We start from the raw sequence: 54,790 nt of genomic DNA, 5'->3' as shown, positions 1-54,790 counted from the left end.
ATGTCGCGCCCGGCCTCGCGCACAGGGCGACCCATTTGTGCGACCGCTACACTTTTCCCAACGGCTGCCATGTCGCCGAGGTCGAGATCGATCCTGCGACCGGCGAGGTGAGGCTCGCCCGTTACGTCATCTTCGATGACTACGGCCGCCTGCTGGATCCCCGCCAGACGCTGGGACAGGTGCATGGCGGCGTGGCGCAAGGCATTGGGCAGGCATTGTTCGAGCAGGCGTTGTTCGACGCGGAGACAGGGCAGATCCTCTCGGGCTCGCTGATGGATTATGCCCTGCCGCGCGCAGGCGATCTTCCCGCGTTCGAAGGCAATCTCACGCCGGACTTTCCAAGCCGCGCCAACCGGCTCGGCGTCAAGGGAAGCGGTCAGGCCGGCGCCATTGCAGCTCCCGCCACGATCATGAATGCCGTGATGAACGCGCTCGTGCCGCTCGGCGTGCGCCATCTCGACATGCCCGCAACGCCTTCGCGCATCTGGCACGCGATCCAGGCGGCCAACGCGCGATCGCGTCAGCGCGCTGAAACGACATTCGCCGATCAATAGTCCCAGTACACAGCCTGGCTCAGCCGCTGCGATGGCTCATGAAAGCATGGGCGCACCGGCCGTATCCGGTCGCGATCCGTCGCCAGTCCCGATCGCCCATTCCTAATCACAGCAAGGTGACGAATGACCTGATGACGTGTTTGGTCTGTCGCTTGACATGCAGGTATTTACCTGCATATTGTGTTCTTCATAGAGTGAGATAAATGCAGGCCGACAAGGTTTTCAAAGCGCTGGGCGATCCGACACGCAGAAAGCTGCTTGACCTTCTTTGTGAAAAGAACGGGCAGACGCTCGGCCAGCTTTGCGAAAACCTGGACATGGCCCGGCAATCCGCCACGCAGCACCTCGAAATCCTGGAGGCGGCCAATCTGGTGAGCACGGTCAGGCGAGGCCGGGAAAAGCTGCATTTCATCAACCCCGTGCCGCTTCACGAGGTCTACGAGCGGTGGGTGCGGAAATTCGAACGACAGCGGCTCAGCCTGCTGCACGACCTGAAGAAAGAGCTCGAAGGAGAATAACAATGACCAAAGAGACGACCAGCTTTGTCTACGTCACCTATATTCGCTCGACGCCGGAAAAGGTGTTCGAGGCCATCACGAAACCGGACATCGCAAGGCGCTACTGGGGCCACGAGAACATCTCTGACTGGAATCCCGGATCAAAATGGGAGCACGTCCGCGCCAATGATCAACGGAGCGTCGAACTCGTCGGCAAGGTCATCGAGATCTCGCCGCCGACCCGTCTCGTCATCTCCTGGGCGAATGCGTCGCAGGCCTCGGATCCTTCCGCCTACAGCCGGGTGACGTTCGAGACCGAGGAATACGAGGACATGGTCCGGCTGACCGTCACTCATGACGAACTCGCAGCCGGCAGTGGGATGGCGAACGGTATCAAGAAGGGGTGGCCGGTCGTTCTCGCCAGCCTGAAATCCTTACTGGAAACTGGCCACGGCCTCGACGTCTTCGCCGAGCCGAAATCGGCCTGATCCCTTGCCGTGTCAATCAGAAGCGGGAGCAAGACTATGACCAAGCCCTGCCTGCGGCGCGATCCGTTACGAAACGAGCAGCGAACCGATCGTCGGCCCGGGTTGCGGGGCTCGCGTTGCAGGGGGCCTGACCTAGATCGCAGCGCGCTTGCTCCGTCGGCCGATTCCCTTCGCCGGCTAGCTCCTGCGCTGACGGCTGAGCTGCGCTCGCGCCGAACGGTGGTGGAGCAAGAACGGCGACGGTTTCCGCGCTGATCGGCCTATCCTAGTACAGCCGCATTGGCAGCGGCAACTGGACGTCCCGATAGCGGCCCTCGTAGCGATCGACAAAATCCTGCAGGAAAAACGGAATGTCGCGTAGCTGGAGGTCGCAGCGTCGCCGCAGCTCGTGTGCGACATCGGCAGAGGCGTCACGACACCAGCCCTCGGCGACATTGAAAGCAACCACCCGGATGGGATTAGTGTACTGGCCGGTGAGCAGGTCCGTCACAACCGGTTCAAATCCCGGAGTCTCGGAATTGACTTCGGCCCAGACCCGGCCGTGTTCCAGGGACTCATGCTCGACGATATAGACGTCGTGCCCGTCACCGTGGGGCACGATCGACGGGCCGTACGCATCAATAACTCCCGGGCTGCAGAACGGGGAGTCAAGCTGGCTTGCGTTAATTCGTTCCACATCCGGCAGAGACCCGGATGGCCGCACGGCGCGCTACTGTCCTTGCTCGAGCGCAGGTATAGGTCGCGCAGCGCTCCGTTCCGGCGCAGGAACATTTGGCGGGGTCATGACTTCCTTACGCTATCATGCAGCCGACACAGAAGACGGACACGGCGGTGAGGAAGCCAAGGAGAGCGGCCGCGAAGTTCAAGGGCGCCCCCGATATTAAGGAACAGTCCTCATGCCGCGTTACTTCTTCAACGTGTATCACGACAGGGCTGAACTGGATGAGGAAGGCGAGGAACTGCCCGACCTGCAGGCCGCCTGGCGGGAGGCGACCGTGACGGCAGGGCAGATCATCCAGGATCTGAACGGAAGGCTGCGTCCGGGCAAGGACTGGCGGATGGAAGTCACCGACGAATTCGCAAATCCGTTGTACGTCATTCACGTCTGCGCCGACAAAGCCCGATAAAGGTCGTAAGACCGCAGCGCTATTTCGGGCGCTGCAATCCAGGTGACGTGAGCCAGCGTTCGATGGCCGCTGCCGACTCGGTCGCGACCGCGGCCCGTATCAGGCGATCGCGTTCGTATCCTGGCGGCGAGCCCTCGGCCTTTTCGCGGGCTCGAAATGCAATTTGTTTGAGGCGCTCCTGGAGCGGCAGTGCCGGGCGGCTGCGATTGCGCTTTTTTTTCATGGACGGATCTCCTTGCCGGCTTCGACCCTTCCACGTTCCGGCAACGCCATCCTTAACCTTTGTTTGGAACCGGTATCGGGCAGGTTTCGTTTTCAACTCAGAGGCAGGAGATCATTCAATCGAAAAGGGCAGGCGCGTGGAGCGGGATGCGGTATTGGCAAGCTTGTTGCGGCGGCTCGATGCCGTCTCGAAACTCGATCCGGCTGATATCGCCGCGATCCGTGCACTTCCGATTGCCGTTCGCCATTGGGAAGGCGGAAGAGCCATCGTGTCTGACGGCGAACGTCCGTCGGAATGCTGCCTGATCATCGAAGGCTTCTGTATCCGTTCCAAAACGACAGAGGCCGGCCAGCGGCAAATCCTGTCGATTCACATCCCTGGCGAGATTCCCGACCTTCAGAGTTTGCACCTGCGCAGGATGGACCATGATTTGGTCACGCTGGTCCCCTCGACGCTGGGGTTCATCAGCCATGCTTCACTGCGAACCCTGACGCATGCGAGGCCCAATGTCGCGGATGCGCTCTGGCGCGATACCTTGATCGATGCCGCGATATTTCGGGAGTGGATCGTCAATGTCGGCCAGCGGCCGGCGCCAGCCCGGCTTGTACATATCGCGCTCGAACTTCGCACGCGTCTTCTTTCAGTCAGAGGAGGCGCGGAGCTTGCCACGTTCGAATTCCCGCTTACCCAGGAGCAGATCGGCGAGGCGCTGGGCATCACGCCGGTGCATGCGAACCGCATCATCAGGCAATTGCGCGAGGACAGGATCGTCGACGTCAGCAGGGGCCACGTGCGCGTGCTCGACGAAACAAGGCTCGCGGAATTGGCACAGTTTGACGACCGCTACCTGCACCAGGATCCGGTCGCCTGAAGCGTCCAACCGGCGCGGTGTCAGGCAGCCGCGTTTAGGTCGATCGGACGCGGCGATTTTGTCGGCGTCATTGGAACTATTCAAGTTCGGGAAAATTATGCAATATGTGTCAGGGATAGACACGTGAACTCGAGCGGCTGCCGATGCTGTCCCGTTTGCACGGCGCATCGGCAACCGCTTCCTTTTAGCCGGCGCCATGAAGGATTTTGCAAACGCGTCGTTCCCGCCCGAGGTCATCTCGGTGATGGAGCAGGCGCTTGATGCCGCCGTCGCTACGCTCCCCGAGCCCGTCCATTCCCACCACGTTCAAATCATCGCGGAAGCGATCCTGCGCGCCGCTCACAGCGGAGAGCGTGACCCGGTTGTCCTGCAACGGCTCGCGTTGCTGGAATTGCAGCTTCTTTCCCGATAAAGGCTGGCCACTTCCGTCTGCTCAAGCGCTGCTTGATTTCTTCCGGTCGCCGACGGGGCGCGCGGCTGCTCGTTTCGACGTGTTCAGTGCTACAGCCTCGCGAATCAGCGCCTTCAACGCCTTTTCATCGATCTTGTCGCCCTCGTGAAAATCGATCGCGCGCCGGGTGTTGCCCTCCAAGCTGGAGTTGAAGAGGCCTGACGGGTCCGCCAGCGAGGCGCCTTTGGCGAAGGTCATCTTCACGACCGCCTTGTACGTCTCTCCGGTGCAGATGATGCCGTCGTGCTCCCACACTGGAACGCCGCGCCACTTCCATTCCTCGACCACTTCAGGATCGGCCTGCTTGATGAGCGTTCGGATCCGCGCGAGCATCTCGCCCCGCCAATCGCCCAGCTCCCTGATCCTCGCATCGATGTGCTGAGAGGCAGAGCTTGCTCCTTTAGCTTCCTTCGAGCCGGTCTTGTTCACACCTGTGGTCGCTTTCTTCATGGCTGTTGTCATTCAACTCACATTCGTTCGCCGGGCAATCGGCTGGCTTGCCTTATCCAGGCGGCGAGCTGGGCTTCGTCAAAGCCGTTTTCATGGATGTCAAAATAGCGCACTTCCTTGACCTTGGACTCGCCGGGCGGGAGGGGGCGGAGCAATGTGCCGCGGAAGAAAGTCACTTTGACGAACTTCGTCAAGCAATGAAAGCTGAGGAACCAGCCGCCCTGGTCCTCGACGCCATAAAAGGGCGAATTCCATTTGACCGCCTTGTGCACGCCGGGGACGGTGCGCACGATGAGCGCGTCGAGGAGGCGCCCGATGTCGCGTTTCCAGCCCGGCATGGCCGCGATGTAGGCCTGCACGGGGGCGTCGCCGTACCCCTTTGCGATCTGAGGATTGCCGCCTGAGAGCAGGACAGGCTTTGCGGCGGTCTTTTTCGCGACCTTCGCCGACTTGGCTGACGTCTTGCCGGCCATTGCGTTCGCTCCTATCCGCTAATGCCTCGCGCGCTACGCCATTTGGCGGCATGGGGCAGCGCGAACAAGTACAGACCGGTGAGCAGCAAGAGGATCAGCGGGAACAGCGCCAGAAGCCCTACCCAGAGGGCCTGCTTCTCTCGCGCCATGGCGACGACGTTGACGATCACAGCCACCGTAAAGGCAATGGACAGCCAGCGGTGGATTTGCCGAATAAACGTATTCCAGTTCAATTGAAACCTCCGTTGAAACGAGCTGAACGCGACGCGGCAGGCGTCAGTCCGTTCGCGCCAGAACCTCCTCCAGCTTTGCAAAGAACTGCTTCCATCCGGCGTGGGCGCCGCCATAGGCCTGCTTCTGATCGGGGCGGAAGCCGGTCTGCTCCATGCGCAGCCTGGTCCCGGTGCCCGTTGGGGTGAGCGTAAAGGTGACCACGCTCTGCAAATCGTAGGCCGCGTCGTCGTGCTTGAAATTCCAGGTGTAGGACAGCGTCTTGTTCGGCTCGATGGCGAGGACCTCGCAATCCAGCACGCCACCCCATTCGCCGCGAAGATTGAAGTGATGGCCCACGGCCGGCTTGAAGTCGTTCTTCATCAGCCACTCCTCGATCAGGTGCGGTTGCGTGAGGGCGCGCCAGAGCTTTTCCGGAGGATGAGGCATCTCACGTTCGACGACGACGGAACGCATTTCGGTCGCAGTATTGGTCATTGGTCCATCCGTTTGAGCAGATCTTCGAGATCGTTGAACCGCCTCTGCCAGAACCCGGCCATCTCGCTCGTCCAATCGATCAGCGGGGCGAGGGCGCCGAGCTGCGCGGTATAATGCGTCTGGCGGCCTGCGTGGCGGTCGCGCACCAGCCCCGCCTGTTTCAGTACGCCAAGATGCTTCGAGACGGCCGGTTGCGAGATGCCGGCCCGGACGGTCAGGGCCCCAACCGTCTGCTCTCCTTCCCGGCACAGGCGCTCGAAGATTGCCCGACGGGTCGGGTCGGCGAGTGTTCTGAACAGCACGTCGTGAGCGTTCGGCATTCGAGATCGATAACCTTTTGGTTATTGATGATACATAACCGCCGAGATATGGATCAGTCAAGTGGGAAATGTGTGAAACCAGGCTAGCCTTCCGCACGCTGAAACTGCCGATTATGCCAAATTGATATCGGTCGGCCAAAGTTGCACGCATGCTCGGTTGGCTATGCATTATTCCCGACGAGCCGCCGGTCCCTTGCGAAGTGGAGCTGCGGTTGCGAACGCCGATGGCGCGTAGCCCGTTTCGTTGTCGAGGATGGCAGCGATGACCATATGTCTGATGTCCCGTACAACCAGGGGAGGAGTCTTGTGGGAGATGCCGGCCGCCAGGCCCATTGGGAGAACGTCTACACCACCAAGGGCGAGAACGAGGTCAGCTGGTTTCAGCAAAGCCCGGTTCCTTCGCTCGACTTGATCGCGCAAGCGGGGGCTACGAGCAACTCGGCCATCATCGATATTGGCGGCGGCGCCTCGCGGCTGGTCGATAATCTCGTCGAGCAGGGGTTTGAGGATATCACTGTGCTCGATCTGTCCGCCGCGGCGTTGGCCGCTGCCAAGAGTCGCCTGGAGAGCCGCCTTGGCGCCGGCGCCCAGCGGGTGAGTTGGATCGTCGCCGATGCGACAAGCTGGGAGCCGGTCAAGCCCTACAACATCTGGCACGATAGGGCAGCGTTCCACTTTCTCACCGATGCCGGCGATCGCGCCGCCTACATTGCACGCCTCAAGCGGGGCCTGAAGATCGGGGGGCACGCCATCATCGCCACCTTTGCGCCCGACGGCCCTGAAAAGTGCAGCGGCCTGCCGGTCGCCCGCTATGACAGTGAGAGTCTCGGACGGACGCTCGGAACCATGTTCAAGCTGGTCCACACACAGCGGCACGAGCACGCCACGCCGTGGGGCTCCCGGCAAATCTTCCAGTTCAGCGTATTCAGGCGCGAGGGCTGATCGCCTCGCTAATGCGCCATGCCGCGTGCCACTTCCTGGCAAGCCTCCATGCAGCGGAGGCAGCTTTCCGCACATATGCGGCAATGTTCATGCAGGGCTGCGTGCCTTTGGCATTCGTCCGCGCAAAGCCGGCAGGCGGCGGCGCAGACGCTGAGCATGCGGCGCATCACCTCGTCGTCGGAACCCGTCCTGCGGGTCATGATGCGTCCGGTGATATTGCAGATATCGGCGCAATCCATGTCCAGGCGAATGCACTGGGTCAGCTCCTGTACCATGCGCTCCGACAGGCAGGCGTCGGCGCAGGAGGTGCAGGTCTGGGCACACGAGTAACATTCCTCGATGCAACGGACCAGGGCGTCGTTGATCTGGCCTTGGACGGCCGGGTGGGTGCCGATCATTTCACGGGCGTGCATGGCTGGACTCCTTGCTGAGGACAGACCACCGCTGGGGGGCGGTCGCTAGCTCAAGTCGCGGCATTGAAAAATGTTCTGGGCAGCCGGCCATTGTGAATTGGAAGCAGGGATAGGTTGATACATCGCAATGCGATCTTTGTCCGCCGGCCGACGTTAAGGAAACCCGCGGTTTCGTGATGGAACTCCGCTTCCCATCGTGGGCCGGGATGTGCGAAACTGGACCCGTGAAATACCCAATTCACCTTTGCCGGCTGCTGGCGATTTTTGTAATCGTCGGCCTCGTCATGGCCCCGCTCACCGCGCGGGCGGGTGGCGGCATGACGGCACCGGTGGCCATGACGGCGATTTCCGATGACACCGTCGTCATGTCCGATGACATGGCGTGCTGCCCGGAGAAATCGGCCCCGGTCGATTGCGACCAGTGCCCATTGATGGCGCTCTGCGTATCGACCCCGTTGCAGGGACCGCTGCCGGCCGGCATCGCCGAAATCCAGCCCGTGACGCTCCGGATGCTGCTGCCCGGCAGCGATCCGGAAGTGGATAGCCTCGGGTATTCACCTCCGCCAAAACCTCCCCGATCCCTGGTCCTTTCGGCGTAACGCCGAAGTCCCGCGGCGCCTGGTGGCGTCCGCGCCATGCCGCCGTGGCGGCTGACCAGTAGATTGAGGATACCATGATGAAGGCTATTCAGTTTTCGCGCGGCCTGCGGGTTGCGCTGACCGGCGCTGCCCTGACAAGCGCCGCGACCGTCGCGCTCGCCGATATCAAAAACTACGAATTCAAGCTCGTCGAACCGGCCGTCAAGACCGGTCCGGACAGGACGATCGCCGTGAAGCTCGTCGACAAGACGACCGGCAAGCCTGTTCCGGACGCGGTCATCTTCGCCACGCGCCTCGACATGGCTCCGGATGCCATGCAGGAGATGGTCACCAAGCTTACTCCGCTGCCGGCGACGGAACCCGGGACCTACCGGTTCAAGGCCAGCTTTGGCATGGCTGGCCGCTGGCAGTTGTCGCTCGGTGCCAAGGTGCAGGGCGAAACCGGCACGATCGAAAACAAGCTCGTTATTCAGGCCGACAAATGAAACGGTCAGCTGTGGTTGGGATCGTCGCTGCCGTCACGGCCGCGGCGGGCGCTGGCGTCCTCTCGCGCCCATATCTCTGGCCGAGCGGAGAGGCGAAGCATGCGCACGTCATTGAGCAGGCGCGCGCCGAACCGGCTGCTGCTGCGACCTATTATCAGGATCCCGATGGCAAGCCGCTCTATTCGCTGACGCCGAAGAAGACGCCTGACGGCCGCGATTATCGCGCTGTGCCTCCGGGCGCCGACATTAGTTTCAGCGATCCGCCGCAGGAAAGTGCGGCGGCCACGCCCACCGATCGCAAGATCAAATACTACCGCAATCCCATGGGCCTGCCGGATGTTTCGCCGACGCCCAAAAAGGACTCGATGGGGATGGACTACATTCCCGTTTATGAGGGCGAGGACAGCGACGACGGCGCCATCAGATTGTCGCCCGGGAAAGTTCAACGAACCGGCGCCAAATCGGAGCCAGCGGCCCTCCGCCCGATCCGGACGGTCGTGCGGGCGCCAGGCACGATCCAACTCGACGAGCGTCGAGTCTCCGTCATCGCGATGCGCGCGGAAACCTACCTGCAATCGGTCGCCGACGTCACGACTGGCACCTTCGTCAAGAAGGGACAGCCGCTGATGCAGGTCTACAGTCCGGCAGTTTCCAGTGCGGCCGCCGAGTATGTGACGACATTGACGTCTAAGACTACGGCGGGCGAACCGTCCTACGGACGCGGTTCACGGCAGCGCTTGATGAACCTTGACGTGCCCGACGCGGTAATCACCGAGATCGAAAGAACGCGGGTCGTTCCTGTGACTGTCGGGTGGTCGGCCCCACGCGACGGCATCGTGCTGGAACGCAATGCGGTTCAGGGTATGCGAGCCCAACCGGGCGATGTGCTCTTCCGCGTCGCGGACACGTCGGTGGTCTGGGCGATGATTGACGTAGCCGAGCGCGACCTCGGCTCGCTTGCCGTCGGACAACCCGTAACCTTGCGCGTGCGCAGCTCCCCGGGGAGGGACTCCTCCGGAAAGATCTCGGTCATTTATCCCCAGGTCAACCGCGAGACACGGACAACCCGCGTTCGGGTCGAACTCGCCAATCCGGACCTCGTATTACTGCCGGACATGTACGTGGACGCTGATATCGAGATCGGCGGCGCGGAGCCTGTTTTGGCGGTCCCCGACAGCTCGGTGCTCGATACGGGGTCGCGCCAAGTCGTTCTGGTCGACAAGGGCGAGGGCCGATTCGAACCCCGCGATGTCAAGCTCGGCCGTCGGGGAGGCGGACTAGTCGAAATCCGCAGCGGGCTGAAAGACGGCGAGCCTGTCGTCATTTCGGCGAATTTTCTAATCGATGCGGAAAGTAACCTGAAGGCGGCACTCAAGGGCTTTGCCGAGGGAGCTCAGCCATGATTGCCCGCTTGATCGCTTGGTCGGCTCGTAACCTCCTGCTGGTGCTATTCGGCAGCGGCTTCGCCGCTGCAGCCGGCATCTACGCGCTCGTCCATCTGCCGCTGGACGCCATTCCGGACCTCTCCGACACTCAGGTGATCGTCTACACCGAATATCCGGGCCAAGCGCCGCAGGTCATTGAGGACCAGGTCACCTATCCCCTGACGACGGCGATGCTCACGGTTCCGAAATCGAAAGTCGTCCGCGGCTTCTCGTTCTTCGGAGTGTCGTTCGTCTATGTCATTTTCGAGGACGGCACCGACATTTACTGGGCGCGCTCGCGCGTGCTGGAATTCCTCAACAGTGCGACGTCGCGGCTGCCCGCTGGCGTGGCGCCGACCATCGGCCCGGATGCGACCGGCGTCGGCTGGGTCTACCAATACGCCATCATATCGAAGGAGCTGAACCTTTCCGACACGCGCAGAATCCAGGACTGGAATCTGAAGTTCGCGCTCGCCAAGGCCGAGGGTGTCGCGGAAGTGGCGAGCGTCGGCGGGTTCGTGAAGCAGTATAACGTGATCCTCGATCCGCAGCGCATGCGCGACCGCGGCATTAGCATGCAGAAGATGCGCGAGGCGATCCGCGCCAGCAATGCCGATGTCGGCGGCCGCACCGTCGAACTATCCGAATTCGAATACGTCATCCGCGGCAAGGGCTATCTGCAGGGGATCAATGACCTCGGAAACGTCGTGCTGAAGGTGAGCAATGGCACGCCGGTGCTGCTTCGCGACGTAGCCCGGGTCGAGCTCGGCCCCGACGAGCGGCGCGGCATCACCGAACTGAACGGGGAGGGCGAGGTCGCGAGCGGCATCATATTGCAGCGCTTCGGCGTCAACGCGCTCAATGTGATCCAGAATGTCAAGAAGCGTTTCAAGGAAATCGCCAGCAGCCTGCCGAACTCGGTCGAGATCGTGCCGGTCTACGACCGCTCGAACCTGATTTACGCGGCCATTGACACGCTTAAGCACACGCTGTTCGAGGAAAGTGTTGTCGTCGCGCTGGTCTGCATCGTGTTCCTGCTGCACTTCCGCAGTGCGCTGGTTGCGATTCTGATGCTGCCGGTCGGCATATTGATGGCGTTCGGCGCCATGAAGCTGCTTGGGCTCGGCTCCAACATCATGAGCCTTGGCGGCATTGCGATCGCAATCGGCGCGATGGTGGATGCAGCGATCGTCATGATCGAGAATGCCCACAAGCACCTCGAACGGGCCGAGCCCGGAAAGTCCCGGGTAGCTATCCTGATCGAGGCGGCCGCGCAGGTCGGGCCGGCGCTGTTCTTCAGCCTGCTGATTATCACCGTGTCGTTCATGCCCATCTTTACGCTGGAGTCGCAAGAAGGACGGCTGTTCGGTCCACTGGCCTTCACAAAGACCTTCGCCATGGCCGCCGCCGCGCTGCTCTCGGTGACGCTGGTGCCGGCGCTGATGGTGATCTTCATCCATGGCAGAATCGTTCCTGAGCACAAGAATCCGTTCAACCGTTTCCTGATCTTCATCTATCGACCGGTGATCAAGGGCGTGCTGCGCGCCAAGTCCCTCGTGATCCTGATCGCGCTTGCCACCCTGGCCGTGAGCATCTGGCCAGCCCGCCAGCTCGGCACCGAGTTCATGCCGAACCTGAACGAGGGTACGCTGCTCTACATGCCGACGACATTGCCAGGCATCTCTATCACCAAATCCGCTGAACTGATGCAGACCCAGGATCGGATCATCCGATCGTTTCCGGAAGTCGCGTCTGTCTACGGCAAGGCAGGCCGCGCCGCGACCGCAACCGATCCGGCGCCATCGGAAATGTACGAGACCGTCGTCAATCTCAAACCGAAGCAGGAATGGCGACCCGGCGTGACGATCGACAGCCTGATCGCGGAGATGGACAAGGCGTTGCAGTTTCCTGGCGTCTCCAACGCCTGGACCATGCCGATCAAGGCCCGCATCGACATGCTGTCGACCGGCATCCGTACCCCCATCGGAGTCAAGGTGATCGGCACCGATCTGATTGAGATCGACAAGCTCGCCAAGCAGATCGAGCAGGTCCTGAAGGCGGTTCCCGGCACCTCGTCCGCCTACGCCGAGCGCGTCATCGGCGGCTATTATCTGGAGATCACGCCGGACCGCGAAGCGATGGCGCGCTACGGCATCATGGTCCAGGACGTCCAGGACACCATTGCAGCGGCGCTTGGTGGGCAGACGGTCACGACGACAGTCGAGGGACGCCAGCGCTTTTCCGTCAACATGCGCTACCCGCGGGATTTGCGCGACAATCCGAAGGCGATTGCGAGCGACGTGCTGGTGCCGATGCCGGCCGGCGGCGCAGTCCCGCTCGGCGAAGTGGCCAAGGTGACCCCGGCGAGGGGGCCGTCCTCGATCCGCACCGAGAACGGCCAATTGGCGACCTACATCTATGTCGACATCCGGGACCGCGACCTCGGCAGCTATGTCGCCGATGCGCAAGCGGCGGTGAAAGCCAGCATCCAGTTTCCACCGGGCGCCTACGTCATGTGGAGCGGGCAGTATGAGTATCTGGAGCGGGCCACAGCGCGTCTCAAGATCGTGGTGCCCGTGACGCTCGCGATCATCTTCCTGCTGCTCTATCTGAATTTCCGCTCATTGACGGAAACCTTGATCGTGATGCTGTCGCTGCCGTTTGCGCTGGTCGGCGGCCTCTGGCTGATGTGGTGGCTAGGTTTCAATCTGTCGGTCGCCGTTGTCGTCGGTTTCATCGCGCTGGCCGGCGTCGCGGCTGAGACCGGCGTGGTGATGCTGATCTATCTCAACCAGGCGCTTGATGATCGGCGGGCGCGGCGCGCGGCGGAAGGCGGCGCGCTGACGCGAGGCGACCTCTACGACGCCATTATGGAGGGCGCGGTCGAACGGGTGCGTCCGAAGATGATGACGGTGGTCGCGATCATGGCCGGCCTGCTCCCGATCATGTGGACCACCGGCACCGGCTCGGAGATCATGCAGCGCATCGCCGTCCCGATGATCGGCGGCATGATCTCCTCGACATTGCTGACGCTGATCGTGATCCCGGCGGTATTCGGCATCGTTAAAAGCTTTGGACTGCCCGGCGATCCCGAAAGCGGCAAGTCGGTCGCGGCGATTGCAAGGTCATCGAAAAAAGTCCCACGCGTTGCGGAGCCAGCCGAATGAGGTGAACCATGATTTACGCAGTGATCCCCCGCACGATGCCAAGCTTCAGGTTGGCGGCTGCTTCGGCCCTTATGGCTGTTCTCAGCGTCTCCTCTCTCCATGCGCAACAAGGCAACGCCGCCCGCGGCGAACGCAGTTTCAGGGCCTGCGCAGCATGCCATTCGCTGGAGCGCGATCGCAACATGACGGGACCGAGCCTTGCCGACCTGTGGGGACGCAAGGCCGGTACGCTGCCAAGCTTCGAGCGCTTTTCCGATCCGTTGAAATCGTCCGGATTGACCTGGGATGACCGAACGCTCGATCAATGGCTGACCGATCCGCAGCATCTCGTTCCCGGCAACGAGATGCCATTTGCGGGGATCAAGGACGCTCCGGCCCGGGCAGACCTCCTGGCATTCCTGAAAGAAGCCACCAAACCTGGCGCAGCGCCTAGCCAAAGTGCGCAACAAGGACAGATGGGCGGCATGGGAGGGATGATGGGTGGCATGATGGGCGGCGGCGCCGATCCAAATCTCAAAACGCTTGAGCCGGGCATTCAGGTCAAAACCATCAGCTATTGCCGCGACACCTATCGGGTCACCACGGCTGATGGCAAGACGCGGGCTTTCTGGGAGCGTAATCTGCGCTTCAGGACCGATACCAGCAAGGAGGGGCCGGAGCAGGACGCGCCGGCTCTTTTGCCGGCAGGTATGATGGGTGATCGGGCCGCCGTGATCTTTTCGGCGCCGGAGGAAATCATGAAGTTCGTCGAGCGCCGCTGCTAGATTTTCGGACAGCTAATCTGTCGGCCGACCTGAAGGAATCAAGTTATGGGCTTCTACAACGACGTCATCCTGCCGAGGCTCTGCGATCTCGCGATGCGAAACAAGCAACTGCAGCCGTATCGCGAGCGCGTGATCGGCGCGGCCGAAGGTCGCGTCCTCGAGATCGGGACCGGCTCGGGCCGCAACTTGCCCTTCTATCGGTCACCGGTAACGGAGCTGCTGGCGCTGGAACCGGCCCCGAAGCTTCTGGCAATGGCCCGCGATGCTCGGCATCCGGCTACGCCGGTCAACTTCATCGAAGCTTCGGCGGAAGCCATTCCGCTCGAGGACCGCAGCGTTGATACCGTTGTGACCACCTGGACCTTGTGCAGCATTCCGGATGCCGCCATGGCGCTCACCGAAATGCGTCGCGTGCTTCGCCCTGGCGGCAAGCTCTTGTTCGTGGAGCACGGCATGGCGCCGGACAAGAATGTGAGGCGATGGCAGGACTGGCTGACGCCCGCCTGGAAATGCATCAGCGGCGGCTGTCACCTCAATCGACCGATCAGCACGATGATCGAAGCTGCGGGATTCAGGATTGATCGGGTGGAGACCGGCTATATGCCTGGACCGAAGGCGATGACCTTCATGTACGAAGGCAGCGCCCGACCAAACTAGCCAAGCTGTGCCGCGCGCACCTCGCTGAGAAACGCGTCCGCCGACACTGGCGGAGACTTCCTGGGTAGCGGCCCACCTAAACTTGTGACGCCTTTCACTATTCCCGCAAAAAAGATCAGATAAACTTCGTTTATCGGAGCATCTGCGCAGGGCGTCCGTGACCGTTTGAATTTTTCCGATCACATTTGACATACTCCTTTCCAGGAGGAACACGTGCCAGATTTTGCAAGAAGTCATGCTGTGGTTATTGGCGCCGGCATGGCCGGCCTTACCGCCGCTCAGGCGATCTCCAGGCATTTCGGAAAAGTCACGCTCATCGAGCGGGACGTGCTTCCCGCTGACCCCGCGCCACGGAGCGGCACGCCGCAGGCCCAGCATGCGCACATGCTGCTCGCGGGCGGGCTGAAGGCCCTGCAGACTCTGTTTCCGGGATTTGAGAAGGATCTGGCGGAAGCCGGCGCCGTGAAGGTCCGCACCGGAAAGGACATCCGGTTCGAGCGTCCCGGGTTCGATCCATTCCCCATTCGCGATCTCGGCCTCGATATTTTCAGCATGTCGCGCCCACTACTCGAAGCCGTTACTCGAGGACGTGTTCAGCAAACCCCGAACATCGGCATCTGCATGCGCTCCCGCGTGACCAAGCTGGTCGCATCGCGTGATGCAACGCGAATCGAGGCGGTCCGTTACGATAATGAAGATGGTCGTGCTGTGACGCTGGAAGCTGACTTGGTAGTTGAAGCTTCCGGCCGCTGCGGCCTGACGCTGCAACTGCTCGAAGAGCTTTCCTTGCAGAAGCCCGAAGAAACCGAGATCGGCATTGATCAGGCGTATGGAAGTACCATTGTCGAGCGGCCGCTCGATCACAACGGCGGCTGGCTCGGCAATATTGTCCTTCCGTCGGCACCCACCAGCAGCCGCGGGGCGTTCCTGTTTCCGATCGAAAAGCAGCGATGGCTGCTTTCCGTCGGAGGCAATCACGGCGATGTGCCTCCGGGCGACCGCGCGGCATTCATGGATTTTGTCAGGAGCCTGCGCACCCCGACCATCTATGACGCTGTCAAGGACGCGCGACCGCTGACCGATATCGTCCGCTACCAGTTGCCTTGCAGCATGCGACGACATTTCGAGCGGCTGGAGGCTTTCCCGGCAGGGCTGCTTGCGATCGGCGATGCCCTTTGCCGCTTTAACCCGGTCTTCGGCCAGGGCATGAGCGTGGCGGCGCAGGAAGCCGTGATCCTGGACCGGTTGTTGGCGGAAGATATTCCGATGGATCGGCTGGCACGCGACTTCTTCGCTGCCATCCAAGATACCATCGCGACGCCGTGGGGCGTTGCCGTCACCGATTTCGTCTACCCGGCTACGCGCGGCGTTCGCCCTGCCGACCTTGCGCAGCGGCTGCAATACGGCATGGCGTTGACCAAGCTCGCCGCGCAGGATGCCGAGGTGCACCGGCTGACGGTGGAAGTCTCGCAGTTGCTCAAGCCGCAGGCCGCGCTGCGCGAGCCAATGCTCGCGGCGCGCGTGATGTCGCTGATATGACGGGCTATGTGGGGGAGGCTGCGGTGGACTTTATCACCGTCCAAAATGGAGCGATCGAACTTAATGTGGCGATCAGCGGCTCGGGCCCGCTGATCGTCTGCGTGCATGGATTCCCGGAGCTCTGGTACTCTTGGCGCCACCAGATCGCGCACTTCGCGGCTCGGGGTTTTCGGGTAGCCGCGCTCGACGTGCGCGGTTACGGGCGAAGCTCGAAACCAAGAGAAATCACGTCCTACACGCTGCGTCATCTCGCCTCGGACGTCATTGCCGTGATCGACCACATGGGAGATGGCCCGGCCGTTCTCTTCGGCCACGACTGGGGTGCGCCCATCGTGTGGCACACGGCACTGCTTCACCCTGACAAGATCAGGGCAGTGGCCGGTCTAAGCGTACCGTTCCGTCCGCGCGGACCTGCGCCTTTCATCGAGCTGGCGCGGTCGGTCTACAAGGGCCGCTTCTTTTATCAGATCTACTTCCAGCAGGAGGGCGTCGCGGAGGCGGAGCTGGAAGCGGACATCGCGAGCGGCCTGCGCAAGATCTATTTTGCGCTGTCTGGGGCGGCGCCCCACAACAAGTGGCTCGAGCCGAAGCCGCCGGAGGCAAGGCTGCTCGATGGGCTCGTCGATCCCCAGCCCTTTCCAGGCTGGATGAACGAGACCGATCTGGCCGTCTATATCGCTGCATTTCAGGCCGGCGGCTTTCGTGGCCCGCTCAATCGATATCGCGCGCAGACCTTCGACTTCGCCGAGCTGGCCGAATTGAGCGGTCGCAGTATCACCCAGCCGTCGGCCTTCATCGCCGGAGAGCGCGATCCTGTACGCGCCTTCATCCCGGGCGTCGACCTTTACGCCGAACCGGGGATCGCCTGCTCCGATTTCCGCGGCTCCACCATTATCCCGGGAATGGGACATTGGGTGCAGCAGGAAGCGCATAAAGAGACCAACGCAGCGCTCGAGGCGTTCGTGCGCGGGCTATAGCGCGGGCTTCTTCCGGTCAGCTCCGCACGATCGAGCCGGCGCGCCCGACGAGCCGCGCCAGTTGCTTGAAGCGGCTGCCGACGCGGTCGGCGACGAGATCGACCATGCGGTGCTCGAACACCAGCATCAGCTTGCGGCCGCGGTTGCGGAAATGCGTTGCGGGTAACACGCCGGTGCGCGCCGCCGAGATCAGATGCGCGACGCGGAAGGCGGCGCCGAGAACGCGCGCGCGCTCATCCATGGCCGGCGGCACCAGTTCGCGGATCTGGGTCGACGGCTCGTTTTCCTCGCTTAGGCCCGCATAGCGATAAAACACCGACAGCGCGACGAAGGCTCGGCCCCGATGGCTGATCGAGCCGAAATTGCCGTTGGTGATGAGGCTCAGCGTCTCTTCGCCGCGATGATCGGGATGGACGCGCCAGCCGATGTCGGAGAGCAGGCAGGCGGCATGGCGCAGGCGGCGGTCCTCCTCGGTCTCACGCAGTTTCACGACCCTCACCAGCCGATCGGTCCATGCGACCAATTCCTCGGCGTGACGTGCGGAGCGCGACAGCAGCCCGTTCAGCGTTTGCGCTGCGCAGATGAATCCGTCCTTGGCGCGCTCCTGCGGCGGCAGCATCTCGTAGAGCAGGCCCTCGCGGACCCCGAAAGTGGAAAACACGATCGTCTTCGGCCGGCCGACGCGGATGATGTATTCGAGCACGAGCGCCGCATAGGTGAGCAGCGGACGCCGGGCATCCGCGACCACTTCGATGTCGGCAAGCATGTTGGCCGCTGCCAGCCGGCGCAGGCGCCGGGCGAAATCGAGCGCGTCGGCCGCAGGTAACGAATAGCCGTGCATCACGCGCAGCGGATAGCCGCTTTGGACGATATGAATGCGCGCCAGCGCGCGCCAGGTGCCGCCGACCGCATAGAAGGTGCGGCCATGGCCGGCCTTGAGCTGGGCCGCGCCGGCGAGGTCGTTGCGAACGATGCGCTCGGCGCGCTTCAAGGATTTGTGCGAGAGATCCTGCAGCGCCAGGCTTCCCAGCGGCAGCGTGACGCCGCTGTGGACCCGATTTTTCTCGACGTCGATCAGCTCGAGCGAACCGCCGCCGAGATCGCCGACGATGCCGTCTGGATTGTGGATGCCGGAGATGACGCCGAGTGCGGAAAGTTTTGCCTCGCGCGGGCCGGACAGGATCTCAATCGGCGCGCCGCAGATGCGCTCGGCTTTGGCGATGAAGTCGGGGCCGTTCTTGGCGTCGCGGCAGGCGGCGGTGGCGATCGCGAAGACGCGGCCTACCTGCTGGATGCGGCACAGCGCGCGAAATCGCCGTAGTGCCGTCAGCGCCTTGGTGACTGCATCCTCCGCCAAAAGCCCCGTGCTCTGCACCTCGCGGCCGAGCCCGCACAGCGCTTTCTCATTGAAGATAGTAACGAGGCTGCGCGCCATCGTCTCATAGACGACGAGACGAACCGAGTTCGAACCGATGTCGATGACGGCGACGCTGGAAGCGCGCTTGCGCGGCCGCTTCACAGCCGCGCTCCCTTATGATGATTGCTGACGCTCGGTACGGCGCGTGAGGCGGCGCGGCGAAGATTCCTTGAGAGACTTTCCACGGCCTGACAGACTCGGATTCGTCATGAAATAATTGTGCAGATTGAACGGCTCTTCGCCTTTCGCGGCCTTCATACGCGTTGACGACCCGTCCGGCAACAACTGCCAGCTCTGCTCGGTATCCTTCAGGTTCGCGACCATGATCTGTTCGAGAACCTGCTGATGTACCGTGGGATTTTGCAATGGACAGAGGACTTCGACGCGGCGATCGAGGTTCCGCGGCATCATGTCGGCGGACGAGATATACACAGCCGCCTTCGGGCCGGGCAGGCCTTGCCCCATGCCAAAACAGTAGATGCGGCCATGCTCCAGGAAGCGTCCGATCACAGATTTGACGCGGATATTGTCTGATAGCCCAGGCAGGCCGGGCCGCAGGCAGCAGATGCCGCGCACCACCAGTTCGATCGACACGCCGGCCTGCGAGGCCTCGTAGAGCGCGTCGATGATATCAGGGTCGACCAGTGAATTCATTTTCATCCAGATCGCGCCCGGCTTGCCGTGCCGGACGTGATTGGTCTCGCCCCTGATATGTTCGATGATGCGCTTGCGCAGCGTCAGCGGCGACACCGCCATCCGCTCGATGTCGCTCGGCTCCGCATAACCGGTGATGTAGTTGAAGACCCGCGCCGCATCGCGGCCGATGATCGGGTCGGAGGTGAAATAGGAGAGGTCGGTATAAATGCGCGCGGTGACCGGATGATAATTGCCGGTGCCGGTGTGAACGTAAGTCGTCAGGCTGCCGCCCTCGCGCCGTACCACCATGGACAGCTTGGCGTGCGTCTTCAGTTCGAGAAAGCCGTACACGACCTGCACGCCGGCGCGTTCGAGATCGCGCGCCCAGCGGATGTTGGCTTCCTCGTCGAACCGCGCCTTCAGCTCGATCAGCGCCGTCACCGATTTGCCGGCCTCGGCCGCCTCGGCGAGGGTACGTACGATCGGCGAATTGTTCGAGGTGCGGTAGAGCGTCTGCTTGATGGCCACGACATCAGGGTCGCGCGCCGCCTGCTGCAGGAACTGCACGACGACATCGAATGATTCGTAAGGATGATGGACGATGAGGTCTTTTTGCCGGATCGCGGCGAAGATGTCGCCGCCATGGTCGCGCACCCGCTCGGGATGGCGCGGTACATAGGGCATGAATTCGAGATCGGGCCTGTCGAGCCGCGTAAGCTGGGAGAGCTCGTTCATCGCCAGCACGCCGTCGACCAGGAACACCTCATCGTCGGCGGCGGAGAGCGCCTGCTGCACGAAAGCCCGCAGCGCTTCCGGCATCTTGTCTTCCATCTCCAGCCGGATCACCGAACCCCGCCGCCGACGCTTCAGCGCGGTCTCGAACAGGCGGACCAGATCTTCGGCCTCTTCCTCGATTTCGAGTTCGGAGTCTCTGATAATGCGGAAGGCGCCCTGGCCTTTGACGGTGTAGCCGGGGAACAGGCGGCCGATGAACAGGCCGGTGGCCTGCTCCAGCGGGATCAGATGCACGGCGCCGTCCTTGCCTGCGGGCATGCGGATGAAGCGGTCGATCTTGCCGGGCATGCGGATCAGCGCGTTCATCGCCTTGCCGTCGGATGTCCGCATCAATTGCAGGGCGATGGTGAAGCCGAGGCTGGGGATGAACGGGAACGGGTGCGCGGGATCGATCGCCAGCGGCGTCAAAAGCGGAAAGATGCTGCGGAGGAAGTGATCCTCGAGCCAGCCGCGCTCTGCCTTGGTGAAATCGTGACCGTCGACGAGCTTGATGCCGGCATCCGACAGGGTGGTGCGCAGATCGCGCCAGATGGCCTGTTGGTCGGAAGCGAGTTCCGAAACCGTCTTGTTGATAAGCGCGAGCTGCTCCGATGGGGTCATGCCGTCAGGGCTGCGTTCGGCGATGCCTTCACGGACCTGCGCCTTGATGCCGGCGACGCGGACCATGAAGAATTCATCAAGGTTATTGGCGGAAATCGATAGAAACCGCACCCGTTCGAGCACCGGATGGCCCGGATTGACCGATTCCTCGAGTACCCGGCGGTTGAAATGCAGCCAAGACAGTTCCCGATTGATGAATCGCTCGGGGCTCGTGACAATCGAGGGCGGAGCCTCGGCAATTGCCTCTTTTTCTTTTATTTCAAGAACTTGTGCCGATTCCATAAGGCTTTGATCCATCTCGGGCGAGGCGCAGGGCTGACTCTAAGGGATTGCGGCCCAGAGCATGTGATACGCCGATGACGTTTCAATGACATTGATGTTCCGCTCACGGTCGCCGTCAAGGTGACAGGACGCAGCACGGCCGTTGCCTCAGGCATTGCGTAAGAGTTCGGCGGCCAGCGCCCGGGTCACCGGCCGGCCGAGCCGCAGTGCCTCGGTATCCAGGAGCTCGATCGCCTGGCGGGCGGCGGCATAGGAGCGCTCAATCCGGGTGGCGAGGTAGCTCACGACCGTCTCGTCGATGCTCAATTGGCGGTCCGCGCAGAATTTGACGATCAGGCCGCGAAACAGCAGGTCATCCGGCGGCAATAGCGACACGACGGGTGCGGCGCGCAGCCGCGACCGGAGATCGCGTAGTTCGATCTCGAACGCCGCCGGTGCAAGGCGCCCCGTGATCAGGACGAAGGCCCCGTCCTCGCGCGCCAGGTTCAAGAGGTGAAACAAGGCGCGTTCGTCGAAGTCGGCCGGCCTCAGATCCTCGACCACCAGTGCGCCGGTGGCGAGTGCGCCGGGGACGGCAGCGGCGTTAAGCGCATGCGCCGAGATCGAGCGCGCGCCCGCCTGTTCGGCCCAGATCGCGGCGAGATGGCTCTTGCCGGAGCCCTCCGGCCCCGCCAGCAGCATGATGCGGTTCGGCCAGTCCGGCCAGCTTTCGATCAGCGAGAGTGCAGCTTCATTTGCCGGACCTTCGAGGAAATTGTCGCGCGTCAAGCTCTCCGCATGCGGCAGCGCAAAGGCAAGCTGACGAGGGTGAACGCGAACTGCCACGCAAATCTCCAGGCCGGGATCTTGCGGCCTTCATAGCGCTTTCAAGCAAAATGGCCACCGGTTCGTGTGAAGAAAACGCGTCAAAACAAAACAATCTAGCGTGCTTCGATCGTGCTCATGTGCCGCACCCACTCGACGAGGTAGAGCGAGACGGAAACCAAAGTAAAGATCGTAACAAAACCCATCAGGATCACGTCATAGGGAGCCGGCTTGAAGTTGAAACCGAGCGACGCCAGCACCAGCGCCGCGAACGCCACCTGCGCCACCGTGTTGAGCTTCGATACCATCAGGGGCTTCATCGGGATCGGCTTGTCGAACAGCCATGACACGATGACGGCCGCGACGATCATGATGTCGCGCGACACCACGAGAATGACGAGCCAGCGCGGCACCGCACCCCAGATGCCGAGCGCCACGAAGATCGAAACCAAAAGCGCCTTGTCGGCAAGCGGGTCGAGCAGAGCGCCCAGTTCACTCGACATGTTGAAGCGCTTGGCGAGAAAGCCGTCGACGGCGTCGCTGACCCCTGCAATGACGAAAATCGCGAAGGCGATCTCCATCTGGCTGGAGACGATCGCCCAGACGATGACTGGCACCAGGATGATGCGCCCCAGTGTGATGATATTCGGAATGCTCAACTCGGTCGCTTCCCGGCTCCCGGCCTCGATCCGGCCCCTGGCGGGTACAGCCGGCTCTTATCTACATAGTATATGCGCCAAGCGCTTGCGAGCCATTGCAGGATCGCGGAATTCCTCGTAACCAGCCGTCATCATACTGGATTTGGGCATGAACGACCGCAAAAACGGGCTTACTTACGCGGATTCGGGCGTCGATATCGATGCGGGCAACCGCCTAGTCGACCTCATCAAGCCGATGGTGCGCGCCACCGCCCGGGCCGGCGCCGACGCCGAAATCGGCGGTTTTGGCGGGTTGTTCGACCTCAAGGCGGCGGGTTTTAAGGACCCGGTGCTGGTGGCGGCGACCGACGGCGTCGGCACCAAGGTCAAGATTGCGATCGAGACCGGCCTGCATGGCGGCATCGGCATCGACCTGGTCGCGATGTCGGTCAATGACCTCGTCGTGCAGGGCGCGGAACCGTTGTTCTTCCTCGATTATTTTGCCTGCGGCAAGCTCGATCCCGAGGCTACGGCGGCCATCGTGGCCGGCGTTGCCGAGGGCTGCCGCGAATCCGGCTGCGCCCTGATCGGCGGCGAGACCGCTGAAATGCCGGGGCTCTACAAGGATGGCGATTACGACCTCGCAGGCTTTGCGGTTGGAGCTGCCGAGCGCGGCACGCTGTTGCCGAGCGCGGACATTGCCGTAGGCGACGCCGTGATCGGATTGGCTTCGTCCGGCATTCATTCCAACGGTTTTTCGCTGGTCCGCAAGATCGTCGCGCAATCCCGCGTGGCCTTCGACGCGCCGGCGCCGTTCTCGCCGGTGATGACGCTGGGCGGCGCGCTGCTGGCGCCGACCCGGCTCTATGTGAAATCCTGCCTGCGCGCGATCCGCGAGACCGGCGCGATCAAGGGGCTCGCCCACATCACCGGTGGCGGCTTCACCGACAACATCCCGCGCGTGCTGCCAAAGCACCTCGCCGTCGGCATCGACCTGGCGCGGCTGCCGGTGCTGCCGGTGTTCAAGTGGCTGGCGGAGCAGGGCGGCATCGCCGAACTCGAATTGCTGCGCACCTTCAACTGCGGCATCGGCATGATCGCCATCGTCAAGCCGGATGCGGTCGAGCAGGTGACAGACGTTTTGACCGAAAGCGGCGAGACCGTCGCCTTGCTCGGCGAAGTGATCCCGGCAGCGGGCGAACATCGCGTGGTCTACAACGGTCAACTCGATCTCGCGCAATGAAGCGCCGGGTCGCCATCCTGATTTCCGGACGCGGGTCGAACATGGCCGCGCTGATCGACGCGGCTAAGGCCGTGGATTTTCCAGCCGAGATCGTCGTCGTCATTTCCAACCGGGCCGACGCGCCTGGGCTCGCGAAGGCAGCCGCAAGCGGCATCCCGACAGTGGTCATCGGGAGCAAGCCGTTCGGCAAGGATCGCGCGAGCTTTGAAGCTGTCCTGCAGCGGGCGCTGGAGGAAAAGCAGGTCGAGTTGATCTGCCTCGGCGGTTTCATGCGGCTGTTCACCGCCGATTTCGTGCAGCGCTGGTACGGCAAAATGCTCAACATCCATCCCTCGCTGCTGCCGTCCTTTCCGGGTCTCGATCCGCACGGCCAGGCGCTCGCCGCCGGGGTGAAGATCTCGGGCGCGACCGTGCACTTCGTGATTCCCGAAACCGACGCCGGCCCGATCGTGATGCAGGGCGCGGTGACAGTGGCCGATGACGATACGCCGGAGACGCTGTCGCAGCGTATTCTCGGCATCGAGCATCTCATCTATCCCGAGGCGCTGCGGTTGCTTGCGCGCGGAAAGCTTCGCCTCGAAGGCGACATCTGCAAGATTGCGGGCGGGGCGGACAGCGATGCCACCCTGATTTCGCCGCGGACGATCTGATATTATCCGCAGGTGTGCGCGAGAGGGCGCGACGACCGCGCTCCGCAAACCATCGAGGGGTTCCATGATCACGCTCTATGGCTCCGGGCCCAACTTCGGTCTTCCCGATGCAAGCCCGTTCGTGACCAAGGCCGAGACCTTGCTGCGGATGTCGAAACTGCCGTTCAAGAAAGCGCTGATGAGCTTTTCGAAGGCACCTAAGGGCAAGATTCCTTACATCGAGGACGACGGCCAATTGCTCGGCGACTCCACGCTGATCCGTTGGCACCTCGAGAAGAAATACGGAATCGATTTCGACCAGGGGCTCAGCGCCGAGCAACTCGCCATCGCGTGGGCGTTCGAGAAGATGGCGGAGGACAATCTCTACTGGGCCAGCGTCTATTTCCGCTGGATGATCGAGGACAATTTCCGCAAAGGCCCGGTCAATTTCTTCAAGGGGGTGCCGGCGCCGGTCCGGCCGGTCGTCGTTTCGATGGTCCGCCGCCGCCTGCGCAAGACGCTGCACGGCCAGGGAATCGGCCGTCATTCGGAGGACGAGATCACCGCGATCGGGATCCGCTCGATCGACGCGATGGCGGCCTATCTCGGCGACAAGCCATTTTTCATGGGCAGGGAGCCCGCGGGCATCGACGCCACGATGTTCGCCTTCGCGGTCAGTGCGATTTGTCCGCTGTTCGAGTCGGATTTGCAGCGGGCGGCCGCAAGCCATGCCAATTTGCGGCGGTATGTCGGCCGGATGACCGCGCGATTCTATCCGGAACTCCGCGAGATCGCTGGCTGCGAGGCGGCGGCCTGAATTCGAGGGCAGGGCGCAAACAAATCCCCCGGCGATGCCGGGGGTTATCAACGTGGACGAAGTCTAGGTGACCTTGAGGTTTTCCGCGGACGTCTTGCCGCGGTTTTCGACAAGGTCGTACTCGATGTGCTGGTTCTCGTTGAGAGTGCTGAGTCCCGCACGCTCGACGGCCGAGATGTGGACGAACACGTCCTTCTCGCCGACCGCCGGCTTGATGAACCCATACCCCTTGGTGGGGTTGAACCATTTGACGGTGCCCTTGTGCATCGCCATCGCCTGTCTCCAAGTTTGGTCTAAACATAAAAAAGACGCGGCCACGTTTTCCACGTGCCACGCCACAAACGGGCTTCCCGGTAGCTGCTAGATTTCCTGCTCGCGAACGCACAGTCGAACGGCCTGAATCCGATTGCGCTTGGGATTGCAACACGAAATTTGGATGTTCGCAAGGTTCTGGCGGGCTCTCGCAAATCATCCTGGTGTCGCGGGCTGTGGCAGCCGAACCACAATTGCGCGTATTCGGCAGCGCGCCGATTGACCCTTTGCGCGAACTGGGGGCAAATCGTTACGTTTATCGGCATTTGCGCATTTTTCGGGCTAGCGCTTCGCCCTTTGGAATGGATTGCATGCGCGGCTCAGGGTGCCCTTCGCGAGCATGGAAAATCGGAACCGGTCACGCGCTCGCGCGGGTGGCCGCGATCGCATTCGTTCTCGTCGCCGTGACGTCCGCCGCGCAGGCGCAATCGCCGACGCCCACGCCTACCCCGACACCCACGCCTTCGCCGACGCCTAGTCCGACTCCGACCGTGATCAATTCGACGGTCTCATCGGGCGCGACACTGACCAACCTCGGCAGCAATTTTCTGGAACGGCTGGGGAACCAGTCGAGCAACGGCTTCAACCGCCTGCAGCGAACCAATCCGGGTGGCGGCGGCGCCTCCGAGAGCACGGAAGCACCGCGCTATCGGACTTGGTTCGAAGGTTACGGGAACTGGACCAAGAACGGCGCGGTTGGCGATTTCGTCGGCGACAGCCGAAAGACCTGGGGCGGCGTGGCCGGGATCGGGGCGCGGGTGGCGCCGGGCATCAATATCGGCTTTTCCGTCGACCAGAGCCGCTCGGCTATCGACATTCCGCTGGCGCTGCAATCGGCGACGATTGACCTAACTCAGCTTGGTTTCACGGCCTCCGTTGATAGCGGGCCGTGGACCTGGGCCGGTGCGGTGGTGCACGGCTTCGGCAACATCAATTCGCGCCGCGATACGGGGCTCGGGATTGCGACAGCCGGATACAATGCGCGGCTCGACGGCGTGTTGAGCGAGATCAGCTATTACTGGTCCAAGGACCAGGGCCGCGTCGTGCCCAAGGTCGCGTTCGAATATGTCCGCGCGCGAACCGGATCGCTGCAGGAGATCGGTGGCCTCGATCCCGTCACGGTGACGGGTGCCACCGTGCAGCGCGCGCGGCTCTTGACCGGTGCGGAGATCGGCCATTACTGGATCTTCGACGGCAAGATTTTCGACCTGTCGGGCTACGGCAAGTTCGTCGACAATGTCGTGCAGAATTTCTCTGATATCACCGTCAGCCAAGGGGTCCAGAGTATTACGTTCCAGGGTATCGGCGAGAGCCGATATGGCGCCGATGCCGGCGCCTCGGCGTCACTCAGCCTGACCAATACCGCGCGGCTCTACGTGAACTACGACGCCAAACTCCGGGCCGCAATGCAGTCGCACCAGGGCACGGTGGGGCTGGAGTTGAAGTGGTAGTTGGGCCCTTGTCCCCGACGCGGTGCAGCGCGCAGCGCTGCTCCGCAGAGCCGGGACCCCAACACGGCCGCAGCGTCTGGACCCCGGATCAGCAGCGCACCACGCCGCGAATACGGCGTGCTGCGCAGCATCCGGGGAACACGGCCGGATGCAGGCCTTAGACCCGATCGACCCTGACGACGCGGCCCTTTTCGATCGCGAGCGCCAGCCGGCCGTGCTTCAGCGCCAGCGCCGCTTCGCCGAACAATTCGCGGCGCCAGCCGTGCAGTGCGGCAACGTCGGCGTGGTCGTCCGCGGCGATCTGGTCGAGATCGTCGACGGTAGCAATGACCTTGCTGGCGACGGCGTGGCGCTCCGAGGTCATCCGCAGCAGCACTTTCAGAAGTTCGACGGTCGCTGCGCCATTCGAATTGCCGCGCGGCTTCTCGATCTTCGGCAGCGTATGCTGATCGCGGGCGAGGCCGCGCTGCACGGCGGCGATGATGTCGCTGCCCCATTTCGAGCGGTCAAAACCTTTCGGCAGCGAGCGCAGGCTGGCGAGGCGCTCCAGTGAGGTCGGGGCGTGAGTGGCGATGTCGCCGACCGCGTCGTCCTTGAGCACGCGCGAGCGCGGCACGTCGCGGCTTTGCGCCTCCTGCTCGCGCCAAGCCGCGACTTCCATCAGCACCGCAAGCTCCTTCGGCTTGCGCACCCGCGTCTTCAGCCGCTCCCAGGCACGCTCAGGATGGAAATCGTAAGTCCTTGGCGAGGTCAGGACTTCCATCTCTTCGCTGACCCAGTCGCTGCGGCCGCGCTTCTTCAAATCGGCATCGAGGGCGGCGAAGACGTCGCGCAAATGGGTGACGTCGGAGATCGCGTAATGCATCTGCTCCGGCGTCAGCGGCCGGCGCGACCAATCGGTGAAGCGGTGGGTCTTGTCGGGCCGGTGGCCGGTGACGCGTTCGACGAGCTGGTCATAGGCGATGCTGTCGCCATAACCCAGCACCATCGCCGCGACTTGCGTATCGAAGATCGGATGCGGAATGGTGCCGGATTGGTGCCAGACGATTTCGATGTCCTGGCGGGCGGCGTGAAACACTTTCAGCACCGCCTCGTTGCCCATCAGGTCGAAGAACGGCTTGAGGTCGATGCCGGGCGCCAGCGTGTCGATCACGACCGCTTCGTCCGCGCTCGCCATCTGCACGACGCAGAGCAGGGGATAGTAGGTCGTCTCCCGCAGGAACTCGGTATCGACCGTGATGACCTTGTGCTGGGCGAGCCGGGAGCAGGCGGCGGCGAGGTCGGAAGTGGTGGTAATCAGATCCATGAACAATCCATGACGCGTCCGACAGGCGTTCTGCCGAAAACGCTGATATGTCAAGGGTGTCGGGGGGGATTTGAGCCCTGCATTTGAGCCTGAGCACGGCTTTTTTGCGTCGGCTTGGAGGCCGGGCGGGTCCTCGACCGTCTGCGATCTGCCGGTCTTTTCGAATCCGGATCAGCGCCGCACGGCGCGGCCCTTATTCTGTCGTGCCAGTTCGAGAAACTTGGCCTTGATCTGCGCGAACAAGCCCGGCGGAATCAAGCCATAGCTGAACACGCCCGGCCGTCCGGGTAGCGGCGACAGGCCGGCGTTAGGCCATTCGTCGACGTTGTATTCGGAAATGATGATCCAGCTCGGCGCGTTATCGAAAGGCGTACTTGACCTTCGCAGAAGCAAAGCAATATGGCGGGCGGCGAATTGTGCCGTCTCGATGATAGGTTCGACAAGTGGGAGGCGTCACTCGTACCGCACGTACCGCGACCGCCGGCGGCCCGACGGAATCGCGAGCACGACGAGGCACAGCGCAATCATCGCCAATCCCATGAATTCGAATGCAAAGGCGTCCACGGCAATCTCCCCTCAGTAAACCGTTAGAATTGTGGGGAGCGCGTTGACTGTTTCTTAATTGTGGAACCTGCGGATGAATCGCGTCGGCGGATGGTGGATGGCTGCTTAAGGAATTGGGTTAACGGCAGCGTGCAGATGGGTAGAGCGAAGCGAAACCATCAGCCTCGTGCGAGCTGTTGATGGGTTTCGTACGCTCCACCGATCCTACAATCTGTCTGCGCGAGATATCTACGTCCCGCAGAACGTCCGCAGCACGCGCTGATCCGGCAGCGGCGGATCGGCGTAAGCCGCGAACTCGGGCTGATCGTCATACGGCTTCGACAGCACCGTCAGCAATTCCTCGAACGGCGCGTAGTCGTTGTTGACGGCGGCGGCGATGACGGCTTCGACGCGGTGGTTGCGTGGGATGAAGGCCGGATTCACCGCGCGCATTGCGGCCTGTCGCTCGGCGGCCGATTGCGGTTCGTCGGCGAGGCGTTGGCGCCAGCGCGCGGCCCATTCATCGAAGGCGGCGGGATCGGTGAACTGATCACGCACCTTGTTCTCGGCGGGATCACCCGCGGCATCGATCAGCCGGCGGAAGGTGAGGGTGAAGTCGGCGGTGTTCTTCGCCATGGCATCGAGCAGATCCTGGATCAAGGCTTCGTCGCCGTCGCGCATGGTGAACAGGCCGATCTTCTTGCGCAGTCCGGCCTGATAGGCGGCGGTGAACTTCTCGGCGAATTCGCCGAGCATGAGTTGCGCCTGTTCGATCGCCTTGTCCTGCTCGTCGGAAAACAGCGGCAGCAGGCATTCGGCGAGCCGCGTCAAATTCCACAGCGCGATGCGTGGCTGGTTGGCGTAGGCGTAGCGGCCCATCTCGTCGATCGAGGAGAACACCTGCGCGGGGTTGTATTCGTCCATGAAGGCACAGGGGCCGTAGTCGATGGTCTCGCCCGAGATCGAGGTGTTGTCGGTATTCATGACGCCGTGGATGAAGCCGACCAAAAGCCAGCGCGCGACGAGATCGGCCTGGCGGGCGACGACGCCTTCGAGCAACGCGTGATAGGGACGCTCGGCCTTGGCAACATCGGGATAGTGCCTGGCAATGACGTGGTCGGCGAGCTTTCGCACGCCAACGGTATCGCCGCGCGCTGCGAAGAACTGGAAGGTGCCGACGCGGACGTGGCTTGCTGCGATGCGCGTGAGCACGGCCCCGGGCAGCATGGTCTCGCGCATCACATTCTCGCCTGAAGTCACGGCGGCCAGCGAGCGGGTGGTGGGGATGCCGAGCGCAAACATCGCCTCACTGACGATGTATTCCCGCAAGACCGGGCCGAGCGCGGCGCGGCCGTCGCCCCGGCGCGAGAAGGGCGTAGGCCCGCTTCCCTTGAGCTGGATGTCACGGCGGACGCCGTCCTTGTCGATGACTTCGCCGAGCAGGATCGCCCGGCCGTCGCCGAGCTGCGGCACAAACTGGCCGAACTGGTGCCCGGCATAGGCCATCGCGATCGGATCGGCGCCCTCAGGCAGGCGCTTTCCCGCGAGGATTTCCGCCCCTTCCGGGCTCTCCAGTACGTCAGGATCGAGGCCGAGATGGACTGCCAAGTCCCGGTTCAGCTTGATCAGCCGGGGGGCGGCGACCGGGGTGGGGGCGACGCGGGCGAAAAAATTCGCCGGCAGCGCCGAATAGGTGTTCTGGAACGGGAAATGGATGGTCATGATCTAAAGATAGGCGCAGCCCCGGAATAGGCAAACGGTCCAGATGCGGACTTGCCGAAATGGCCGTTTTTGCGCCGAAAACAGCCCCGCCATTGGTTGCCGCCCCCGGCCGCGTCGGGTAAACCCTCCGCAACTTCGGACCGGCTTTGGCCCCCGATTCTCAACCTCCGACATCTTTTTTGGGACTTCCATGCATCGCTACCGGTCACATACATGCGGCGCGCTCCGCGAGGGCGACATCGGGCAAACGGCCCGTCTTTCCGGCTGGTGCCACCGTATCCGCGACCACGGCGGCGTGCTGTTCATCGACCTGCGCGACCATTACGGCATCACCCAATGCGTGGCGGACCCGGACTCGCCGGCGTTCAAGGAAGTGGAAAAGTTCCGCTCGGAATGGGTGGTGCGGATCGACGGCAAGGTGCGCCGCCGCCCTGATGGTACCGACAATCCGGAACTGCCGACCGGTTCGGTGGAGGTTTACGTCAGCGAGATCGAGGTGCTCGGCCCGGCCGGCGAACTCCCGCTGCCGGTGTTCGGCGAGCAGGAATATCCTGAAGACATCAGGCTCAAGTACCGCTTCCTCGACCTCCGTCGCGAGAAGCTGCACCAGAACATCATGACCCGCGGCGCCATCGTCGATTCCATGCGCAAGCGGATGAAGGAGCAGGGTTTCTTCGAGTTCCAGACCCCGATCCTGACGGCGTCCTCGCCGGAAGGGGCACGGGATTTTTTGGTGCCGTCACGCATTCATCCCGGAAAATTCTACGCGCTGCCGCAGGCGCCGCAGCAGTATAAGCAACTGCTGATGATGTCGGGCTTCGACCGGTACTTCCAGATCGCGCCATGCTTTCGCGATGAGGACCCGCGCGCCGACCGCCTGCCGGGTGAATTTTATCAGCTTGATGTCGAGATGAGCTTTGTCACGCAAGACGATGTATTTGCGGCGATGGAGCCGGTGATCACTGGCGTGTTCGAGGACTTTGCCAAGGGCAAGCCGGTTACGAAAAACTGGCCGCGGATCCCGTTTGCGGAGGCGCTGCGCAAATACGGCACCGACAAGCCTGACCTGCGCAACCCTATCCAGATGCAGGACGTCTCCGAGCACTTCCGCGGCTCCGGCTTCAAGGTGTTCGCGCGGATGCTGGAAGACCCGAAGAAACAGGTCTGGGCGATCCCCGGCGTGGGCGGTGGCTCACGCGCGTTCTGCGACCGCATGAACTCGTGGGCGCAGGGTGAAGGCCAGCCCGGCCTCGGCTACATCATGTGGCGCGAGGGCGGCGAGGGCGCGGGTCCGCTGGCCAACAACATCGGCGCGGAGCGGACGGCGGCGATCCGCGCGCAGCTCGGCTTGAAGGAAGGCGACGCTGCGTTCTTCGTCGCCGGCGACCCGGAAAAATTCTGGAAGTTTTCAGGTCTCGCCCGCACCAAGGTGGCCGAGGAATTGAACCTGATCGACAGGGACCGGTTCGAGCTCGCCTGGATCGTGGACTTTCCGATGTACGAGTACAACGAGGAAGACAAGAAGGTCGACTTCTCGCACAACCCGTTCTCGATGCCGCAGGGCGGCCTCGACGCGCTCAACGGGCAGGATCCGCTGACCATCAAGGCGTTTCAGTACGACATCACCTGCAACGGCTACGAGATCGCCTCCGGCGGCATCCGCAACCACAAGCCGGAAGCGATGGTGAAGGCGTTCGAGATCGCGGGCTATGGCGAGAAGGATGTCGTCGAGCGTTTCGGCGGCATGTATCGCGCGTTCCAGTACGGCGCCCCGCCGCATGGCGGCATGGCGGCCGGCGTCGACCGCATCGTGATGCTGCTCTGCGGTACCACCAATTTGCGCGAGATCTCGCTGTTCCCGATGAACCAGCAGGCCGTGGACCTCCTGATGGGTGCGCCATCGGAGGTCACCACAAAACAACTTCGCGAGCTTCACATCCGGCTCAACCTGCCGGACAAGACATAAGACTCAGGCTAGCTCACAGTCCCGTCGAAGCCTCGATCCGAAATTGCGCCAGCGCAATCATCGGGTCGGTCTTCAACAACTGGACTAGCTGTATCGCCGACACCTTGCCGAGCGGCGTGAGCTTGATGACCAGCGTTTGCCCCGGGGTCTCAACAAAGCGTGCGAGCGCCTGCACGGCATCCGCGGCATCAGGGTTGGCCGTCGCCGCGTCCTGGCTGCTGGCCCTGATGCTTTCGACGATCACTTGCCGCGCTGCCTCGCGGCTGACGTTCTGCGCGCGGGCGTATTGAACGACCCCGACATCGACGCTGCCGAGATCGCGCAGCGTGAGCTCGATGGTGCCGGCCTCGATCTGCGCCGCCGCTCCGATCGCCTGGGCCGCGTTGGCCGAAAATACCTGCCGCGGCACGTTGGCGAGCGCGATCCGCGCGGATGCTTTCAGAAGCCCGCCGATTTCGAACTTTGGGACCTCCACGACGAAGCTGCGGGCCGCCTCCGTCCACTCCGCGCCGATATCGCCGTCGGCCGACAGCGTATCTAGTCCGGCCGCAATGAGCGGTTTCATGGCAGGATCGGTGGCATCGACCGGCGTGGTCATTTTCGCGGTCAGGCGCGCCTTGCTCGGAATCGGGCCGACGAATTGTCCCCAGTTCAGGTCGAAGCCATCGAGGTTGACGAACTTGCCGGTGTTCTTGAAGGGCGCCATCACACCCTTGATCTCAACGCCCTGGATCAGCGGAAACAGCGCTGCGATCAGTTCCGGCGAGGGCGGTTGCGACGGGTTCGCAAGCTGCGCAGAGAGACGCATGAAGTTGGCCACATCCAGCGATTTCAGCGCGAAGCGTCCGAGCTTGATCGGTCCTTTCGGCGTCCTTGTATCAAATCCTTCGAATGCAAACTCGCCGACCTTGCCGCCTTCCAGGTTGAACCTGATCGCCGAGAGCTTGAATGGGCCTTGCGGTGTTTCGGCCGAAAGGCCGTGCATCTCGGCCGTCCCAACACGCACGCCCTCGTAGAGCGCGGCCGCTTGTTCGATCAGGTCGCGCGCTTGCGCGGGCGAAGGCTGAGCGGTTCCGGCCACCTGTATCGTCGCAAGCATCGCCGGAAGTTGCAGCCGCGACGGGCGTACGGCGACATCGTCGACCGTCATCGCGTCGATGCGCATGCGAAGCCCTTGCGCAGAAGTGACGGTGTAGGGACCGGCCGTCATCTTGCTGTAGACGCGGATATAGCGGTCATCGTTGGCCTTTTGCGGATCCAGGATGGCTGCAATGGCTCCTGCATCGAAATCGCTCGAGGCGAGATTGGCGATTTCGCCGGTCATTTTGTCGGGCTTGCCGGCGTGCTGCGTATTGATCGTAAAACTGGCCCGCTCGATCTGCATGGCAGCGATCTTACCGCCCTTGATATCCCGCAGGGCCAAACCCGAATGGACGAACTCTCCCGACGTTGCGGCGCCGAAGTTGATCGTTACTGCGATGCTCGGGGCCGAGACGGATGCCGCCGACATGGCAGAGAATTGCTCCAATCCGGATCGATATATGCCGACGGTGGATGCCGAAGCGGGTGGGTCCTTCAGGCTCGCGAGGCCCGAATAGTCCTTCATCATCAGGCGCGGCATCTTGTAGGCGAGTTTCGCGTCCGCCGGACCAGCCATGCTAGTGCCGACCTCGATGTCCGTCGCTTCGATGCTGTCGGCCCAGAAGCGGCCCGTGTCCGGCTGGCCGACGCCCGAGGCGACCACCCTGGCAATCTTTACGCTCACCGGCGGCTGCGATGCCGATTCAGTCGCGATTTCGTCTATCTTTAGGGTGCGGCTCTTCAGGTCGAACGACACTTTGCCGTGGCTTGCCTTGCCACCGCCGGCGCGAATCTGCTCGAAGGCAGCCTCGACCTCGCGCGTGATCCGGTGCTGGGTGTAGAACTCGAAGCCGAAGAAGCCGCCCACCGCGATCACGACCGCAGCGACCAGACCCAGTAGTATCTTAACCATTAGTTGTGCTCCGGTCGCCGACGTCGCGGGGGCAAATTTGCCATATTGTCGGCCAAGGGGATGGGGGAGGAAGACGAATGCTACCGGATTTGCCGCTCTTCGTCGATGAGCCGTTGTTGACGGCGGCGTTCTCAGATGTTGCATCCAAGTGGTCGCCCGTGCTTCACATCCCCCTCATTTTGCCGGAAAACTGACCCTGATCTGGAAGTATCAATAAGACAAGAGTTCGGGACCGGAAACGCGGGAGCCTACATGTCGTCCTATTCTGAAGATCTGCGTTCTGCGGCGCTGGCGTATCATCAGCTGCCGCGGCCCGGTAAACTCGAGATCCAGGCGACCAAGCCGCTTGCCAACCAGCGAGACCTCGCGCTGGCCTATTCGCCGGGCGTGGCGGCGGCCTGCACCGAAATCGCCAACAATCCGGCCGAAGCGGCGTCGCTGACCTCCCGCGCCAATCTGGTCGCCGTGGTCTCCAACGGTACCGCGGTGTTGGGGCTCGGCAATATCGGCCCATTGGCATCCAAGCCCGTGATGGAGGGCAAGGCAGTCCTGTTCAAGAAATTCGCGGGGATCGACGTGTTCGACATCGAAATCGCCGCCGACACGATCGAGCGGGTGGTCGAGACGGTGGCTGCGCTGGAGCCGACCTTCGGCGGCATCAATCTCGAGGACATCAAGGGACCGGAATGTTTCGAGATCGAGGCGCAGCTCAAGGCGCGCATGAAGATCCCGGTGTTCCACGACGACCAGCACGGTACGGCCATCATTGTGGGTGCCGCTATCGTCAATGGGTTGTTGTTGAACGGCAAGAAATTGCCCGATGTGAAGATCGTCTGCTCGGGCGCCGGCGCTGCGGCGATCGCGTGCCTCAATCTCCTGGTGTCGATGGGCGCGCAGCGCAAGAACATCTGGGTCTGCGACATCGACGGTGTCGTGCATGAAGGGCGCAACACGCTGATGGACCGCTGGAAGGCGGTCTATGCGCAGAAGACCAGCGCGCGCGTGCTGGCGGATGTGATCGGCGGCGCGGATATTTTCTTAGGTTTATCCGCGCCGAACGTGCTGACATCAGACATGGTCAAGTCGATGGCGGACCAGCCTCTGGTAATGGCGCTGGCCAATCCGACCCCGGAGATCATGCCGGAGGAGGCGCGGAAAGCGCGCCCCGACGCGATGATCTGCACCGGGCGTTCCGACTTTCCGAACCAGGTCAACAACGTCCTGTGCTTTCCGTTCATCTTCCGCGGCGCGCTCGACGTCGGCGCCACCGGGATCAACGAGGAAATGAAACATGCAGCCGTCGACGCTATCGCGCAACTCGCGCGCGATCCGCCGTCGGATGCGGTAGCGCAAGGCTTTGACAGCGGTGAGGCGCAAGGCTTCGGCCCGGGCTCGCTGATTCCGAGCCCGTTCGATCCGCGGCTCATCCTGCGCATCGCGCCGGCGGTGGCGAGGGCAGCGATGGAATCCGGCGTCGCCACACGTCCGATCAAGAATTTCGAGGAATATACCGCGCTGCTGGAGCGCTTCGCCTTCCGCTCCGGTCTCGTCATGAAGCCGGTGTTCGCCAAGGCCAAGACCCAGCCGGTTCGCGTGATCTATGCCGAGGGCGAGGACCAGCGCGTGCTGCGCGCGACGCAGGTCGTGCTGGAAGAGAAACTGGCGCGGCCGATCCTGGTCGGGCGGCCGTCCGTGGTCGAGGCACGGATCAAGCGGTTCGGTCTCTCGATCAAGGCCGGGCAGGATTTCGACCTCGTCAACCCGGAAGACGATCCGCGCTACCGCTCCTACGTGCAGACCTATATCGACGTGGCTGGAAGGCGCGGCGTCACGCCCGAGGCTGCGCGCACCGTGGTTCGCACCAACAACACCGTGATTGCTGCGCTGGCAGTGGTGCGCGGCGAGGCTGATGCCATGATCTGCGGCGTCGAAGGCCGCTATATGAGTCATCTGCGCCATGTTCGTGAAATCATCGGCTTCCTGCCCGGCGTAAGCGATTTCGCGGCGCTGGCGATGATGATCACCAGCAAGGGTTCCTATTTCATCGCCGATACCCAGGTGCGTCCGAATCCGAGCGCCGAGGAGTTAGCAGAAGTGGCGTCGCTAGCAGCAACCCATGTCCAGCGCTTCAACATGAAGCCACGCGTCGCCTTCGTGTCACATTCCGACTTCGGCAGTTATGATACGGATTCCTCGCGCAAGATGCGCCGTGCCACCGCGCTATTGAAGGAAAAGCATCCGGAGATCGAGGCCGACGGCGAGATGCAGGGCGATACCGCGCTCTCGGCCGCCGCGCGAAAACTCGTGCTGCCACATTCGAACCTGGAAGGCGATGCCAACATCCTGATCATGCCGAATCTCGACACCGCCAACGTCGCCTACCAGATGATCAAGACGCTGGCGGACGCGCTTCCCGTTGGTCCGATCCTGATCGGCCCGGCGCGTCCGGCGCACATCCTCACCCCAGGGGTGACGGCGCGCGGTGTCCTCAACATGACGGCGGTTGCCGCCGTCGAAGCTCAGGAGCGCGCCGGCCGTCAGCAGCCAACCTTGTTCGGCTAGATTCCGGTTCAGACTAATTCAAAGCCGGGATCCAGCCTTTTGTTCTGGCGGGATTTCTTCAGACGGGCCGCTACTGGCCCCCGCATCAGGCCGGCCATGCTTCGCTTGAAAAGCTATGATCAAGAAAGCGCCTTGGTTCTGCTTCTATCGGAAGGTCTGGTTGGGCGCGCGCAGGCTGCTGCGCGGATGGTTTCGATTTTGAGCGTTTGAAAAGCGGAGACGAAACGCCCATAATCGTTTCGCGCCGCCTGCTACCTTTGCATGCCATTCAGTGAGGCCGATCCCATGCCAGCGTTAGTTACCTTCGGGCGAGTCCTGTTCGCCGTGCTCTTCATGTACACGGGCGCGACCAAGCTCTTCGCAATGCAGCAGACAGCGGACTTCATCGCATCCAAGGTGAGCATTCCGGCGCTGCTCGCGCCCTATATCTCGCAGCTCGAAACGATGACCGGCATGCCGATCCCCCAATTGCTGGCGCTCGGCGTCGGCGGTTTCGAAATCCTCGCCGGCCTGATGATCGCGGTGAATTTCGGCGCGCGCTTCTTCGCGATCTTGCTGATCTTTTTCGTGCTTGGCGCGACCTTCTATTTCCACGATTTCTGGAATCAGCCGGCGCCCGAAAATGCCAAGACGCTGATCGACGCTCTGAAGAATCTGTCGCTCATCGGCGCCCTGTTCATGATCGCAGGCTACGGCAAGGGTCCGCGGCCGAATGAGCCGGCCTACGGGGACATCTGAATTGGATGGCGGCCGACATAGGCGAAGTCAGAAATTCCGGATCGCCATGCGTGGGCCATCGAGCGTCGCAGTGGCGCTCGACGGCGGCGCGACGTACTCGATCTGCGCGGTGCGTGCCGCTACCCGGCGTGCCTGCAGCCATTGCGGGAACCACATCGCGATGGCAGGGAAGATCAGCACCAGTGCCACGCACGCACACTGGATCACCATGAAGTCGGCCATGCCGCGGTAGATCAGCCTCAAATTCCATTCCTTGACGACCTGCTTGAGATAGTAGGCCGACATGGCGACGGGCGGCGACAGGAACGCGGTCTGCAGTACGACCGCGACGATGCAGCCGAACCAGACCATGTCGTAGCCAAGCCCCTTGGCCACGGGCGCCAGCATCGGCAGGAAGATGAAGACGATCGCAGGCCATTCGAATGGCCAGCCGAGCAGGAATATCAGGGTCAGCAGCAGGGACATTGTGCCCCAGGGCGGCAGCGGCGAAGCAAGCAGCGCCTTGGTCATCCAGGTCGCCGTACCGAGCCATGCGAAGACGGCGCCGAACACGTTGGAGGCGACCGCGAGCAGCAGCACCATGCTGGTCGTCGCCAGCGTGGCGTAACAGGCGTCGAGCAGGCCGCGCCATGTGAACTTGCCATAGGCGACAACGAGCAGGATCGCGCCAAGCGCGCCGAAAGCCGCCGCCTCCGCCGCCGTCGTGATGCCGGCGAGGATGGCGCCAAGCGTCACAATCGTCAGCACGGTCACAGGCACAAGACCGACGAGGCATTCCCACAGCACGATCCGCATCGAAGCCTGCCGCTCCTCGACGGGGACCGGCGGGCCGAGCTTCGGATTGAAGTGGCAGCGGATCAGGGTGTAGGCGATGAACATCGCGGACAGCAGGAAGCCCGGGCCGAATGCGGCCGCATAGAGATCGATGATCGAGATATCGAGCACGGGGGCCATCACGACCAGCATCACGGATGGCGGGATCAGGATGCCGAGCGTGCCCCCGGCGGCTATGGCGCCTGCCGACATCCGCACATCGTAGCCCGAGCGGATCATCATCGGCCCGGCCATGATGCCGAGCAGGGCAACCGTTGCGCCGACGGTTCCGGCGGCGATCCCGAACAGCGTCGCCGTGAGAATGACGACCACGTAGAGCGCGCCCTTGAGCGGCGCAAACAGATCGCGGAACGCTTTGAACAGCCGCTCCATGAGTCCGGCCTGGTCGCAGATGAAGCCCATTAGAACGAACATCGGCACCGCGACGAGTTCGTCCTGTTTCATGAGGCCGATGGTCTGCAGGTAGGCGAGGTTGAAGACGCGCTCTCCCATGCCGGCATAGCCGAACATCAGCGCCAGAAAGAGCAGCGTGAAGCTGATCGGCAGGCCGATGAAGATCGCTCCCAGCATCACCAGGAGCATGGCAAGTCCGAGGAGCTCGAGTCCGGTCATATCTCGATCTTTTCCTTGTGTACGAACTCGCGGCCGAACCGGACCTGGTACCAGCACTTCAGTACCTCGGAGATGCCCTGGATCATGAGCAGAACGGCAGCCAGCGGAATGGTGGCGCGGAACGGCCACATGATTGCGCGCCACACGCTTTCCTGGGACCGTTCGCCGGTCTCGTAGGAATGCCAGGCGTCGTCGATGCTGATCAGCATGAAGATGATCATGGCCGGATAGAAAAGGAACAGATAGGAGATCAGATCGACGATGCCCTTCGTCCGCTCCGAGTAATTCTCCCAATAGATGTCGGTGCGAACGTGCGCGCCCTTCAACAGCGCGTATCCGGCGCCCAACATGAAGGCCGCGCCGTTGACCATGAAGCTCGATTCATAGACCCAGATGGTCGGCGCGCCGAACCCGTAGCGCATGACGACCTCGTAGGAGATCGTCACGACCAGAAACAACATCGACAGGGCGATGAGCTTGCCGGTGACATCAGTGAAGCCGTCGACCAGGCGTATTGTCGCGTAAAACGCGCGCGGAAATTCGCCGTCCGAATTGCCGGGGACCGAAGCACTCGTGGAGTCTGACGACATGATCAAACCTCTTCAGGCCGTGCTGGCGTCCGTTGGCGGGACGCCAGCAGCTCCGCTAGATGCGAAGAGAGATCACTTCTTGGTCAGGTAGATCTTGTTCTTCCAGTAATATTCGCCGGCAAAGTTGTACGGCGGGAACCAGGAGAGCTTGAACGGCACGATCTGTTCGGCGTAAGCCTTCTGGCTGTCGATCACCTTCCTGTAGAAGGGGTTCTTTGCCGCGTGCTCGGTCTGGATCTTCTCCCACTCGTCGAGGAAGTTCTTCAGGATCTCGTCGGGCGTGCGATGCATCTGAACGCCCGCCTTGATCAGATCCTGGCAGGCCTGCGCCGTTTCCCGATTCAAGGCGAAGTTGCGCTGCGTCGTAGCATAGACGCTCGCCACCTTGATGATTTCCTGCAAGTCCGGCGTGAGCTTCTTCCAGACGTCGCCGTTGATCATCAACTGCCCGCCGGTGACGGGCTCATGCATGCCCGGCGTATAGTAGTGTTTGGCGACCTGGTGCAGGCCGAGCTTCTTGTCTTCCTCGCAGTTGATCCACTCGGCGCCCTCGATCACGCCGCGCTCCATCGCCGGCACGATCTCGCCGCCGGGAATGGTGACGACCGAAACGCCGAGCCGGCCGTAGGTTTCCGCGCCGATGCCGTAGATCCGGTACTTCATGCCCTTGAGGTCGCCGAGGCTGTTGATCTCCTTCTTGAACCAGCCCAACCCTTGCGGGTAGTCGGTCGGAATCGGGAAGCCGACGACGTTGAGCTTGAGGACGTCGCGATAGAACTCCTCGAGCAGCTTCATGCCGCCGCCGTCATAATACCAGGCCCAGTAGTCCGAGCCGTCCATGCCGTAGAGCGGTCCGTGTGACATCGGTATCGTCGCGGTGTTGCGGCCGAGGATATAACCGAACGGCCCCATGCCGACGTCGAGAACGTTCTTGGACGTGGCGTCGAATACCTCGAACGGAGGCACGATCGCTCCCGCCGGTAGCGTCTCGATCTTCAGGCGCCCGGCCGTCATTTTTTCGACGGTCTCTGCCCACAGTTTGAAGATGAGATGGAAGTTCGAGGATGCGGGGTGGGTCGACTGACCCTTTAGAACTAGCGGCTTTTCTGCAGTTTGAGCGTAAACCGGTTCAGCAAAGACGGTGACCATTCCAAGAGTCACCGCTGCAACCATGGTTGAAGCGTACCTCAACATGTTGTGGTCCTCCCGATGATGATATGTGTCTTTTTTCTTTTCAGGTTGGGACCACGCCCGCGCGCTGTCAAGCAATCTCTGGCCGCGCTTGGCTTACGTCGAGGTTGGTTGGACAAAAGGATGACGCCTTAGGCGCCGCGCCGCCATGGCGTGACGGTAACCTCGTGCGTTGCATCGAGCATTTGCGGCTCGCCGGCGCGCAAGCCATGCGCGGCGAGGATTTCCTGCGGCGAACGCGCGGGCACGCCGGGGAAGCAAGGCTCGCCGCCGGGAAGGTGGACATGCGGCGCTTGCGAGAGCCAGAACACGTCGTAGCGGTCCATGAACATGCCGAACACGCCGGGGCCGCCGATCACGGCGACCGTGCCGGTATCTACGCCTGCATGATGGCAGGCGGCTTCGAACGAAGCGCCCACCGGATTCCAAAGCGTAGCTTTTGGATTGGTCGGATCGGGCGCAATCGCATCGATCTTCCGCGTCAGGATGATCCGCTTGCGCCGGGGCGAGTTCGGCTGGTCCTCGTAGGAATTGCGCCCGTGCACGATCAGATCGGCGCGGTCGAGGGCGGCGGTGAAAAACGCCTTGTCGCCCTCGAACTTCAATTCGTCCGGCATGACGTTGCGCGCATCCGCCAGCATGCCGTCCGCCGAGACGATAACATAGCCTTCGATGCGCAGCGCCGGCACGGGGGACGTATCGCGCAGCGTTATTCCGAGATCGTCTGGACGACGCTGGAAACAGGACGTGAGCTCACGGTCGGCAGCTTCAGATCCTTCACGATGTCTTCGTCATACTGCGCAATCGTCTGCACCGGCGTCTTGGCGCGCATCGCCACCACCTTGTAGCCGCCGGCCTTCAGCTTCTTCAGAAGCTCGGGCAGGGCTTCCGCGGTGTGCTTCTGGAAGTCGTGCATCAGGATGATGCCCTTGCCCAGCTTTTCGACCTTGTGCATCACCGTTTCGATAACCTTGTCCGCTTTGCTCGCCTTGAAGTCGAACGAATCGAGGTCGCAGGAGAAGATCGCGATGTTGCGGGTGCCCAGATAGGTCACCATCTCCGGCGGGTGCTGCAGCGCGGGGAAGCGGAAGAACGGCGCTGGCGATTTGCCGCCGAGCGCCCATTTCACGGCACTGAAACCTTTCTCGATTTCATCCTTGCGCTGCTGCTCGTTCAGCTTCTTGTTGACGAGGGCGGCGTGCGACCAGGTGTGCGATCCGATGGTGTGGCCGGCCGCCATCACCTGCTTGAGGATTTCGGGATAGTACGTCGCATGCTTGCCGATCGGGAAGAAGATGCCGGTGGTGCATTCCTCCGCGAGCGTCTTCAAGACCGACGGCGTATTCACCGGCCACGGGCCGTCGTCGAAGGTTAGCACCACTTCCTTGTCGCGAAGGAAATCGAGCTCCTTGAAATGTTCGAAGCCGAAACCGGGACCGCCCGTGGTATCGATCTCGACGGTGCGGCCGATGCCGAGCGCGTTGGGATTGTTGCAGGGCGGCCGGGTCAAGACGGGCGCTGGCGGCGGAGCGGGAACTGGTGCAGCCTGAGGCGCGGTCAGTCCTTTAGCGGGTGGTACCTGCGCCCACGCCGCGCTTGATGCCAACAGCGAAACCGCGCCTGCAAAGATCATCCCTGCCGCAATACGCATCTTGTTTTCCTTAAATTCGAATCCCGCACCCGGTCGCGGCGTTGCCGTCGTCCAGTCTGCCTCCATCCCCCGACGCACAGTAGCCTAGTTGGAGCGGGCGCGCCAACGCAACCGCTGCGATCACACGCGGTCGAATTGTCCCCGAACCGTTATTTCAGGAAGCGGCCAGTGCCCGCGCGATCGCGGTTTTCACCCGTGTATCTACGGGGTCGATGGATTCCGGAAAGACGTCGGCGATATAGCCGTCGCGGCCGATCAGGTATTTGTGGAAGTTCCAGCGTGGAACATCCCTCGGCCGCGCCTCCGCCGCCCATTTGTAGAACGGATGCGCGTTCGGTCCCTTGACGACGGCCTTCGCGGCAATCGGAAAGGTGACGTGATGGGTCTGCGCGGTCGCGGTGATTTCAGCCGCGCCGCCCGGCTCCTGGCCGCCGAAATCGTTGGAGGGGACGCCGACGATCATCAGGCCGCGGCCGCCAAACTCGGTCCACAATTCCTGCAGGCCGCCATATTGCGGGGTGAAGCCACAGAGCGAAGCGGTGTTGACGATCAGGATCGGCCGGCCGGCAAATTCGGAAAGCCTGATGTCGCCGCCGGACAATCCCGGAAACGAAAACGCGTAAGCCGTGATCCGGCTCATGCCGGCCTGTGCCAGGGATTGCCTGTTCGAGGCCATGCCGGCGATCGCGGCCAGCGCCGCGGTCATCACGCTCCTGCGGTCCATCATGAAAAGCCTCGGGCTGCTGTCCAACAGCCGAAGCATAGCGCAACGCGCGGGCTGCTGCCCCTCAACAAGCCGTTATGGCTGAACCGTGCGCAGCGGGACAATGAAATCGGTGCCTTCGCCGGTTTCGCCGCCCGTGTTGATGCTGTGATCGGACACGATGATCGAGCTGCCGGTGGTCAGCAGCTCGGCGATCCGGGCCATCGCCTCGGGAGCGGCGGCGATGCGGTCCAGCGCCTCGGCCGGGCTGTTTGCCGCCAGCAGCGGCTTTGGCTCACCGGGCGCTGCCATCTTGCCGCGCCGTGCGGTACGATCGGTATTATCGATCCGCGCGGAGTGGCGGGCCGCGACCGGCAGCGAGACCACCGACCAGCGCAACAGGTTGGGATCGTTCTTGTCAGCCTCGGCGGTGAACACATGCGTGCCCAGCGGCCGGTCGCTCGCCGCGATCGTCACCGGCACGTCGAACTGCGGCTTGAAGTTCTCACGGACGTACAGCTTGGAATCCTTGCGGCTCACGAAAACCGCGATCAGGCCGGGACGCCTGGGCGGTTCGGCCCTGGCCGCCTTTTCCGCGCCTGGCAGACGCGCCGTATCCTTCTTCGCGTCAGGCGCAACGACCGACACAGCCGGTGCATCGGCGGCCGCCTTGATGGGCTCGGCGGGCTTCTCGGCGGCCTCGGTCTCCTCGGCCTTGAGCGCTTCAACTTTGGCTGGCCCTCCATTGGCGATCGCTGCCGTGGGGGCCTCGGTGTTCGCTCGTTCGGATGCTTTCTTGCCATCCGTCGCACCAGCGCCAGTCGCGGCTGACTTGGCCGCGGTGTCAGCCGCGCCGGCTGCCGGGGTAGTCGGCTCCGGTTTCGGCGCGTCCGCTTCTGCTTCCGCACTCGACGTATCGCTGACAGGCTGGACCTTGGCTGCCGACGGCGTTGCATCGGACATGGTCACGACGGCGTTCATCGTCGACAGCGGACCGCGGGCCTCTGCGGTGTGGGTCTGTTGGCGCAACGGCGCCGCGTGCCCGACGGTCGACCGGAGCTCGAGGCTCGCCTCCGAATTGGAATTCGCAGACTTGGTCACACTACCTGCGTCCGCGCCCTTGTCGCCCTTCACCGCGGGCGCGTCTGTCGTTGGATCGTCGGCGATGAGCGGCTGCGGGACGACTTTCTGCGCCACCAGCAATGGATGCGAGAAGCTGGCGGGCGAGATCACGCCGGGCGTGATGATGACACGCGCGCCCATCCGGGTCCAGTTCCACATCTTCACGGCAAAGGTCGTTGGCATGCGGATGCAACCATGCGAGGCCGGATAGCCGGGCAACACGCCGGCATGCATCGCGACGCCCGACCAGGTGATGCGCTGCATGTAAGGCATCGGCGCGCCGCTATAGATGTTGGAGCGGTGCATCTTGTGCTTCTGGATGACGCTGAACACGCCCATCGGGGTCGAATGCCCCTTCATGCCCGTCGACACCGGACTTTCGGCGAACAACCCCTTGGCGTCGTAGACGCGGACCTTCTGCTGGTCGATCGAGACCGCGATGATCAGCGGCCCCTGCGGCTTGGCGTTGGTCTCCTTGACGGCCGCCTCGGTTTTGGTGGACGGCCGGCGTGTCTTTGGCTTGCGCGGCTGCACCGTTGGCATGGGCCGGTAATAGCTCGGGTCGGAATCCTGCCAGTAGAACATGGCGGCGGCGTCGGCCTGGGGAGCGGCGACGGTGCCGGCCGCGGTCAACATCGCAATCTGCCAAAATCGCCGTTTCGAAATTGTCGCGCCCGCAATACTCGCACTGAAAAACCGATGCCCGCTCACGCGCATAATCCTCAAATCCAGATACTCGAATCTACCGTCCTGCTTATTCGTTTTGTTGTCGCAAAGGCAAAAAGCGTTCACCAGCGTGAGCCTTCTAATTCCAGCGCTTTTCGCCCCGATCGTAGCAAAAAAGCCTCACATTCCGTTAAACGGCGCCGGCTCGATCTGACGCTATCCATAAGGCGGTACTGCGGCCTCCCAAATCCTCCTGGAGCCTTCCTGTGCGGCTTTCTGCCACTACATAGTCTGAGAGCCCTTCAGCGGAGATATCAATGACATCCAAGGCCATCGTTAAGTGTGACAAGAAGTGGAGAAGTCTGGCCCTGGTGGTGCTCGCGCTGACCGTGTGGCAGGCAGGCCCTGCGTCAGCCGCAGACGAGCCCGACCTGATCTTCCGGCGCTCGACGGTCTTCAAATGGCTGAGCCCGAACGACAAGCTCGCGACCTACGCGGTCGACGACCCCGAGGTTGAGGGGGTAGCCTGTCACTTCACGGTGCCGGAAAAGGGCGGCTTCAAGGGCTGGCTCGGCCTCGCCGAGGAGGTCTCGGATATTTCGCTGGCGTGCCGCCAGATCGGCCCCATCAAGTTCAAACACAAGCTGGAGCAAGGCGACGACATGTTCCGGCAGCGCCGCTCGCTGTTCTTCAAGAAGATGCAGATCGTTCGCGGCTGCGACGCCAAACGCAACGTGCTGGTCTATATGGTCTATTCTGACAGGCTGATCGAGGGTTCACCCAAAAACTCAACATCCTCGGTGCCGATCATGCCCTGGGGGGCCACTGAGGCCGCGGTTCAGAAATGCGGTGAATTCATCCAGTAAGCCCGATGCCATTCGGGATCTGAGATCGGATCCGGAATGAGGGTCTCAAGCTTACCGTTTGAGCGGATTGGAATATTGGCGGGCCTCCAGGCCGGACCCGACCTTGCGGTCGCGGCAGCCGACCAGATGCACGAATTTCTGCGGCGCAGAGACATTGCCGCGAAATTCGTCGCCTTGTTGGGACATCGCGCCACAAGCGCCCACAGGATGCTCTGAGGCTTTTCCTTGGCGCTCTGTCTTCAGAGAAGGATCGATCCGCAGTTCGGAGCCGTTACTTCCAGACAAATTTTCAACCACCGGCTCGCCGGATTTGCCGGTCGGGGTGTCATTGCCAACATCGATGTTGCCACTGCCCACGACTGTTGTCCTTTGTTGAGGAAGGTTCACAACGCACAGACGCGCGGAAGGTTGCGTGGTGTTCGATTGAGTCGGCCGGATCGAAGCTTCGGTTCATCCGATCTGTCAGTAAGCGAGGCGGTTCTCGTCCATTTGACGAGGGCCAAAGCGGCCGCAACGGCCGCTTGCGGTGTTCAGCCTGAACGTCTCAAGTGCGAGCGTCCTCGCTGAATCCATTGGACTTTTCTCGCTATTGTTTCGTCCTGCACGGCCGACGAAACAATTCTCCTGCCCGACGAAACCATTTTTCGTTTCTGGCGCAGATGTCCGGAAACGGCCGACGGTTATCTGGGTGACCAACGAGACGGCGTGCACAGCCGGCCACGGAAAACTGGAGACAGTCAGATGCAGACCACCAGCTTCATCCTCGCCTTGGCGTTCATCCTGGCTGGTCCCTCGATGGCTGGTTCTTCGGATCAGACCCTGCCGGGTGTCGGTACCTTCGCCTATAATGGCTCGCCGATTGCGGCCCAGGCATCTCAGCCGATGGTCTTGGCCGCCAAGTGAGCGTGGCGGATCCTTTGCAAGAAGTTCGCCAATAAAGGCCCTGTATGTTCGCACGTATCTGCCTTGCCGTAATCGTGTCTTCGTTCCTTCTCAGCGGCGTGGCGCAGGCTCAAGTCCAGTTTCAGCCGCCACAGACCTCGTTCCGTTCGCTCTTCAAGGTGCCCGATCCGCGCGGCGAATTCGTGCGGCTCTGCGCGCCCCATATGGTCGGACGCTGGGCGCATCCCGAAAGCGTTTGCGGCTGCCTGCACGACTATGCCGCCGCGACCGTGGAAGATGCTGACTTGCGCGAGGCGTTGCTGCGCGGCATCAGCGAGACCGGGGTGCCGACGATCGAGACCGCGTGGGTGCCGGCGTCGAAGCAATCCGAGATCGGACCGACCTTCACCAAGATCGCCAAGCCGACGCTGCAATGCATGTTCGAGCCCGCGACGAACCAGTAGGTGCGGCTCCGCAAATATTCTCCGCAGAGACCCTTGATCGCCGCTGGCTCGACATGCCGGTGACGGCCATTGTAAGGCATGGTGACGATGATCTACGCGGGGCCTGTCGATGCAGCCGGGACGAATCCTGCTTTCATGCGCGGTGCTGTTCGCGCTGGTGTTTCCTGCTGGAGCGGCGCCCGACGAGGATCTATTGGGGAAGGCGGCCGGCTATCCGATCGGCACGCGCGCCAACTGGTATTATGAGGAGAGCGTCCGGGTCGGGTCGTTCAGCAATGTCGACAGGATACTTCCCCACTACACGCTGGCGAAGTCATCGGCGCCGATGCCGCTTCCCCGGACGTCTGTCGAGCCGAAGATCGAATATCGCTTCGACAAGCAGAGCTATTCGCTCGATGACTTCCTGGCGCACCAGCGCGTCACCGGCTTTCTGCTGATCAAGGGCGGCGAGATACTGGCCGAACGATATCAATATGACCGCAAGCCGGAGAATCGCTTCGTTTCGCATTCGATGGCGAAGTCGATCGTCAGCCTCGCGGTCGGGATGGCGCTGGCCGAAAAGAAGATCGCTTCGCTCGACGATACCATCGCCAAATACGTGCCTGGTCTCGCCGGCAATCCCTATGGCGAGACGACGATCCGCAACATGCTGCGGATGGCGTCCGGCGCGCCGTTCTTGGAGGTCTATGACGGCAAGGATGATCTGGCGAAATTCAACAAGATCCGTTTCACGCAGGACTCGGTCGCGGCGCTGCGCGCATTCACGACGCGCGAGGTCGAGCAGGGGACGCGCTTTCACTATGCGTCCAACCAGACCGTGGCGCTGACGCTGCTGCTGCGCGCGGTGACCGGCACCTCGCTCAGCGAATATCTGACGACCCGCCTGTGGCACCCGATGGGCGCGGAGGCCGATGCGAGCTGGGTCAGGATAAAGGACGGCACGGAAACCGGCTCGGGGAATTTCAACGCGGTGCTGCGCGACTATGGTCGCCTTGGCATCCTGCTGGCGAACGACGGGGCCCGGGATGGCAAGCAGATCGTGCCGAAGGATTATCTGCTCGATGCGACAGACTGGCGCCGCCATCCCGAGGCGTTCACGCCGCGCAAGGCGACGCCCTATTTCGGCTATGGCTACCAGTTCTGGCTGTTTCCGGGTGAGAAGCGCCGGTTCGCCATGCTCGGTGTCTATGGGCAGTCGATCTTCGTCGATCCCGAACTCAAGCTGGTGATGGTCATTACCGCCGCAGCAAAGAACGCCAGCGTCGGCAAGGAGCCGTTGGCGCGGGAACGCGATGCGCTGTGGCGCGGGGTCGTCGCCAAATATGGAAGCTGGTAAGTTAGACTCGGCATCGAGACCGATTGCACAAAGGAGCTGTCATGCGATCGCTTTTTATCGGCCTGATCGGCCTATTGTCGCTGGCCATATCGCCGGCATTCGCTGCCGACGGAGCGGCGCAGGAGGCCAATAAGAAGGCCGTACTCGAGTTTTACGATGCAGCGCTCAATCGGAAGGACTTTGAGGCCGCCGCGAAGTTTTTCGGGCCGCATTACATCCAGCACAACCCGACCGCGCCGGACGGCATCGAAGGCTTCAAGGCCTTCCTCAGCTTCCTGCGGGAGAAATTCCCGGACTCCCGCAGCGAGATCAAGCGTGCGCTTGCGGATGGCGACTACGTGATCCTGCACGTTCACAGCATGCGCGAGAAGGGGACGCGGGGCCGCGCCATTGTCGACATTTTCAGGCTCGAGAACGGCAAGATCGTCGAGCACTGGGATGTCGTGCAGGAAATTCCCGAGAAGGCCGCCAACACCAACGGCATGTTTTAGCTCGGGCAGTCGCTGCTATCGCTTCTTCGTCCCGAGCCGCGGAATGCACTTGCGGGTGCGGAGCACGCCCGATGTCGTCATTTGCGAGCCCTGGACTTCCTTGATTTGTCCCGCCGGGCACGATCCATCGTCGACCAGAACGCGCTGGCCGAGCCGCAGGTCTACAATGTCCTGCTCGCGCGAGAACGCCTGGGCGAGGGCCATCGTTGCATGGCCGAGCAGGCCCACTATCAATGCGCTGATGACGAGATACGAGACGTAGCGATGGCCGAGCATCGGGTGTTTCCGTTCGTGAAGTTGATTTTGAACATCGAGCTTAGTGACGCGGCTGCGATTCTGATAGAGCGCCGGGCCGGCGAGAACGGTCAGCTTGCGGCCTTCAGCCGTTTGAGCTTGCCAGTTCCACCCTTGTTCGGCTTCCGGCTTGCCTGCAAGGCGGCCAGCGATGACTTCGCTAATCGCTCGGCCGACGCGATCAGTTGCGGCAGCGGGTGGCCGGCAAAGCCGAGGACGAAGCCCGGAAGCGGGCGTGCGCGGAAATAAGTTTCCGCCAGTAGCCAACCTGCGACGCCGGCTTCAGCCTTTGCCTTTGCGGCAACCAGCGGATCGGTTGAGGGATCGAACCGTGCGACCAGGTGCAGCCCCTGCGAGGGCACCGGCACCGACAGTCGCTCATCCGATGCCGCCGACAACGTCGATGCCAGCACGTCACGCGCTTCGCGATACATCCCGCGCACCCGGCGCAGGTTGGCCGCGAACGCGCCGGAATTCAGCATGTCTGCGACGGCGCCTTCCAGCAGGGTGCCGGGAAAACGGTCGAGCGCGGCGCGGGCGGTCGTCACCGGTCCGACGAGCCGCTCGGGCAGCGCGCAATAGCCGATGCGCAGTCCGGGAAACAATGTCTTTGCAAACGTGCCCATGTAGATGACGCGCGAGAGATGATCGATACCGGCGAGCGAAAGCAACGGCGCGCCGTCGTATCGAAATTCGCTGTCGTAGTCGTCCTCGATCACGAAGGCATCCGCATCCCTGGCCCAGTCGAGCAATTCCAGCCGTCGCGGCATCGACATCTGTACGCCGAGCGGAAACTGGTGCGACGGTGTCACATAGGCCGCGCCCGCCGAAGGAGCGAGGGCCCGGCCCCTGGCCACGATCAGGCCTGAAGCGTCGACCGGCACTGGGACGGGGCGCAGGCCGCAATGCTCGATCGCCCTTCGCGCGGCGGGATAGCCCGGGTCTTCGCACCAGATCTGATCGCCGGCCTTGAGGATCGCGCCCAGCACGACCCGCAGCGCATGCTGCGTTCCCGATGTCAGCATGATCTGGTCCGGATCGCAGCGCAGCCCACGCGCCGACAGCAAATGATCGGCAATCGCAGCGCGGAGTTCGCGGCTGCCCCTGGGGTCGCCGTACTGAAGGTGCTCGGCGCCGAAGGCGCGCATGCGCCGGCCGGCAAATGCCCTGAAGCGCTGCAGCGCCCTTTCGTCGATGTGCGTGCAGCCGAGCGCCAGTGGGCCCTGCTGCGGCGCGTCGATCGCGATCTTCGTCTTCCGTGCGTCATTGATACGGGCGGGAATACGCGCGGCGACAAAAGTGCCGGAGCCAACGGTGGCTACGGCAAAGCCGTCAGCGATCAGCCGCTCATAGGCTGACGTCACGGCATTGCGGCGGAAGCCGGTCTGCTTGGCCAGCGTGCGCGACGGCGGCAGCGGCTCGCCAGGCTTTGCGATTCCGCCCGTAATGGCGTGGCACAGCGCCTGATACAGCCGGTGCTGGGAGGAGGCGCCCGGCGTCACGTGCGGACCGGAAAGGTCGAGTGCAAACTCGGGCTTACGTCGCGACGGCGGAGAATTGGTCGGAATTTTTCGCATGGAATTGGCACTATCGCAGACCAAATTGGCCGGTACAACGCTCAACGACCGCTCACCAATCGAATAGGAGTTGCCGTGACCGAAGCCGTGACTGCCGATGTGTATCCGTTATCGCCGCGCAACCAGGTGAAGCGCCGCCATGATCGCGGCTTCTACGATCACGCCACGGTCCATGGCCTGCTCGACGCCTCGATGCTGTGCCATGTCTCCTACGTGATCGAAGGCCAGCCCTATTGCACGCCGACGTTCTTCTGGCGGGAGGGAAGCAGGCTGTACTGGCACGGCAGCAGCGCCAGCCGCATGCTGCGAAACCAGTCCGAGGGTCAAAAGGTCTGCCTCACGGTTGCACATCTCGACAGCCTGGTGCTGGCCCGCTGCGGCTTCAACCATTCGGCGGATTACCGCGCGGTGATGGCCTTCGGCACCGCCTATCTCGTCACCGATCAGGTCGAGAAGGAACGGGCCCTCGTCGCCATGGTCGACCGTTTCTTCCCCGATCGCACCGCGAGCTTGCGACAAAGCACGGCGCAGGAGGTCAAGGCGACGTCGGTGATCGCGATGGAAATCGAGCAGGCGTCCGCCAAGATCAGGGCGAAGGGCGTCGCTGACGACGACGAGGACTATGAACTGCCTGTTTATGCCGAGCGCATTCCGGTACGCACTGTGCTGGGTCGGCCGGAACCCTGTCCGCGGCTTCTCGACGGCGTCGAGCGACCGGCCTCCTTGAGCGGATATTCGGAGGGCCGCCCGCTCGAAGATGCATTGCGGGATGCGCATTATGCGCATTACGCCGGCGGCTGAGATCGGGGTAGGGTGTGCACTCCCGATTTCCTATTCCTGACTGGAGCTGCCGCAATGACGACCGATACGCAACAAAGAATCCTCGACGCCGTCGATGCCGGCTTCGATGCGCAACTGGCGACGACAAGGGATTTCGTTGCGATTCCCTCGACCCGCGGCGCCGAAGGGCCGTGCCAGGACATGATCGGCGATCTCTTGCGCCAACGCGGCTACGAGGTCGATGATTGGCATATCGACGTCGAAGATCTGAAGGATCTGCGCGGCTTCGGCCCGATCGAGCATGATTTCTCGAAAGCGCGGACGGTGGTCGGCACGTATCGGCCGGCGACCAATACCGGCAAATCGCTGATCCTGCAGGGTCATTGCGACGTCGTGCCGGCCGGGCCGCTCGACATGTGGGAGACGCCGCCGTTCTCGCCCGCCATCAAGGACGGCAAGATGTACGGCCGCGGCGCCTGCGATATGAAATCCGGCACCATCGGCGCGCTCTATGCGCTGGACGCGATCAAGGCTGCAGGGCTGAAGCCGACGGCGCGCATCCATTTTCAATCCGTGATCGAGGAGGAGTCGACCGGCGTTGGCGCGCTCTCGACCTTGCAGCGCGGCTACCGCGCGGACGCCTGCTTCATCCCGGAGCCGACCGGCGAGACCATGGTGCGCTCGCAGGTCGGCGTGATCTGGTTTCGCCTCAAGGTGCGCGGCTTTCCGGTCCATGTGTTCGAGGCCGGCGCGGGGGCTAACGCCATCATGGCGGCGTACCATCTGATCAACGCGCTGCAGAAGCTCGAGGCCGACTGGAACGAGCGCGCCAAGGCGGACCGCCACTTCAAGGCGGTCGCACATCCGCTCAACTTCAACCCCGGCATCATCAAGGGCGGCGACTGGGCTTCCAGCGTGCCGGCCTGGTGCGACGTCGATTGCCGGATCGCGGTCCTGCCGGGCTGGTCGATCGCGGAATGTCAGAAGGAGATTTTGGCCTGCGTGTCGGCCGCCGCGCGGGATCACAGATTCCTGTCCAACAATCCGCCGCAGGTCGAATGGTCGGGCTTCTTGTCGGAGGGTTATGAGCTGACGAACTCGGCTGAGCCGGAAGCCGCTTTCGCAAAAGCGTTCGACGCCGTCTTTGGCGGCACGGTGCCGGACCGCGCGTTCACCGCGCTGACGGATACGCGGTTCTACGGGTTGAACTACAACATCCCGAGCCTGTGCTTCGGTGCGAAGGGCGCGGCAATGCACGGCTTCAACGAATATGTCGAACTGGACTCGCTACGGAAGTCGACCAAAGCGACGGCGCTGTTCATCGCGGAATGGTGCGGGGTGGAGAAGGTGTAGTTGGCCCACAAGTTCTATGTCGTCCCTGCGAACGCAGGGACACATAACCACCGGCGCTGATTGCAGCAGAAGGTAACTACCACATCGCCTCATTGACAGGCCGCGGCGTATGGGTCCCTGCGTTCGCAGGGACGACGGCTAAACTGCTTGCTCCGGCCACAACGCCTTCACGATCGCATCCAGCCCATCCGTCAGCGCTGCCGGCCCCGGCTGCAAAATGATCGTCGACTTGATCTCGACGATGCGGTTGTTGCGCACCGCCGGAATCTCGCTCCAGCCCGGACGCTGCCGGATGCGGCCGGGCACCACCTTCTTGCCGCACCAGGAGGCGAGGATCACGTCGGGCGCGGCGTCACGTACCGTGTCAGGCGAGATGATCCGGTCCTTGGCCGCCTGCTGAAGCCGCAGGTTCGGCAACGCGTCCTCGCCGCCGGCGATCTCGATCAGTTCGGAGACCCAGCCGATGCCGGAAATCAGGGGATCGTCCCATTCCTCGAAATAGACTTTTGGCTTCGGCGCGGATCGGGGCGTCGCAGCGACCCGCGCGAGCCGCTCTTCAAGGCCGCGCGCGAGTTGATCGGCGCGGTCTGCTGCGCCGACGATGGCGCCAAGCGTCCGGATCATCGTGAGAATCCCTGCAATGTCGCGCTGGTTGAAGACGTGGATGGCGACGCCCGCGCGTACAAGATCGGCAACGATGCCGGCCTGCAGGTCGGAGAAGGCCAGCACAAGATCGGGCTCCAGCGCCAGAATTTTCGGAATGTCCGCGGAGATGAAGGCGGCGACCCGCGGCTTTTCGCGGCGGACCTGTGGCGGCCGCACCGCATAGCCGGAGACGCCGACGATGCGGTCCTGCTCGCCAAGCAGATACAGCGTCTCCACTGTCTCGTCGGTCAGGCAGACGATTCGGCTGGGCGGGAACTGGCGCATGCCTGACGATATGCCGAAATCCGCGCGCCATGTCACGGCGGTCATTACCTCGGAGGTCATTGCCTGATTTACCGGCAGCCTCCATTCTGTTCAGGAAATCACTTCAAAGAAAACCCGGAGGACGAATGACGCCGCTCGAAAAAATCCAGTCCATGAAGATGCCGTTTGCGGAACTGAAGGGGGTAACCTTCACGGAAGCCGGAATGGATCGGGTGGTCGCCAAGATGCTGGTGCGGCCGGACCTCTGCACCCTGCGGAATACGATTCACGGCGGCGCTATCATGGCCCTCGCGGATTCGGTCGGCGCTGCGGCGACCGTCATCAACCTGCCGACGGATGCCAAAGGCACCACCACGATCGAAAGCAAGACCAATTTCATCGGCGGCGCCAAGGAAGGGTCCACAGTGATTGCGACCGCCACACCGGTGCACCGGGGGCGCCGCACCCAGGTCTGGCAGACCCGGCTGGAGACCGAAGACGGCAAGCTGGTCGCGGTCGTCACACAGACCCAGATGGTGCTGTAGCCTCAGGCCGCCTCCACCGTCTGCACGGCGTTCAGCATTCCGGTTTGTGGATGACAGTCCACATATTCGAAAAGCTGCTCGTCGGCGCGGGCGACGGTGACCTCGTGGTAGAGCCGCAATTTTGCGGCCGGTCCCAGCGTCGACAGGTATTTCATGGCAGCGCCGAAAATCCTGACATGGGTCGGGTGCGATTCAGCCCAGCGTTCGAGCGCCGACAAGCTTTTCCACCAGCTCATGCCGTAGGACTTTTCGGCTCTCGCGCCGTCGGAGCCGATGACCATCATGTAGCGGTTGGCATAGCAGCCGATCGAACGTCCCTGGTCGCGGAGGAAATCCATGCC

General features: G+C 62.6%; 59 protein-coding genes (2 of these 59 running past the window's edge). 30 read left to right on the top strand and 29 right to left on the bottom strand.

Annotated features, from left to right (window positions below; translation table 11 throughout):
• From HCN58_RS13925 to HCN58_RS13915, 3 genes are all read left to right on the top strand, one after another.
• On the top strand, positions 1-554 hold the 3' end of the coding sequence (locus HCN58_RS13925; RefSeq protein WP_171579938.1) for a xanthine dehydrogenase family protein molybdopterin-binding subunit. It extends 1,795 nt beyond the left edge of the window; 554 of the gene's 2,349 nt are visible here — the last part of the coding sequence; its start codon lies beyond the left edge, outside the window; its stop codon occupies positions 552-554.
• Positions 555-757: 203 nt separating this feature from the next.
• Complete coding sequence (locus HCN58_RS13920) at positions 758-1,072, top strand: ArsR/SmtB family transcription factor (protein ID WP_028346460.1); 315 nt, start codon at positions 758-760, stop codon at positions 1,070-1,072.
• Between the two features lie 2 nt (positions 1,073-1,074).
• Positions 1,075-1,539, top strand: a complete 465-nt coding sequence (locus HCN58_RS13915) for an SRPBCC family protein (protein ID WP_171579937.1) — start codon at positions 1,075-1,077, stop codon at positions 1,537-1,539.
• A 265-nt stretch (positions 1,540-1,804) separates the two neighbouring features.
• Here HCN58_RS13915 and HCN58_RS13910 read toward each other — a convergent pair whose 3' ends face one another.
• The gene (locus tag HCN58_RS13910; protein ID WP_171579936.1) at positions 1,805-2,215 is read right to left on the bottom strand and encodes a hypothetical protein; all 411 of its coding nucleotides are present in this window, start codon (positions 2,213-2,215) and stop codon (positions 1,805-1,807) included.
• Positions 2,216-2,435: 220 nt separating this feature from the next.
• On the opposite strand from HCN58_RS13910, the gene HCN58_RS13905 reads away from it, so the two are divergent.
• Positions 2,436-2,666: a DUF6894 family protein gene (locus HCN58_RS13905; protein WP_171579935.1), complete on the top strand. Its 231-nt coding sequence runs from the start codon at positions 2,436-2,438 to the stop codon at positions 2,664-2,666.
• Positions 2,667-2,685: 19 nt separating this feature from the next.
• Here HCN58_RS13905 and HCN58_RS13900 read toward each other — a convergent pair whose 3' ends face one another.
• Positions 2,686-2,889 (bottom strand): hypothetical protein, encoded by a 204-nt coding sequence (locus tag HCN58_RS13900; RefSeq protein WP_171579933.1) that lies wholly within the window; start codon positions 2,887-2,889, stop codon positions 2,686-2,688.
• A 154-nt stretch (positions 2,890-3,043) separates the two neighbouring features.
• Between HCN58_RS13900 and HCN58_RS13895 the strand changes: the two genes are divergently transcribed.
• Together HCN58_RS13895 and HCN58_RS13890 are read left to right on the top strand one after the other, a co-directional pair.
• Positions 3,044-3,760, top strand: a complete 717-nt coding sequence (locus HCN58_RS13895; protein WP_235983607.1) for a Crp/Fnr family transcriptional regulator — start codon at positions 3,044-3,046, stop codon at positions 3,758-3,760.
• A 196-nt stretch (positions 3,761-3,956) separates the two neighbouring features.
• Positions 3,957-4,172, top strand: a complete 216-nt coding sequence (locus HCN58_RS13890; protein ID WP_171579930.1) for a hypothetical protein — start codon at positions 3,957-3,959, stop codon at positions 4,170-4,172.
• A gap of 21 nt (positions 4,173-4,193) precedes the next feature.
• Here HCN58_RS13890 and HCN58_RS13885 read toward each other — a convergent pair whose 3' ends face one another.
• From HCN58_RS13885 to HCN58_RS13865, 5 genes are read right to left on the bottom strand one after another with little or no spacing between them, the layout of a single operon-like run.
• Complete coding sequence (locus HCN58_RS13885; protein WP_171579928.1) at positions 4,194-4,661, bottom strand: DUF1801 domain-containing protein; 468 nt, start codon at positions 4,659-4,661, stop codon at positions 4,194-4,196.
• 17 nt (positions 4,662-4,678) lie between these two features.
• Complete coding sequence (locus tag HCN58_RS13880; protein ID WP_171579927.1) at positions 4,679-5,134, bottom strand: DUF1801 domain-containing protein; 456 nt, start codon at positions 5,132-5,134, stop codon at positions 4,679-4,681.
• 11 nt (positions 5,135-5,145) lie between these two features.
• Entirely contained in the window at positions 5,146-5,367 is a 222-nt protein-coding gene (locus HCN58_RS13875) for a hypothetical protein (protein ID WP_171579925.1), read from the bottom strand.
• A gap of 43 nt (positions 5,368-5,410) precedes the next feature.
• On the bottom strand, positions 5,411-5,842 hold the full coding sequence (locus HCN58_RS13870; protein ID WP_171579924.1) for an SRPBCC family protein: 432 nt from the start codon (positions 5,840-5,842) through the stop codon (positions 5,411-5,413).
• Positions 5,839-6,162, bottom strand: coding sequence for an ArsR/SmtB family transcription factor (locus HCN58_RS13865; RefSeq protein WP_171579923.1), 324 nt, complete (start codon positions 6,160-6,162; stop codon positions 5,839-5,841). Before HCN58_RS13865 ends, HCN58_RS13870 begins: the two co-directional genes overlap by 4 nt.
• 270 nt (positions 6,163-6,432) lie before the next feature.
• Here HCN58_RS13865 and HCN58_RS13860 point away from each other — a divergent pair, with 270 nt between their 5' ends.
• Positions 6,433-7,104 (top strand): class I SAM-dependent methyltransferase, encoded by a 672-nt coding sequence (locus HCN58_RS13860; RefSeq protein ID WP_171579922.1) that lies wholly within the window; start codon positions 6,433-6,435, stop codon positions 7,102-7,104.
• An 8-nt stretch (positions 7,105-7,112) separates the two neighbouring features.
• Here the strand turns inward: HCN58_RS13860 and HCN58_RS13855 are convergent, their stop codons facing one another.
• Complete coding sequence (locus HCN58_RS13855; protein ID WP_171579921.1) at positions 7,113-7,517, bottom strand: four-helix bundle copper-binding protein; 405 nt, start codon at positions 7,515-7,517, stop codon at positions 7,113-7,115.
• A gap of 173 nt (positions 7,518-7,690) precedes the next feature.
• Here HCN58_RS13855 and HCN58_RS13850 point away from each other — a divergent pair, with 173 nt between their 5' ends.
• The 8 genes from HCN58_RS13850 (at position 7,691) to HCN58_RS13815 (ending at position 17,129) form a co-directional block, all read left to right on the top strand.
• Positions 7,691-8,116 (top strand): hypothetical protein, encoded by a 426-nt coding sequence (locus HCN58_RS13850; protein ID WP_171579920.1) that lies wholly within the window; start codon positions 7,691-7,693, stop codon positions 8,114-8,116.
• 77 nt (positions 8,117-8,193) lie between these two features.
• The gene (locus tag HCN58_RS13845) at positions 8,194-8,601 is read left to right on the top strand and encodes a FixH family protein (protein WP_171579919.1); all 408 of its coding nucleotides are present in this window, start codon (positions 8,194-8,196) and stop codon (positions 8,599-8,601) included.
• On the top strand, positions 8,598-10,004 hold the full coding sequence (locus HCN58_RS13840) for an efflux RND transporter periplasmic adaptor subunit (RefSeq protein WP_171579918.1): 1,407 nt from the start codon (positions 8,598-8,600) through the stop codon (positions 10,002-10,004). The genes HCN58_RS13845 and HCN58_RS13840 overlap by 4 nt, the downstream gene beginning before the upstream one ends.
• A complete protein-coding gene (locus tag HCN58_RS13835; protein ID WP_171579917.1) occupies positions 10,001-13,192 on the top strand; it encodes an efflux RND transporter permease subunit in 3,192 nt (1,063 codons plus the stop codon). The genes HCN58_RS13840 and HCN58_RS13835 overlap by 4 nt, the downstream gene beginning before the upstream one ends.
• Positions 13,193-13,263: 71 nt before the next feature.
• A complete protein-coding gene (locus HCN58_RS13830) occupies positions 13,264-13,956 on the top strand; it encodes a c-type cytochrome (protein WP_171579916.1) in 693 nt (230 codons plus the stop codon).
• Positions 13,957-14,001: 45 nt separating this feature from the next.
• On the top strand, positions 14,002-14,613 hold the full coding sequence (locus HCN58_RS13825; protein ID WP_171579915.1) for a class I SAM-dependent methyltransferase: 612 nt from the start codon (positions 14,002-14,004) through the stop codon (positions 14,611-14,613).
• 213 nt (positions 14,614-14,826) lie between these two features.
• The gene (locus tag HCN58_RS13820) at positions 14,827-16,152 is read left to right on the top strand and encodes an FAD-dependent oxidoreductase (RefSeq protein WP_171579913.1); all 1,326 of its coding nucleotides are present in this window, start codon (positions 14,827-14,829) and stop codon (positions 16,150-16,152) included.
• A complete protein-coding gene (locus tag HCN58_RS13815; protein ID WP_210265988.1) occupies positions 16,149-17,129 on the top strand; it encodes an alpha/beta fold hydrolase in 981 nt (326 codons plus the stop codon). The genes HCN58_RS13820 and HCN58_RS13815 overlap by 4 nt, the downstream gene beginning before the upstream one ends.
• Positions 17,130-17,145: 16 nt before the next feature.
• Here the strand turns inward: HCN58_RS13815 and ppx are convergent, their stop codons facing one another.
• The 4 genes from ppx to HCN58_RS13795 form a co-directional block, all read right to left on the bottom strand.
• Entirely contained in the window at positions 17,146-18,648 is a 1,503-nt protein-coding gene (ppx, locus tag HCN58_RS13810; protein ID WP_171579912.1) for an exopolyphosphatase, read from the bottom strand.
• Positions 18,649-18,660: 12 nt separating this feature from the next.
• On the bottom strand, positions 18,661-20,859 hold the full coding sequence (locus HCN58_RS13805; protein ID WP_171579911.1) for an RNA degradosome polyphosphate kinase: 2,199 nt from the start codon (positions 20,857-20,859) through the stop codon (positions 18,661-18,663).
• A gap of 147 nt (positions 20,860-21,006) precedes the next feature.
• Entirely contained in the window at positions 21,007-21,684 is a 678-nt protein-coding gene (locus HCN58_RS13800) for a P-loop NTPase family protein (protein ID WP_171579910.1), read from the bottom strand.
• A gap of 95 nt (positions 21,685-21,779) precedes the next feature.
• Complete coding sequence (locus HCN58_RS13795; RefSeq protein ID WP_171579909.1) at positions 21,780-22,322, bottom strand: CDP-alcohol phosphatidyltransferase family protein; 543 nt, start codon at positions 22,320-22,322, stop codon at positions 21,780-21,782.
• A gap of 148 nt (positions 22,323-22,470) precedes the next feature.
• Between HCN58_RS13795 and purM the strand changes: the two genes are divergently transcribed.
• From purM to HCN58_RS13780, 3 genes are all read left to right on the top strand, one after another.
• The gene (gene purM / locus HCN58_RS13790; RefSeq protein WP_171579908.1) at positions 22,471-23,544 is read left to right on the top strand and encodes a phosphoribosylformylglycinamidine cyclo-ligase; all 1,074 of its coding nucleotides are present in this window, start codon (positions 22,471-22,473) and stop codon (positions 23,542-23,544) included.
• Positions 23,541-24,194, top strand: a complete 654-nt coding sequence (gene purN / locus HCN58_RS13785; protein WP_171579907.1) for a phosphoribosylglycinamide formyltransferase — start codon at positions 23,541-23,543, stop codon at positions 24,192-24,194. The genes purM and purN overlap by 4 nt, the downstream gene beginning before the upstream one ends.
• Positions 24,195-24,258: 64 nt before the next feature.
• Entirely contained in the window at positions 24,259-24,990 is a 732-nt protein-coding gene (locus HCN58_RS13780) for a glutathione S-transferase family protein (protein ID WP_171579906.1), read from the top strand.
• Positions 24,991-25,053: 63 nt separating this feature from the next.
• On the opposite strand, the gene HCN58_RS13775 is transcribed toward HCN58_RS13780, so the two are convergent.
• Positions 25,054-25,257 (bottom strand): cold-shock protein, encoded by a 204-nt coding sequence (locus HCN58_RS13775; protein ID WP_171580371.1) that lies wholly within the window; start codon positions 25,255-25,257, stop codon positions 25,054-25,056.
• A gap of 356 nt (positions 25,258-25,613) precedes the next feature.
• On the opposite strand from HCN58_RS13775, the gene HCN58_RS13770 reads away from it, so the two are divergent.
• Positions 25,614-26,753, top strand: a complete 1,140-nt coding sequence (locus tag HCN58_RS13770) for an autotransporter outer membrane beta-barrel domain-containing protein (RefSeq protein WP_171579905.1) — start codon at positions 25,614-25,616, stop codon at positions 26,751-26,753.
• Between the two features lie 157 nt (positions 26,754-26,910).
• On the opposite strand, the gene rnd is transcribed toward HCN58_RS13770, so the two are convergent.
• From rnd to HCN58_RS13755, 3 genes are all read right to left on the bottom strand, one after another.
• Positions 26,911-28,059, bottom strand: coding sequence for a ribonuclease D (gene rnd, locus HCN58_RS13765; protein WP_171579904.1), 1,149 nt, complete (start codon positions 28,057-28,059; stop codon positions 26,911-26,913).
• A 171-nt stretch (positions 28,060-28,230) separates the two neighbouring features.
• Positions 28,231-28,452, bottom strand: a complete 222-nt coding sequence (locus HCN58_RS13760) for a hypothetical protein (protein ID WP_171579903.1) — start codon at positions 28,450-28,452, stop codon at positions 28,231-28,233.
• Positions 28,453-28,851: 399 nt separating this feature from the next.
• Positions 28,852-30,324 (bottom strand): protein adenylyltransferase SelO, encoded by a 1,473-nt coding sequence (locus HCN58_RS13755; RefSeq protein ID WP_171579902.1) that lies wholly within the window; start codon positions 30,322-30,324, stop codon positions 28,852-28,854.
• A 190-nt stretch (positions 30,325-30,514) separates the two neighbouring features.
• Here HCN58_RS13755 and aspS point away from each other — a divergent pair, with 190 nt between their 5' ends.
• Positions 30,515-32,290 carry an aspartate--tRNA ligase gene (gene aspS, locus HCN58_RS13750; protein WP_171579901.1) on the top strand — a complete coding sequence of 592 codons (1,776 nt, stop codon included), beginning with the start codon at positions 30,515-30,517 and terminating at the stop codon, positions 32,288-32,290.
• Between the two features lie 13 nt (positions 32,291-32,303).
• On the opposite strand, the gene HCN58_RS13745 is transcribed toward aspS, so the two are convergent.
• Positions 32,304-34,283 carry an aq_1923 C-terminal domain gene (locus HCN58_RS13745; RefSeq protein ID WP_171579900.1) on the bottom strand — a complete coding sequence of 660 codons (1,980 nt, stop codon included), beginning with the start codon at positions 34,281-34,283 and terminating at the stop codon, positions 32,304-32,306.
• A gap of 252 nt (positions 34,284-34,535) precedes the next feature.
• On the opposite strand from HCN58_RS13745, the gene HCN58_RS13740 reads away from it, so the two are divergent.
• Positions 34,536-36,845, top strand: a complete 2,310-nt coding sequence (locus HCN58_RS13740; protein ID WP_171579899.1) for an NADP-dependent malic enzyme — start codon at positions 34,536-34,538, stop codon at positions 36,843-36,845.
• A 285-nt stretch (positions 36,846-37,130) separates the two neighbouring features.
• The gene (locus HCN58_RS13735) at positions 37,131-37,583 is read left to right on the top strand and encodes a DoxX family protein (RefSeq protein WP_171579898.1); all 453 of its coding nucleotides are present in this window, start codon (positions 37,131-37,133) and stop codon (positions 37,581-37,583) included.
• Positions 37,584-37,610: 27 nt separating this feature from the next.
• Here the strand turns inward: HCN58_RS13735 and HCN58_RS13730 are convergent, their stop codons facing one another.
• The 7 genes from HCN58_RS13730 to HCN58_RS13700 form a co-directional block, all read right to left on the bottom strand.
• Positions 37,611-39,029 (bottom strand): TRAP transporter large permease, encoded by a 1,419-nt coding sequence (locus HCN58_RS13730; RefSeq protein WP_171579897.1) that lies wholly within the window; start codon positions 39,027-39,029, stop codon positions 37,611-37,613.
• Positions 39,026-39,619 (bottom strand): TRAP transporter small permease subunit, encoded by a 594-nt coding sequence (locus HCN58_RS13725; RefSeq protein WP_171579896.1) that lies wholly within the window; start codon positions 39,617-39,619, stop codon positions 39,026-39,028. The genes HCN58_RS13730 and HCN58_RS13725 overlap by 4 nt, the downstream gene beginning before the upstream one ends.
• Before the next feature lie 72 nt (positions 39,620-39,691).
• The gene (locus HCN58_RS13720; protein WP_171579895.1) at positions 39,692-40,768 is read right to left on the bottom strand and encodes a TRAP transporter substrate-binding protein; all 1,077 of its coding nucleotides are present in this window, start codon (positions 40,766-40,768) and stop codon (positions 39,692-39,694) included.
• Between the two features lie 173 nt (positions 40,769-40,941).
• Positions 40,942-41,451, bottom strand: coding sequence for a dihydrofolate reductase family protein (locus HCN58_RS13715; RefSeq protein WP_171580370.1), 510 nt, complete (start codon positions 41,449-41,451; stop codon positions 40,942-40,944).
• A 68-nt stretch (positions 41,452-41,519) separates the two neighbouring features.
• Positions 41,520-42,461 carry a polysaccharide deacetylase family protein gene (locus tag HCN58_RS13710; RefSeq protein WP_171579894.1) on the bottom strand — a complete coding sequence of 314 codons (942 nt, stop codon included), beginning with the start codon at positions 42,459-42,461 and terminating at the stop codon, positions 41,520-41,522.
• A 154-nt stretch (positions 42,462-42,615) separates the two neighbouring features.
• Entirely contained in the window at positions 42,616-43,188 is a 573-nt protein-coding gene (locus HCN58_RS13705; protein WP_171579893.1) for a glutathione peroxidase, read from the bottom strand.
• A 72-nt stretch (positions 43,189-43,260) separates the two neighbouring features.
• The gene (locus HCN58_RS13700; RefSeq protein WP_235983605.1) at positions 43,261-44,922 is read right to left on the bottom strand and encodes a L,D-transpeptidase; all 1,662 of its coding nucleotides are present in this window, start codon (positions 44,920-44,922) and stop codon (positions 43,261-43,263) included.
• A gap of 347 nt (positions 44,923-45,269) precedes the next feature.
• Here HCN58_RS13700 and HCN58_RS13695 point away from each other — a divergent pair, with 347 nt between their 5' ends.
• Positions 45,270-45,818, top strand: a complete 549-nt coding sequence (locus HCN58_RS13695) for a CreA family protein (protein ID WP_171579891.1) — start codon at positions 45,270-45,272, stop codon at positions 45,816-45,818.
• Between the two features lie 51 nt (positions 45,819-45,869).
• On the opposite strand, the gene HCN58_RS13690 is transcribed toward HCN58_RS13695, so the two are convergent.
• Entirely contained in the window at positions 45,870-46,175 is a 306-nt protein-coding gene (locus HCN58_RS13690; RefSeq protein ID WP_171579890.1) for a hypothetical protein, read from the bottom strand.
• Between the two features lie 384 nt (positions 46,176-46,559).
• Here HCN58_RS13690 and HCN58_RS13685 point away from each other — a divergent pair, with 384 nt between their 5' ends.
• From HCN58_RS13685 to HCN58_RS13670, 4 genes are all read left to right on the top strand, one after another.
• Complete coding sequence (locus HCN58_RS13685; protein ID WP_171579889.1) at positions 46,560-46,721, top strand: hypothetical protein; 162 nt, start codon at positions 46,560-46,562, stop codon at positions 46,719-46,721.
• Positions 46,722-46,765: 44 nt separating this feature from the next.
• The gene (locus HCN58_RS13680; RefSeq protein ID WP_171579888.1) at positions 46,766-47,164 is read left to right on the top strand and encodes a hypothetical protein; all 399 of its coding nucleotides are present in this window, start codon (positions 46,766-46,768) and stop codon (positions 47,162-47,164) included.
• 109 nt (positions 47,165-47,273) lie between these two features.
• On the top strand, positions 47,274-48,500 hold the full coding sequence (locus HCN58_RS13675; protein WP_171579887.1) for a serine hydrolase domain-containing protein: 1,227 nt from the start codon (positions 47,274-47,276) through the stop codon (positions 48,498-48,500).
• A 41-nt stretch (positions 48,501-48,541) separates the two neighbouring features.
• Positions 48,542-48,991, top strand: a complete 450-nt coding sequence (locus HCN58_RS13670; RefSeq protein WP_171579886.1) for a nuclear transport factor 2 family protein — start codon at positions 48,542-48,544, stop codon at positions 48,989-48,991.
• Positions 48,992-49,006: 15 nt separating this feature from the next.
• Here HCN58_RS13670 and HCN58_RS13665 read toward each other — a convergent pair whose 3' ends face one another.
• Both HCN58_RS13665 and pdxR read right to left on the bottom strand, forming a co-directional pair.
• On the bottom strand, positions 49,007-49,267 hold the full coding sequence (locus tag HCN58_RS13665) for a DUF6719 family protein (RefSeq protein ID WP_171579885.1): 261 nt from the start codon (positions 49,265-49,267) through the stop codon (positions 49,007-49,009).
• 89 nt (positions 49,268-49,356) lie between these two features.
• Positions 49,357-50,862 carry a MocR-like pyridoxine biosynthesis transcription factor PdxR gene (pdxR, locus tag HCN58_RS13660; RefSeq protein ID WP_171579884.1) on the bottom strand — a complete coding sequence of 502 codons (1,506 nt, stop codon included), beginning with the start codon at positions 50,860-50,862 and terminating at the stop codon, positions 49,357-49,359.
• Between the two features lie 75 nt (positions 50,863-50,937).
• Between pdxR and HCN58_RS13655 the strand changes: the two genes are divergently transcribed.
• Complete coding sequence (locus HCN58_RS13655; RefSeq protein ID WP_171579883.1) at positions 50,938-51,663, top strand: pyridoxamine 5'-phosphate oxidase family protein; 726 nt, start codon at positions 50,938-50,940, stop codon at positions 51,661-51,663.
• Positions 51,664-51,717: 54 nt separating this feature from the next.
• Positions 51,718-52,995, top strand: a complete 1,278-nt coding sequence (locus HCN58_RS13650; RefSeq protein WP_171579882.1) for an ArgE/DapE family deacylase — start codon at positions 51,718-51,720, stop codon at positions 52,993-52,995.
• A 138-nt stretch (positions 52,996-53,133) separates the two neighbouring features.
• Here the strand turns inward: HCN58_RS13650 and HCN58_RS13645 are convergent, their stop codons facing one another.
• Positions 53,134-53,925 (bottom strand): cobalamin-binding protein, encoded by a 792-nt coding sequence (locus HCN58_RS13645; RefSeq protein WP_171580369.1) that lies wholly within the window; start codon positions 53,923-53,925, stop codon positions 53,134-53,136.
• A gap of 125 nt (positions 53,926-54,050) precedes the next feature.
• Between HCN58_RS13645 and HCN58_RS13640 the strand changes: the two genes are divergently transcribed.
• Positions 54,051-54,449, top strand: a complete 399-nt coding sequence (locus HCN58_RS13640) for a PaaI family thioesterase (RefSeq protein ID WP_171579881.1) — start codon at positions 54,051-54,053, stop codon at positions 54,447-54,449.
• A gap of 2 nt (positions 54,450-54,451) precedes the next feature.
• Here HCN58_RS13640 and HCN58_RS13635 read toward each other — a convergent pair whose 3' ends face one another.
• Positions 54,452-54,790, bottom strand: the end of a protein-coding gene (locus HCN58_RS13635; RefSeq protein WP_171579880.1) for a phenylacetaldoxime dehydratase family protein. 711 nt of this gene lie beyond the right edge of the window; 339 of the gene's 1,050 nt are visible here — the last part of the coding sequence; the start codon falls outside the window, past its right edge; the stop codon is at positions 54,452-54,454.

It is taken from the genome of Bradyrhizobium australiense (assembly GCF_013114825.1).
GTDB classification, from domain to species: domain Bacteria; phylum Pseudomonadota; class Alphaproteobacteria; order Rhizobiales; family Xanthobacteraceae; genus Bradyrhizobium; species Bradyrhizobium australiense.
This window is presented reverse-complemented; position numbering and strand designations above follow the sequence as displayed.

What these genes read in the sequence shown, in the direction of transcription:
- HCN58_RS13755 (WP_171579902.1), bottom strand. Translation starts at nt 30,324, where the DNA reads ATGACCATCCATTTCCCGTTCCAGAACACCTATTCGGCGCTGCCGGCG.
- HCN58_RS13865 (WP_171579923.1), bottom strand. Translation starts at nt 6,162, where the DNA reads ATGCCGAACGCTCACGACGTGCTGTTCAGAACACTCGCCGACCCGACC.
- HCN58_RS13680 (WP_171579888.1), top strand. Translation starts at nt 46,766, where the DNA reads ATGTTCGCACGTATCTGCCTTGCCGTAATCGTGTCTTCGTTCCTTCTC.
- HCN58_RS13915 (WP_171579937.1), top strand. Translation starts at nt 1,075, where the DNA reads ATGACCAAAGAGACGACCAGCTTTGTCTACGTCACCTATATTCGCTCG.
- HCN58_RS13720 (WP_171579895.1), bottom strand. Translation starts at nt 40,768, where the DNA reads ATGGTCACCGTCTTTGCTGAACCGGTTTACGCTCAAACTGCAGAAAAG.
- HCN58_RS13870 (WP_171579924.1), bottom strand. Translation starts at nt 5,842, where the DNA reads ATGACCAATACTGCGACCGAAATGCGTTCCGTCGTCGTCGAACGTGAG.
- HCN58_RS13855 (WP_171579921.1), bottom strand. Translation starts at nt 7,517, where the DNA reads ATGCACGCCCGTGAAATGATCGGCACCCACCCGGCCGTCCAAGGCCAG.
- rnd (WP_171579904.1), bottom strand. Translation starts at nt 28,059, where the DNA reads ATGGATCTGATTACCACCACTTCCGACCTCGCCGCCGCCTGCTCCCGG.
- HCN58_RS13830 (WP_171579916.1), top strand. Translation starts at nt 13,264, where the DNA reads ATGGCTGTTCTCAGCGTCTCCTCTCTCCATGCGCAACAAGGCAACGCC.
- HCN58_RS13835 (WP_171579917.1), top strand. Translation starts at nt 10,001, where the DNA reads ATGATTGCCCGCTTGATCGCTTGGTCGGCTCGTAACCTCCTGCTGGTG.
- aspS (WP_171579901.1), top strand. Translation starts at nt 30,515, where the DNA reads ATGCATCGCTACCGGTCACATACATGCGGCGCGCTCCGCGAGGGCGAC.
- HCN58_RS13880 (WP_171579927.1), bottom strand. Translation starts at nt 5,134, where the DNA reads ATGGCCGGCAAGACGTCAGCCAAGTCGGCGAAGGTCGCGAAAAAGACC.
- HCN58_RS13685 (WP_171579889.1), top strand. Translation starts at nt 46,560, where the DNA reads ATGCAGACCACCAGCTTCATCCTCGCCTTGGCGTTCATCCTGGCTGGT.
- HCN58_RS13805 (WP_171579911.1), bottom strand. Translation starts at nt 20,859, where the DNA reads ATGGAATCGGCACAAGTTCTTGAAATAAAAGAAAAAGAGGCAATTGCC.
- HCN58_RS13770 (WP_171579905.1), top strand. Translation starts at nt 25,614, where the DNA reads ATGCGCGGCTCAGGGTGCCCTTCGCGAGCATGGAAAATCGGAACCGGT.
- HCN58_RS13740 (WP_171579899.1), top strand. Translation starts at nt 34,536, where the DNA reads ATGTCGTCCTATTCTGAAGATCTGCGTTCTGCGGCGCTGGCGTATCAT.
- HCN58_RS13725 (WP_171579896.1), bottom strand. Translation starts at nt 39,619, where the DNA reads ATGTCGTCAGACTCCACGAGTGCTTCGGTCCCCGGCAATTCGGACGGC.
- HCN58_RS13860 (WP_171579922.1), top strand. Translation starts at nt 6,433, where the DNA reads ATGTCTGATGTCCCGTACAACCAGGGGAGGAGTCTTGTGGGAGATGCC.
- HCN58_RS13700 (WP_235983605.1), bottom strand. Translation starts at nt 44,922, where the DNA reads ATGTTGACCGCGGCCGGCACCGTCGCCGCTCCCCAGGCCGACGCCGCC.
- HCN58_RS13840 (WP_171579918.1), top strand. Translation starts at nt 8,598, where the DNA reads ATGAAACGGTCAGCTGTGGTTGGGATCGTCGCTGCCGTCACGGCCGCG.
- purN (WP_171579907.1), top strand. Translation starts at nt 23,541, where the DNA reads ATGAAGCGCCGGGTCGCCATCCTGATTTCCGGACGCGGGTCGAACATG.
- HCN58_RS13815 (WP_210265988.1), top strand. Translation starts at nt 16,149, where the DNA reads ATGACGGGCTATGTGGGGGAGGCTGCGGTGGACTTTATCACCGTCCAA.
- HCN58_RS13645 (WP_171580369.1), bottom strand. Translation starts at nt 53,925, where the DNA reads ATGCGCCAGTTCCCGCCCAGCCGAATCGTCTGCCTGACCGACGAGACA.
- HCN58_RS13705 (WP_171579893.1), bottom strand. Translation starts at nt 43,188, where the DNA reads ATGATGGACCGCAGGAGCGTGATGACCGCGGCGCTGGCCGCGATCGCC.
- HCN58_RS13900 (WP_171579933.1), bottom strand. Translation starts at nt 2,889, where the DNA reads ATGAAAAAAAAGCGCAATCGCAGCCGCCCGGCACTGCCGCTCCAGGAG.
- HCN58_RS13735 (WP_171579898.1), top strand. Translation starts at nt 37,131, where the DNA reads ATGCCAGCGTTAGTTACCTTCGGGCGAGTCCTGTTCGCCGTGCTCTTC.
- HCN58_RS13715 (WP_171580370.1), bottom strand. Translation starts at nt 41,451, where the DNA reads ATGCTGGCGGATGCGCGCAACGTCATGCCGGACGAATTGAAGTTCGAG.
- HCN58_RS13670 (WP_171579886.1), top strand. Translation starts at nt 48,542, where the DNA reads ATGCGATCGCTTTTTATCGGCCTGATCGGCCTATTGTCGCTGGCCATA.
- HCN58_RS13675 (WP_171579887.1), top strand. Translation starts at nt 47,274, where the DNA reads ATGCAGCCGGGACGAATCCTGCTTTCATGCGCGGTGCTGTTCGCGCTG.
- HCN58_RS13710 (WP_171579894.1), bottom strand. Translation starts at nt 42,461, where the DNA reads ATGCGTATTGCGGCAGGGATGATCTTTGCAGGCGCGGTTTCGCTGTTG.
- HCN58_RS13650 (WP_171579882.1), top strand. Translation starts at nt 51,718, where the DNA reads ATGACGACCGATACGCAACAAAGAATCCTCGACGCCGTCGATGCCGGC.
- HCN58_RS13890 (WP_171579930.1), top strand. Translation starts at nt 3,957, where the DNA reads ATGAAGGATTTTGCAAACGCGTCGTTCCCGCCCGAGGTCATCTCGGTG.
- HCN58_RS13885 (WP_171579928.1), bottom strand. Translation starts at nt 4,661, where the DNA reads ATGAAGAAAGCGACCACAGGTGTGAACAAGACCGGCTCGAAGGAAGCT.
- HCN58_RS13695 (WP_171579891.1), top strand. Translation starts at nt 45,270, where the DNA reads ATGACATCCAAGGCCATCGTTAAGTGTGACAAGAAGTGGAGAAGTCTG.
- HCN58_RS13780 (WP_171579906.1), top strand. Translation starts at nt 24,259, where the DNA reads ATGATCACGCTCTATGGCTCCGGGCCCAACTTCGGTCTTCCCGATGCA.
- HCN58_RS13905 (WP_171579935.1), top strand. Translation starts at nt 2,436, where the DNA reads ATGCCGCGTTACTTCTTCAACGTGTATCACGACAGGGCTGAACTGGAT.
- HCN58_RS13730 (WP_171579897.1), bottom strand. Translation starts at nt 39,029, where the DNA reads ATGACCGGACTCGAGCTCCTCGGACTTGCCATGCTCCTGGTGATGCTG.
- HCN58_RS13665 (WP_171579885.1), bottom strand. Translation starts at nt 49,267, where the DNA reads ATGCTCGGCCATCGCTACGTCTCGTATCTCGTCATCAGCGCATTGATA.
- HCN58_RS13745 (WP_171579900.1), bottom strand. Translation starts at nt 34,283, where the DNA reads ATGGTTAAGATACTACTGGGTCTGGTCGCTGCGGTCGTGATCGCGGTG.
- HCN58_RS13845 (WP_171579919.1), top strand. Translation starts at nt 8,194, where the DNA reads ATGAAGGCTATTCAGTTTTCGCGCGGCCTGCGGGTTGCGCTGACCGGC.
- purM (WP_171579908.1), top strand. Translation starts at nt 22,471, where the DNA reads ATGAACGACCGCAAAAACGGGCTTACTTACGCGGATTCGGGCGTCGAT.
- HCN58_RS13825 (WP_171579915.1), top strand. Translation starts at nt 14,002, where the DNA reads ATGGGCTTCTACAACGACGTCATCCTGCCGAGGCTCTGCGATCTCGCG.
- pdxR (WP_171579884.1), bottom strand. Translation starts at nt 50,862, where the DNA reads ATGCGAAAAATTCCGACCAATTCTCCGCCGTCGCGACGTAAGCCCGAG.
- HCN58_RS13640 (WP_171579881.1), top strand. Translation starts at nt 54,051, where the DNA reads ATGACGCCGCTCGAAAAAATCCAGTCCATGAAGATGCCGTTTGCGGAA.
- HCN58_RS13775 (WP_171580371.1), bottom strand. Translation starts at nt 25,257, where the DNA reads ATGCACAAGGGCACCGTCAAATGGTTCAACCCCACCAAGGGGTATGGG.
- HCN58_RS13920 (WP_028346460.1), top strand. Translation starts at nt 758, where the DNA reads ATGCAGGCCGACAAGGTTTTCAAAGCGCTGGGCGATCCGACACGCAGA.